Genomic DNA, 56025 nt, shown 5'->3' on the forward strand with positions numbered 1-56025 from the left:
TTCTCAAAACCAACTTAACATCAAATTCATTACTCAAAGCAACCAACTCAATTCTAAGTAACTGTTTTTCAACAAGTTTCTATCTGCATCACCGCCGATGGATGTGCATTATAGACCATTAAGATCCAGTTGCAAGTCCTTTTTTTAAAATTAGTGCAACGACAGTTCGCTTTTTAACCAAAAATGATAAAAATATTCATTTTTTATATAAACACGGCTGTAAAAGCATCAATTTATCTAAAATTTTCTCATCTTGATTCTTCTCTTGCCATCTTAATGGGCGGCAATCGATGTATTCACAATATCCACCTTCTCCTTGAAGGCATTGGTCATTCCAACTTAACTGGTAACGGAAACTTCCAATATATCCTGCAGCTAATCCAAATTTGTAATCACCACGACTTTCAGCATAGAGCTCAAAAATAACTTTTCCATTTTTTTTACATTGCCAAGAGAACTCTCGAGGTAAATACATTTCTCGTCCATGAGGTGTTACAACTTTTGGATAAACCCGGTGAATATGGAAATTGATATCTTCGGTAAGTGTGACGGCTGACTTCCCTAGTTCTTGAATATCTAAACGTGAAAACAGAATAATATTCCATTGATTTCTTATTTGAGAAAGTGTGACTTGCGTTGTTTCATTTAAATTAATAATTTGGCAGGTATAAAAACATAAAGATAAGAAAGGCAAATGTAAGGCCCGAGCATGTTTAAAACGTCCTAATCCATTGACTTCATATTTCTGCCCTTTATATAAAATCTCTCCTTCGCAATGGCACAAAACAGACCAGTAATCAGATATCCCCCACTGCAATGCGGATGAGTTCGAAATGTCCGAAGGCATTTGGACAATTAAATTACAACTCATTTCAGAATCTGTTCGTCTAAGCTGAACTCTTGGAATTTGCCATTCAATAAGATCTGTTTTATCAAATTGGTAATGACTAGGGGTAAGCTGACATTGTCTTCGAATGGAATAAGTTTTTAAGTGACTTACACTGTGTAGGCTATTACTAACTAATACTGTTGCTGTATCAATTGGTGAAGTGACAATACTGTTTGCGTTATAGCAAAGGGGAATTCTAGGCTGCCCGATTAGACTAATATAATTAAAGTAACGAAGTGGTGCAGGTAAGTTTGGAAGGATTAAGCCTTGATAGACAACTTTAAAGAAGCCTCTAGCAGGCTGATAAACAACACCCTCATTTGAGTTGAGGCTCAGTTGCTGTAATTGATTTATTGGACTCATCAACTTAGGCATACTGAACCTCGTCTAATTTATGTTTTGATAGTCTCGTTATTTTTTTTAGCTAAAAGTGTGGTTACAAAACCTGATAGAGCATAGATGATTGAAACAATCAAAATACCCATTGGGATATTATAAGTGATTGCTGCAAAAATCAGTACTACCGGCAACATAACTACAAAAGGAACACGTTTGCGGTCCATTTGCTTAAAGGAGTAGTATTTAATATTGGAAATCATGAGTAAACCAACAACAACCATGATTACAGCATTAATGACCTGAATCGCAATATCACGTAAATCGAAGATGAACGGATAATCACGAGCAACCCATACAAGCGAAATAATGATAATTGCAGCTAATGGGCTTGCGATACCAATAAAATAGCGTTTATCAACCACTCCAATTTGAACATTAAAACGTGCCAAACGGAATGCTGCACAGGCAGTATAAACAAAACAGCATGCTAAACCGATACGGCCTAAGTCATGGAGACTCCAGCTATACATTAGCATTGCTGGTGCAACACCAAATGCTAATAAATCAGATAAAGAGTCATATTGCTCACCAAAAGCACTTTGAGCGCCAATAGCTCGAGCAACACGTCCATCTAACCCATCGAACAAAGCGGCAAGGAAAATGGCATAAATTGCTTGCGTAAATTCGCCATTCATACTTGCAATAATGGAATAGAAACCAGACAACAAAGCGGCTGTCGTAATTAAGTTAGGCCAAAGATAAATACCTCGGCGCTTCACTTTTTGTCCTTCCGGATTATCTTCTTCTTCAACCACTTCGAACGTAATCCCATCAAATGAATGTTCATTATGAGTTAAATCTTGCTCTGGTTTAGGCGCATTTGTCATTATTTTCTATTCCAAACATGTGCATTGATTTAAGTTAACTGTTACTCACCCACTAACCAGCGAACAGCAGCATGTCCACCCGTTTCTTGCATACGTAAGTGCGGGAATAACCACTGTAAAGCTTGGTCAGCTTGTTCAGAGAACTGCCATGGTGGGTTAATCACTAATAAACCACAACCATTTAAACCTACAGGTGTGTCATCTGGCCATACACAAATTTCACAAATTAATTGACGGCGAATTCCGGTTTTAAACATTTTCTTTTCAAAACGTTCAATCATTGCGCGGTCTTTAATTGGATACCAAACTGCAAAAACACCTGTCGGCCATTTCTTATGAGCTTGTTGTAACAGTTCAACTAATTGCGGAAAGTCTTTACGCTCTAACTCGTAAGGCGGGTCAATCATAACCAGACCGCGCTTTTCTTTTGGCGGAATTACACCGAGCAAGCCTTCATATGCATCACGCTCATGTAAACCTGCACGTTTATCGCGAATGTTATGACGTAATTGCTGAAAAACATCACGCTGCATTTCAAATATAGTCGCTTTGTCGATTTCACGCATACCTTGTAAAGCAAACCAAGGAGAACCAGGATAGCTTCCCTTACCTTCTTGATTACGTAATTCTTCTACAAGTTTTAAGTATTGCTGGATTGCTTCAGGAGCTTGACGCTTTTCCATTTCAGAAAGCTGTACAAGACGATGAATACCCGTTAGGAATTCTCCTGACTTTTGTGCAGGTGCTTGAGATAGATCATATTTTCCAGCCCCTCCATGCGTATCGATATAGCGATAAGGTTTATCTTTAGCATTTAAACGGTTGAGAAGCTGTAGCAAAAGCACATGCTTCATAACATCTGCAAAGTTGCCCGCATGGAAATGGTGACGGTAATTCATGTTGACTTTAATTCCTCAATTCAACGAATAGTTTAACATGAAAAAAATATTCTTTCGTAAGGTTGTGATCATCTAAAATAAGGCTGCTTGATTTTCTTACGATCGATATGAGGTTATATGCACTCTCAACCACTTCCTAACAGTTGGAATCTGGATCAGATTCTAGATGACTTAAATGCACATGGTTTTGCAATTGTGAATCATGCCTATTCTAGTGAATATCATACTCAAGTTGCCAAAGAGTGTAGTCATCACTTTGATGAGTTTCGTGAAGCTGGTATCCAAAATGGAGTAGTGAGTACAATTCGAAGCGATCATATTTTATGGATTAATGAATCACTTCCTGTTGCTGAACAACACGTAGAAACTTTAACTTCATTTTGCCAATATCTAAATCAAGCTTTCTTTTTAGGAATTAAAGAGGTTGAGGCGCATTTTGCCTGTTATAACGCAGGTGAATTTTATGCATTACATCGAGATAACCCTCAACAAAAAAATGATCGTATTATTTCTACTGTTTATTATTTACATCCTGAATGGCAGGATGATTGGGGGGGACAACTACGCTTGCAGGACAAGAATGATATTTGGCACATTATTACACCAGAACCTAATCGCCTAGTTATATTCCAGAGTGATTTGCTTCATGAAGTTTTAGTTTCTAAACAGCAGCGTCTATCAATCACAGCTTGGCTTCGTAGTGGAAACTCGATTTGGGTTTAGAAGAATGCTCTTTAAATTTCTTAAATAAACCCGATATAAGAGCTATTGATTAAAAAGGGCGAAGGCGTATGTCTATTGAAACAAAAATGATTGTAAGCAGAATTGGTGAAACAGACCAACTCTATTTAACTGAGAATACGCCCGAACTTGCTTTGGAACGTGCAGATTTACGTATGCAGCTCGTTGTACTAAGCCGTGTTCGCCAAGAGCAAATTCATTTTTTGCAAGAAGCTATTGTTTTGCTTGAGCAAGCTCGTATGGAATACGATGAAATGCCAATGAGTTTATATTTGAATTTATCTCTTCATTTAGCTAAAGCGTATATGATTTACTTTGAATTAAATAAAGAAAAACGCTTTGCGCTCATTGCACAGCAAATTTTAAAGCCCTTAGCTCACCATCACCATAGTGATATATATTTCTTCTTAGCTTATGCTTCAGCAGCGCAGGAAAAACCTGCTCTTACTCGTCATTGGCTTACAAAATATTTATCAACTGCCCAATGTGATCTTGAGTTAGTTCATGAGCATCCGGTATTTCATCCGGTACGGCATGAGCCATGGTATAAAGATTTATTAAAACCCAAAATTCACTAAAGGGTAACTTGTAAAAGGCCTGTTATTTATAAACAGGCCTTTATTTTGTTATTTTTTAACACTATCTTCGTGTAATTGCTCATTGAGCTCATCAATGACGACAATCCATTCATCATCTTTTTCCCAATGGCTTTTTAGGAAATCACTTTGGCCTTGTGACCAAAAAGGTGCTTCATGTAACTTCTGTTCAGCAGGTAACTGATGCGTTTTGATAAAATTTTCAATACTCGCGTCATCAGCATCTAAACCCAATTGCTCAAATAAAAGTTGTAATGTCGGTTGCTGTTCAAACATTGTTATTCTCCCATGGCTTCTTTTCAATAATCTAGCAACAATAGATGTTAGTTGCATATCTATGTCTATATTTTCTTGTTGTTTTTTGTGTGTTCTTATTAAATTTCAAATATAAAAAAGCACCCTACAAGAGAGTGCTTTCCAATTCATTTAATTAATGAATTATTTTAGCATGTCAGCAATTGCTGCACGTTCTTCTTCAAGCTCGTTTAGAGTGAAGTTGATACGCTCACGGCTGAATTCATCGATTTCTAAACCTTGAACGATTTTGTATTCACCATTTTCAGTTGTTACAGGGAAACCGAACATAACGCCTTCAGGAATACCATAAGAGCCATCAGATGGAATACCCATAGTTACCCATTTGCCGTTTGTACCAAGTGCCCAATCACGCATATGGTCGATTGCAGCATTCGCAGCAGAAGCAGCAGAAGACAAACCACGCGCTTCGATAATCGCAGCACCACGTTTACCAACAGTTGGAAGGAATACGTCTTTGTTCCAAGCTGGATCGTTGATCTTGTCTTTTAAGCTTTCGCCATTTGCTGTTGCAAAACGGTAGTCAGCATACATAGTTGGAGAGTGGTTACCCCAAACTGTTAATTTTTCGATGTCAGCAACTGCAACACCAGCTTTTTGAGCAACTTGAGTCAGTGCACGGTTGTGGTCAAGACGTAACATTGCTGTGAAGTTTTTCGCTGGAAGATCTGGAGCAGATTTCATTGCGATGTAAGCGTTTGTATTTGCAGGGTTACCTACAACTAATACTTTAACGTCACGGCTAGCAACTTCGTTTAATGCTTGACCTTGGCCAATGAAGATTTCACCGTTAACTTTTAACAAGTCAGCACGTTCCATACCAGGACCACGTGGGCGAGAACCAACTAATAATGCATAGTCAGCATCTTTAAATGCAACTTTAGGATCATCAGTCCCGATCATGCCAGCCAATAAAGGGAAAGCACAGTCATCAAGTTCCATCATTACGCCTTTAAGCGCTTGTTGTGCTTTTTCAACTGGAACTTCAAGCAATTGTAAAATAACTGGTTGATCTTTACCTAGCATTTCACCGCTTGCGATACGGAATAATAAGCTGTAACCAATTTGACCTGCAGCGCCAGTCACGGCAACACGAACGGGTTGCTTCATGTAATTGTCTCCAATGAGTGTCCTTAATCGGGCTAAATAGCGATTCTATCTAACCAAATCATCATAAACGGCAAAGATTGTACTCTAAAGAAGTTGCAGATGCATGTAAAAGCGACTCATTTTCACCAAAAGTCTGATAGAAAATACAAATTAATCTTTACAAATAGATTCAATGTATGGTGAGCATTTTTTGGGGAAATGGTAGCTACTCTTAATAGCTACCTTTAATTGTAATTTCGCTTGGGCAATTAGAGACCACATGATTTGAACATTGCTTATATTGGCCATTTACTGTGTAGCAAACTTTAACTTCTGTAAGCACAACATCTGAGCGCGAAAGTTGGCAAGAAAAACGAATGCCATTTTGTGGCAAACTCGGGTTAAGCTTTGTAAATTGTTGACGTAATGTAGATTGTTGCATTTCTACGTTACTAGAACTGGTTAAATTAGCAGGTATTTTTAATCGTTCAGCGAAGTTAATAATTGTACGGAAATACTGACTCGCGTTCATAGGTACACAGCCACCTACACTCTTCCAAAGCTGTACACGAGCATTATTGTCTGGCATCACTCGAGCAACGACTTTAGCTTGCAGTGGTGAAAGTGTGGCAGAACTTTCAGTTGAACAGTCCGTTCTTGTGGTTTCAGGCATTAAACCTGTAATGGTAAGTGAATATCCTTCAAGACATTTACGCTGCTTCTGTTTAGAAGGATCTAGCGAACAGACAGCAGGCGTCATCTGTACATGCATGACATAACCTTGCACGTTTACAGGTTCCGCATGTAAAACAGAACTCATCAATCCAATGCTTGCACAGATGAGCCACCATGCAAGTTGCGATATTGGATGAAGTCCTAGATATCTATATTTCATTTAATTAAAACTTGGTTATGCCAATTAAAAGAATGTTCCATCATTCATCATCTAAAATTAAGGTGATGATCGCATTGGAATGACTTTCATACGCTGTATCAGCGACTGAGCGCCTTGCCCCAACACCACTCCATAATGTGTCGCATTTGTCATGACATGCTTGACATAATCTCTGGTCTCAAGCAATGGAATGGTTTCTGTATATTGATCAGCTTCAATCGGTTGGTAATCGGGTTGCCAACGTCTTGCACGATTCGGGCCAGCATTATAACCTGCCGTTGCTAAAACTGGGTTATTGCTTAACTGCCCTTGAATCATTGATAAATAAAATGTTCCATAACGAATATTGGTATTCATTTCACTTAACGCCGCCGGATTATATGTCTCCCCCATCTGACGAGCAATCAACTTTGCTGTATCAGGCATAATTTGCATAAGGCCACCAGCTCCTACATGAGAACGCGCCGAGGTAACAAACCGACTTTCTTGACGCATTAAACCATAAGCCCACGCAGGATCAATTCCAGCATTGTAACTATGGCTTACGACATTGGTCTTATGCGGGGTTACATAACGGTAGGTATCGTTATGTTTATTCGTTGTACGGTCTGCTGCGTAAATTGCACGGTCATACCACCCCATATCGTGAGCACGTTTCGCAGCAGCTAATAATAATCCATCGTCATGCTGTAGATATGCCTGACGAACTGCCCAATTCCACTCACGGTTGGTATACGTTGGATTTGCATTAATACGTCTTAAAGTAAATGCACGGTTAAAGTGAATATTTTGATCTAAACGGCGTAAATCGCTTGCAGACGGTTCATCACTATAAGGTTGATGGTTATAGCGTACACCTAAACGGTCTTTTGCAAGAAGATTGTGATAATCATCGCCACTTTCAGCTAGTTTTTTATAAATACGTTGTGCCGTATTTTTAGAATTACTATCGCCACGTTGTTCTGTTGCACGAGCTAACCAATATTGCCAGCGATCTTCTTGTTTCTGTGAAACCGTCATACTATCAATCGCACGAATTAAGCTTTCCCATGCGCTAAAGCGAATCGCTTGTCGTGCATAAATTTCAGCTTCTTCTGGACTTAGCGGATAACCATAGCTTGCATCAAAGTATTGAAGAACTTCGCGGTTAAAGTTGTTTTTCATCACCGTGGTGCCACCGATATAGGCTATGGTGCGATAGAGATACTTTTGTACATTCTCTGGAGTACCTTGCGCCACACGCTGTACATTCGCAAAAGCATTGCTTAAATCATTATTTGCTAGACGGCCTAATGCAAAAATCAAATAGGCATAATCTACATCATTAGTTTTTGGGGCGGTCCATAAATAATTAAGAGGATTCGCCTGAATTTGGTTAAGCTGAGCCAAAGACAAATTCATACCCAAAGTCTGTGCTGTAGCAAGTGCCTGTCCCGACAGACCTGAACGTAACTGCACCCAAAGGCGTTGCTGTTTATCTTGCGTACTCATTAATGGACTAGAAAGCATCATACGGCCAAGTCCAACACATGACTCTGGTTGTGATTCTGTTGCTAACCAAACATCTTTATATTCTGCAAATACTAATGCATCGCCACTTTTAGCTCTTACCTGTGCTAAAGCACAATTTTCGGCTGGATCTGGGTTAGACACGTAAGATAAAAGTGGTTGTGCAGATACAAAATCAGCTTGTTTAACTTTTTCTTCAACATAATCTGCTGCAAGTTTCTCTGCCATAGCAGATTGAGGATAGCGCTGGGCAAAACTTACAATTGACGTTGGGGATTGAAAGCCCAAATTACTGTTTAGTTTCCAATATTCAGGGTAATAACCCAATACATCATTTTGCATTGCTGCCTGATATTGATCTAACAAGGCGGTATTACCACTATTTGCGGCATTTAATGCATCATTAAATTGTTCTTCTGCTGCATAAGACAATGAACAACCAAGTAAACACACAGCTCCTAACCAGCTACGATGTGCATATTTATTTTTCATCACACGACTCTTGTTTGATGAGCTCTTTTTACCTGGTCTCATAAATGCGCTAAACCCTGACTATCCACCTTTAGGCATAGTTTAATTATTCTTCGTGCATTCTTTTGTTGTGTTATGTAACTATCTGATTCGTCATCATTAAAATTTATGTCATTTGTCTCCATAAATCATGTGCAGCTTATGGCAGTTTATTGTTATCTGTCCGGCACAAATACTGCTATAATGATTGGTTTGACCCGTTTTGGGTCATTTTATTATTTATCTAGATCGATCTGTTAGGAGCCTACATGACGGTTCAAACCTTCATTCCCAATGGTGCCAAAGCTGCCTCAGAAAACACTGTTACCCAGCCAACGCACACCACTGACGTTTCAATAAAGAAATTATATATTGAAACTCAAGGGTGTCAGATGAATGAGTATGACAGTCACCGTATGGCAGACCTTTTAGGGGATTCTCACGGTTATGTTTTAACTACTAACCCTAATGAAGCAGATATTCTGCTCATGAATACATGTTCTATCCGTGAAAAAGCACAAGAAAAAGTATTTAGTGAGTTAGGCCGCTGGCGCAAACTAAAAGAGCAAAATCCTGACCTTGTGATTGGTGTAGGTGGTTGTGTTGCATCTCAAGAAGGTGACAACATTCAAAAGCGTGCGCCGTATGTCGATATGATTTTTGGCCCACAAACCTTACACCGTTTACCACAAATGCTTGACCAACATCATGCTCAAGTGGAAAAGCCGAAAAAAGAAAAGATTAAGCTCGTTGATATTTCATTCCCTGATATTGAAAAGTTCGACTTTTTACCTGAACCACGTGTAGAAGGTTTCAAAGCATTCGTTTCTATTATGGAAGGTTGCTCTAAATACTGCTCTTTCTGTGTGGTTCCATATACTCGTGGTGAAGAGGTTTCTCGTCCACTTGATGATGTACTTGCAGAAATCGCAGGTCTTGCTGAAAAAGGTGTTCGTGAAATCAGCTTGCTTGGTCAAAATGTAAATGGATATCGTGGTGAAACATTCGAAGGTGGCATTTGTACCTTCCCTGAATTGTTACGACTCGTTGCAGAAATTCCGGGTATTGGCCGTTTACGCTATACAACTTCACACCCACTTGAGTTCTCTGATGAACTTATCCAGTGTTATGAAGATTTACCTCAAATGGTTTCACACTTACATTTGCCTGTACAAAGTGGATCTAACGATGTACTTAAAGCAATGAAGCGAAATCACACCATTGATGTATACATCGACAAGATTGCCAAGTTACGTAAAATACGCCCTGATATGCATTTATCAAGCGATTTTATTATTGGTTTCCCAGGTGAAACTGATGAAAACTTTGCAGAAACATTGCAATTTATCAAAGATTTAGACTTTGACCATTCTTACAGTTTTGTTTACTCAAAACGTCCTGGTACACCAGCATCTGACTTACCAGATACAACTCCTGAACACGTTAAAAAAGAACGTTTAGCACAAGTTCAACAAGTCATTAAGCAATCAAGTATCGAGAAAACTGATGCAATGCTTGGCAAAATTGAACGTGTACTGATTGAGAAAGTATCTGATCAAGACCCTAATATTTTAGTAGGTACAGCAGACAACACTCGTTTAGTGACTTTTGTAGGCGACGCTTCTTGGATTGGTCGTTTTGCAGAGATCGAGATTACTGAAATTAAAACTTTAAATTTAGTTTACGGTGAACTCTTGAATCTTGAGCCTGACGTGGCGTAATGTAGAGGTATTCTAAAGTCTACTGAAAGGTTTTCTCTTGACTGCAGCGATTCGACGTACCGTAACATTTCCTGAAATTTCAATGGAACGTTTAAAGAGCATCTTGGGTGCCTATAATGGGCACCTTAAGCAAATCGAACAGCGTTTAGATGTCAAAATTACTCATCGTGGAGATGTTTTTCATATCGATGGTGAGATAGATGCTGTTGGGAGAGCCGAAGCGTTATTGCAACGACTCTACGAAGAAACTGAGGAGTCCCAGCAAATCAGTGCCGATCTGTTACATCTCTTGATTCAATCTTCACAAACTGAACGTAATTTCGAGTTAGTGGGTGAAGAGATGGAAGAGCATGATGCGCCAATGGATGTCTACTTTCAGACTCGAAAAGGTCGTATTAATCCACGTGGTGCCAATCAAAAACGCTACGTACAACGTATTTTGCAAAGCGATATTTCTTTTGGTGTAGGTCCTGCTGGTACAGGTAAAACTTATTTAGCAGTTGCCGCCGCAGTAGATATGTTAGAGCGTAATGAAATCCAGCGGATTTTACTTGTCCGCCCTGCTGTAGAAGCAGGAGAAAAGCTTGGTTTCTTACCGGGTGATTTAACTCAGAAAATCGATCCCTATTTACGCCCTCTTTACGATGCGCTTTACGAAATGCTGGGCTTTGAAAAAGTTGCCAAGTTAATCGAACGACAAGTGATTGAAGTTGCGCCTCTTGCTTATATGCGTGGCCGTACGCTTAACCATTCATTTGTGATTTTGGATGAAGCGCAAAACACTACTCCTGAACAAATGAAAATGTTTTTGACCCGTTTAGGTTTTGGCTCTCGTGCAGTAATCACAGGTGACATTACCCAAGTAGATTTACCTCGAGGCCAACAATCTGGTTTGGCACACGCGCTACGTGTACTTGAGAATATTAAAGAAATTCATATTACCCGTTTCCATTCTCGCGACGTTGTACGCCATCAACTTGTTCAAAAAATTGTTGAAGCGTATGAAGGTTGGGATGGTGAACAACAGCGTCTTAATGCTGAAGCACGTGCTGAACGTAAAGCACGCCAAGAGGCATTAGTTGCTGAAAACGATACAGCAGCAGACTTGCAACATCAGGATGCCTAAGGATTCACTTTGAAAATCAGTTTAAGTTTACAACAAGACTTTCAATCACCTGAGTTAGAGCTCAAACGAGCTCAACTCAAAAAAATTATTGAGACCACTTTACGCCACGTTGGCTACAAAGAAGATTGTGAAATTGGTATTGCATGTGTTGATTTGGAAGAAAGCCATCAACTTAACTTGCAATATCGTGAGAAAGATAAACCTACCAATGTTCTCTCTTTTCCAAGCGACATTCCCGAAGAAGTCCTACCAATGCTTGATGCATTACCGTTGGGCGATTTGGTGATTTGTATTCCGGTGGTATTACAAGAAGCCTTGGAACAAAAGAAAACTGCACAAAATCATTTTGCACATCTTTTAGTACATGGTGTTCTGCATTTACTGGGTTATGACCATGAAACCAGCGATGAAGATGCAGAAGAAATGGAGGGCTTAGAGATCGAAATTTTAGCTAAACTCAATATTGCCAATCCGTATCAGGAATAATCAATTCCTCTAAAACTATTAAGCGCGTAATTGTCATCTTAATTTATTTTTAAAATGTGGATATCCTAAAAGTTATCCACATTTTTTCATTAATGAACCTCAAACTCAGCTTCAGCTGGATCAAAACGCCAAGTACGAATAATACGAAGCTCCGAAATATCTTTCATATTTGCATCAAAACGGCCAAACGGCGCTCCCCGACGTACTGATGCCTTTGCTGCCTCATCTAAAACTGGATGTCCTGAACTTTCAAGTAAACGAATTGCACGGATTCCCCCTTGAGCATTCAAAATCACCATAAGGCGAACTTCACCTTTTAACTGTTGTTGTTTAGCTTCTTCTGGATAATAGCGATTACCATAAAGTTCCACTTTTTCACGGAATTTATCTAAATAAGCTGCCGAGGCATCTTTCTTGGCTTGAATACCATCCACTGTTTTTATTTTCTGTTGGCGACTGAAATCTTGCTGACGTTGTAAATATTGAGCTTCAAGGCTTGCGACCATTGCAGCTTTGGCTTGGAACTGACTTTGTAACTGTTCAAGTGCTTTTTTCCTTTGACTCTGCTCTGCTTGTTTCTGCCAACTCAACACAGTCATGAGTACTTTTTCTTCAAACTTAAGTTCTCTTTGTTGCTGTACTTTTTCTAAACTTTCTAACTGAGCTTCTCCAGTTGAAGCATCAGTCGGCATAGGTGTTGGGGAGTTACTAGACATCCGATGGGCTGCTCGAAATGCTCCTGAACCTTGCTGGTCTGCTTGAGCTAAAAAATCTGCATGCTTAACCACATCTTCAGTAGGACGAATAGATATCGCGATTTCTTTAGTTGATTGTTCTGATGGCGCAGGCATCGCAAAATGGATGAGCAGCACAAAAGTATGCAGTAAGATTGCAAGTATTATTGCGACAATAAAGACTCGGTCTTGCCACCAATAATGAAAAGGCTCTATAGAAAGACTTCTTTTTTTCAACATAATCTTAAAAGCATATAAATGCCTTTTCCCCACGGTATCAATACCGAACAAAATACAAACTGATATTCAAATATGGATAAAAATGTGATTCACTTCAAATATGAGCTTTTATCCATTTTCATTTTGTGAAAATGTATCAATTAAATTTGTTACACTGCAATATCAAAACCTGTTTTTTATCATAATAAAGATTGTGTTGATTCTTTAGTAAATCATCATCTGGAAGTTCTTTTATGCAAACGCTATTTTCCTCATTAGTCAAACGTCTTCATAAAGTCTACCGAAAAGCTGAAGCCTTCATTGAGGAAGAAAGAGATTTTACATTATCGCAAACTTTTCTAAATGCGACCTTAGAACGTTACGTAACGAATAATGTCGAGTTTTTAGATGATCTACACGCAGACCTTTATCATGATTGGTTAAGGCTCTATGCCACAATGCATGTCAAAGGTTTAGAAACGACTTTATCTGTCGACTTAAAATTGATTCAGATGGAATTTAATAAAGAACAGCAACTTATAGTTTTTGAACAAATTAGTAATACACAAATTGTAGAAGCTAAATATAAAAATTTCTGGCAAAAAATTGCTGTGAAAGCTGCTATTTTTTACTATCACAAAATTCTAAAAAAAGACCCATTGGGTATGATTTTGGAGCGTTTTAACGTAGCCCAAGAAAAAGATGATCTTATCTTCCTAGACCTGAATCGTTGGTTTGGTAAAAAAGCCAGCATTATTGAAACATTGGGCAAAGTTCATATTAACTATGCACGGGTTCGTGAAGCAGAATTGGTCGTCTTTGGTAATGTTAATCTCGCCGCCTTACTTTTCCGAGATCAAGATGATGACTTTGAGGATGATCTGGAAGACACTGAAATTACGCCAATACAGCAAAAAGATGCATAACAACTGTATGAGCTAAAGAAATTTATTGTTAAAAAACACAAAGAGATTACATATTTAGCATAAATCCTGATTTTTTCTCCATGATCAGCAGGCATAATATGCAAAAGTCATAGATGCATCAGCACTGACCTTTCAGTCTGTACAAGGATATTTACTTATGGCAACAAAATTTCTGAAATCATTCAGCATCGCAACTGGTATTTCGACAACTTTGCTTATTGCAAGTTTCTCTAGCCATGCACTTGCCATGAGCCCATTTCAGGCAAATTATCAGTTTACCTATAATAATAAAGGCATGGGTTCAGCAACACGCGCACTTAGTCAACAAGGCAATAACTGGACTTATCTATTCACTGCAAAAGCTGGTGGAATCGCTTCTGCAAGTGAAACAAGTAAATTTAGTTTTGCTAATGGCAAAATTGGTTCACAAAGCTTTAGTCGTACTAGTAAAATTTTAATTCATAACAACACTATGAATATTAATTTTAACCCTGGTAATAAGACAATTAGCACAAAGAAAGATGATAAAGCACGCTCATTTGCTTGGCAGCCTGGCGTACTTGACGAGCTAAATGCTGAATTACAAGTTCGTGAAGATTTAAAAAATGGTTCACTCAAATCTTCTTACCCTCTTGCAGATGCAAAAGAAGTTGAAAACCGCCGTTTTGTAAAACAAGGCAATGAAAAAGTTAAAACCTCTTATGGCACCTTTGACACTGTAAAAGTGGTCTTAGAACACGGCAGACCAGATCGTAGTACTATTTTCTGGTTAGCACCTAAATTGGACTACTTGCCAGTTAAGGTAAGTCATATAGACGGCAAAACATCTTATGGTTTGTTATTAACAAGTTATAGCGGTAAAACGAATTAAAGCTTGCATTTTTTCGGATGCTTTTTAAAATACGCATTTGCTTTAAAAGCATCCGTCTAGAGGATTCTCCCGTGCACGCACTAGAACAGAAAATCTTAACAGAAGGTATCGTTCTATCTGATCAAGTGTTGAAAGTCGACGCTTTCTTAAATCACCAAATTGACCCTGTCCTCATGCAGCAGATTGGTAAAGAATTTGCCGCTCGCTTCAAAGATGCAGGGATTACCAAGATTATTACCATTGAAGCTTCAGGTATTGCGCCGGCAATCATGGCAGGTTTAGAACTTGGTGTACCTGTGATTTTTGCTCGTAAATATCAATCACTGACATTAAAAGACGATTTATATCGCGCCAAAGTGTTTAGTTTTACTAAACAAACAGAGAGTACGATTGCTATTTCAAACAAGCACATCAACTCAAGCGACAAAGCTTTAGTAATTGATGACTTTTTGGCAAATGGTCAAGCAGCGCTTGGTTTGATTGACTTAATTCATCAAGCAAATGCAGAAGTAGTAGGTGTTGGTATCGTGATTGAAAAATCATTCCAACCAGGCCGCGATTTATTGCTTGAAAAAGGTTACCGTGTTGAATCTTTAGCACGAGTTAAATCACTTACTGATGGCACAGTAACTTTTATTAAAGAATAAAATTATTTAAATAAAAAAGAGCGGAGTTCCGCTCTTTTTTATTTTTATAAGATTATGAGTGAAGTTTTTTTACGATTTCACCTAAACGTTTACCTTGTGCTTCACATAAAAGCTTTTCATCTTGGCTTAAGCCTTGATCATGTCTAGGGCCACTCACATGGCTTGCACCATACGGCGTTCCACCTGTTTTTGTATTCGATAATGCAGGAATAGAATTTGGTAAACCTAAAATCATCATACCATGATGAAATAACGGCGGTAGCATCGTTAATAAAGTACTTTCCTGTCCACCGTGCATTGAACCAGAAGAAGTAAAAACACAAGCTGGTTTATCATGCAAAGCACCATTTAACCAAAGACTTGTGGTCTGATCCCAGAAATATTTCATTTCGCTTGCCATGTTACCAAAGCGAGTTGGAGACCCCAGCGCCAAGCCTTCACAATTGGCTAAATCCTCTAAAGTGCAATAAATATCGCCTTCTTCAGGAATGCTTGGCTCAGCTTCTGTTACTACTGTTGCAATATTAGGTACTGTGCGAATTTTTACATTAATACCTGCAGCTTCAACACCATTCGCAATAAGATGCGCCATTTCTTTAGTAGAACCATATTTACTGTAATAAAGCACAAGAATGTAAGGTTGCATCGGTTTCATGAATTTTGTTAAAAAGAACACTATACGGTATTTTTTATTTTTTTGGCGAAGCCAATTTTATGAAATTTTAGAGGTGATTGATTTTTAAGGGCACCAGTAACAAATATCGGTAAAAGCTTTTTACTACGTTTTGTTACGATGATACATACGGAACTTTCAGAATACTTTTTTATTCTTTAGGTTAAAGTTTACCCACATCAAAGATAGTGTTCTCAACCGAATACACCGGTGAATATCAATCACCCACATCATGATTAAAAAAATCGGGATAGATGACGCATGTTAGAACGTTTTTTGAAGAGACTTCCTTTTTATAACAAGACCTGGTTTCAATTTATTTTATTTGTAATTAAGCGTTTTGAAGCTGATCGCTGCCGAGAACAAGCTGGCGCTCTCACCTATACGACTCTTTTTGCTGTTGTGCCGATGCTAACAGTATTTTTAGTTATTATTTCTTCAATTAAAGCCTTAGAACCTGCTAGACAACAGTTGCAGCACCTAATTTATAGTAATTTTTTACCTAAAAGCACCATTGCATTTGATAAGGCACTCAATGCTTTTACCGAAAAATCCAGTAATTTAACTGTGATTGGTGTGCTGTTTCTATTTGTCACCACAGTTTTAATGCTGACAACAATTGAAACGGCCTTTAATCGCATATGGAGAGTAAAAGAAACTCGTAGCGGCATTGTAGGCTTTATGCGCTACTGGACCATTATTTCGCTTGGTCCCATTATTTTAGGCAGCGCATTTGTTATTTCATCAACCGTTGCATCAATGAACTTATTAAGTAATAACTTCACGGGTTATCAACTTGATGGTGCATTTCTACTTTGGCTTATTTCTTTTGTTCTTACTGTTTTGGGATTCTTTATTTTATATTGGACCATTCCCAACCGCACAGTTCCCTTATTTTCAGCAGCAATTGCCGCGTGTTTGAGTGCTGTATTGTTTGAAATACTTAAGAATTTATTCAGCTTTTTGATGTCGAACTTCACCAGTTATGAAATCATATATGGTGCATTTGCAGCAGTACCTATTTTCTTATTATGGGTATTCTTATCTTGGAATATTGTATTACTCGGTGTCGAGGTGAGTTTTGCCCTTACCGCTTTTCATTCAGGCAAAGAACAAAAAAGACATCCAGTACTCATGCTACTCGATATTTTAGAATTATTTTATAAAAAGCAAAAACTTGGTGAAAGTGTAAATGATAAAGAAGCATTAGAAATTTTAGGCCGTGGCGAAATTGGCCGGTGGCCCGCTTATGTTGTCTTACTCGAAGAGCAAAATTTGGTTAAACGCACAGATAAAGATGAATATGTTTTAGTCCGTAATTTATCTCAAGTCGACTTTTGGAGTTTCTTTACCGCATTACCTTATCCACTTCCATTACGCCCAGATGTATTAAATGTGCATGATGATGACGAATGGATGGAAAAAATCGGCCCAGCTTTAGTTGAGTCCAATGACTATTTGGCAGCTAAACTCTCTATTCCACTTTCAACAATTTTTGAAGAGAAATAGAAAATAAGATTATTTATTCATATAAAAATCTTCTATATCCAGACAATAAAAAACCCTATTATCAGTTCAATAATAGGGTTCAAAACTTAGCGATTTAAATCAAATTATGCTTTAACAAAGGTTTCCCAAACAAAATCTTGAGTAGCACCTTTCAAAGTCATTTTTAGCTGATCACCAGCATGCAGTGGCCCCACTCCTGCTGGCGTACCCGTCATAATGACATCGCCTGATTCAAGTGAAAACACCTGATTAATATCAGTTAAAAGTTCGCCAATAGTAAACATTAACAGTGCAGTATTACCATCTTGACGCAATTCATCATTAATATGGAAAGTGAATTTGGTCTCTTCCCAATTGGTAATTTCACTTACATCTACCCAGTCCGCAAGTACACATGAACCATCAAATGCTTTTGCTCTTTCCCAAGGCTGACCTTTATCTTTTAATTCATTTTGCATATCACGCAAAGTTAAATCTAACCCTAAAGTTACAGCACCAATAGCTTGCAATACTTTTTGCGGATCAGTTTCGCCTTTTAGTGGCTTATCAATACGCAAAACAAATTCGCATTCGAAATGGCAACTACCCCAAGATGGATTCCACGAAATACCTTCATCTAAACCAATCAAACTACTTGGTGGCTTGATAAACAATACTGGTCGTCCCGGCATTGCATTGTTCAGCTCTTTTACATGATCAGCATAACTTCTGCCCACACAAACGATTTTTGAAGGACGTGTTTTCATGAGGCTTCCTTTATTGTTGCGACTAATAATTCTAATAACTTATTTCTTAAATGTATTTTCAAATACAGTTTGATCTGAAACTTGAGCAAAGGCACGTTTCGGTACAATAATGACCGTTTTGTTTTTTAACTCAAGCATATAAGTCAGTTTACCCTTAGCAAAAGTCTGCACATCGCCATACTGTACGACTTGTTTACGACCAGCAGCATAGAGTTCAAAATAATCTTGGTATAAATCGATCCCTTGCTCACTCTTACCAAATTGATAACGTACAAACTGACGCTTGAACATCATAGGTAAAAGCCAATAGCGCATTAGACCTTGCATAATCAGGAAAAAAACACCCAAAGCAACATAGTAGCGACCAACGCCTGATAAGCCTAAATAAAAACCCCAAATAACAATTGCAATACTAATAACAGGGGTTAAAAAACGTGTGAATTGTTTCTTTCCGAATGTCACCAAGCCAAACCCGTCTTGAGACTCTTCTAAATTTAAATAATAACGTAAAGATAAAGCGCTTTTTTGCTCGGTCATCACTATGTGTCAATATTGAATAAATCGAAACTATTAGAGCATATTCATCTACGCTTTAAAATGAATCAAAAGTGATTTTTTATTTTTGCTCACACGATAAAGCTTTCATTCGTACAAGTTGTTTACTCGTTTCATATATAGAACGTAGATTCATATTTATAAGGCTTATTTCATATTCTTAAATTTATAGAATGTTTCTATTGTCTCTTTAGTGGAATCCGTCATGTCTTTCTTTGCAAAACTATTTGGCTTAAATCAAAAAACGACAGCTCAAGAAGATGTGGCTTTAAAAGCCGCTCAAGAGCTAAAATCTTCAAATGAAACTTCTTTTATAGAACTCATTAAAAACCGCCGCTCTATTTATGCAATTGGAAATAACTTAAACCAATCAAATAGTGAAATTGAAAAGTTAATTCAAGAAGCAATCAAACATAGCCCTTCTGCATTTAACTCTCAATCATCTCGCGCTGTTATTTTATTTGGACAATCACATCAAAAATTCTGGGATATAGTTCTAGAAGTTTTAAAAAGTATTATCCCAGCTGAAGCTGTATCTGGAACAGAACAAAAAATTCAAAGTTTTGCCGCTGGTGCAGGCACAGTTTTGTTTTATGAAGATCAGAACGTAGTTAAAGGCTTACAAGAACAGTTTGAAGCTTATGCTGATAATTTTCCAATCTGGTCTGAGCACTCAACAGCAATCGCTCAATTTGCAGTTTGGAACGTATTAGCTGAACAAGGTGTTGGTGCTTCATTGCAACACTACAACCCAATTATTGATGAGAAAATTAATGCTGCTTTCAATATCCCAGCTGAGTGGAAGCTAAGAGCTCAGTTAGTTTTTGGTTCTATTGAAGGTAACGCGGGTGAAAAAGCCTTTATTGACGATGCAAGCCGTTTTAAAACATTCGGCTAATAGATAATCCTTGAATCTAGATCTTTTTAAAGCTGGTTGTCATGTGCACCAGCTTTTTTATTAGAATCATAAAAAATAGATACAAAAAAACCGCTATATATAGCGGTTAATTCTTCAAGTGGTGCGCTCAGAGAGATTCGAACTCCCGACCCCTTAGTTCGTAGCCAAGTGCTCTATCCAGCTGAGCTATGAGCGCGTACTTGATGGAGGGCATTATACGCAGTTTTTCTATTTTAGAAAGGACTTTTTCATCTTTTTGTCATCAAGCGTCTAGTTCTTAGCCATAACAAAATATCTTGGTAGCCTAGCTTTCCCAAAAAGGGGAATTTCTTGTCCATAAAATGTATTTGAAATATTTTTTTTCAATTAAAGTTGCCCCCTTCTTTTATCCAATTTGGACATTTTGACCAAATTGACAGAGTCAAAAGCCTAGTTTTTTAGTCAGGATTATATAAATAATATATTTCTCCTTATGCAAAATTATTTTTATAAATAAAACTATTTAGCACTAATAATTATAAAAATAATAAAAAATGGGGGAAAATACATTCATCTTTAAAGCATATATTATAAAAAAAATTATTATTTTTATGTCTAAATCAGAATGAATATCTAATTGTCAAAATATTATAAGTATCAAATTATTTGAGTAGAAATATGGATTGACACTTTTTGAGATCTACCCAATACTAAATTTTAATTATTGAGAAACATATCTCAATAATTGCCTAACGCAATAAATAAATACTTACTTAAAAATACATAAATATACAGGAAATAGACCATCATGTTCTTACTGAAAACTCTCGTATCTTCAATAACAAAAGTTACTCAGGACTTGAGTAATGTTGTATCAGTGAATCCTGTTGTAAACACAGGTTCTACTGTTAATGTAAACGTTTCCGATATAAATATTGCTACTGGAAATGTTTCAACATCAGGCTTACTTTCTAATGTTGTTTCAACTGTAACCAATACCGTTTCTCAGACAACAGGCTTAGTCTCTGGTGTAGTGGGTACCGTAACAGGTGCTGTTGGTGGTGTAACTGGTGGCGCTACTAGCGGCAATCCAGTCGGTGCAGTAACCGACATCCTTGGCGGTGTGACTGGCGCTATCGGTGGTGTAACTGGTGGTGCTACTGGCAGTAACCCACTTGGTGTAGTAACTAATGTTATCGGCAGTGTAACCGGCGCTATCGGTGGCGTGACAGGTGGTGCTACTGGTGGTAATCCAGTGGGTACCGTAACTGACATTATTGGCGGTGTGACAGGCGGTATTATTGGTGGTGGTACATCACCTATTTCCCCAGTTGTTGATGTGGTTCAAGGCGGCATCGATGTTCTTCAAGGTGTGGAAAGCCTAAAAACCAGCATTATTAATACAGGAATTAATACTGTTGCAGACACTGTAGTTGGTGTACTTCCTCAAACTGAGCACCCTGTTACTGATATTGCTCACCTCGGCACTTTAACTTTCGAAACATCTCGCGACACTGTAAATGGTGCGCTTGAGGTTGTATCTGATTTAGTAGGTGGCGATATTCAAGGCGCTACCCAATCTGCAACTGGTATTGTCAACACGCTCATTACCAATGGCACAACTGCGACTGGTATTTTAACTGACATTCTTGGCGGTGTGACTGGTGCTATTGGTGGTGTGACTGGTGGCGTAACTGGTGGTAATCCGCTTGGTACTGTTACTGACATTATCGGTGGTGTGACTGGCGGCGTAACTGGTGGTAATCCGCTTGGTACTGTTACTGATATTATCGGTGGTGTGACTGGCGGCGTAACTGGTGGTAATCCACTTGGTACTGTTACTGACATCATCGGTGGTGTGACTGGCGGTATTATTGGTGGTGGTACATCACCTATTTCCCCAGTTGTTGATGTGGTTCAAGGCGGCATCGATGTTCTTCAAGGTGTCGAAAGCCTAAAAACCAGCATTATTAATACAGGAATTAATACTGTTGCAGACACTGTAGTTGGTGTACTTCCTCAAACTGAACACCCTGTTACTGATATTGCTCACCTCGGCACTTTAACTTTCGAAACATCTCGCGACACTGTAAATGGTGCGCTTGAGGTTGTATCTGATTTAGTGGGCGGTAATATCCAAGGCGCTACTGATCATGCAACTGGTATCGTCAACACACTCATTACCAATGGCACAACTGCGACTGGTATTTTAACTGACATTCTTGGCGGTGTGACTGGTGCTATTGGTGGTGTGACTGGTGGCGTAACTGGCGGTAATCCGCTTGGCACAGTGACTGACATCATCGGTGGAGTTACTGGCGGCGTAACTGGTGGTAATCCGCTTGGCACAGTGACTGACATCATCGGTGGAGTTACTGGCGGCGTAACTGGTGGTAATCCACTTGGCACAGTGACTGACATCATCGGTGGCGTGGCAGGTGGTGTTACTGGCGGTAATCCGCTTGGGACCGTTACTGATATCATCGGTGGTGTGACTGGCGGCGTAACTGGTGGTAATCCACTTGGCACAGTGACTGACATTATCGGTGGTGTAACTGGCGGTATTATTGGTGGTGGCACTTCTCCTATTTCTCCAGTAATTGATGTGGTTCAAGGCGGCATCGATGTTCTTCAAGGTGTCGAAAGCCTAAAAACCAGCATTATTAATACAGGAATTAATACTGTTGCAGACACTGTAGTTGGTGTACTTCCTCAAACTGAACACCCTGTTACTGATATTGCTCACCTCGGCACTTTAACTTTCGAAACATCTCGCGACACTGTAAATGGTGCGCTTGAGGTTGTATCTGATTTAGTGGGCGGTAATATCCAAGGTGCAACTGATCATGCAACTGGTATTGTCAACACGCTCATTACCAATGGCACAACTGCGACTGGTATTTTAACTGACATCCTTGGTGGTGCGACTGGCGCTATTGGTGGTGTGACTGGTGGTGTTGGAGGTGACAGTCCTCTTGGTACTGTTACTGACATTATTGGTGGATTAACTGGTGGTAATCCACTTGGCACAGTGACTGACATCATTGGCGGTGTAACTGGTGGCGCTGCTGGCAGCAACCCTATTGGTGTCGTAACAGATATCGTAGGTAGCTTAACTGGTGGTGTAACTGGTACTGGTGGCACAGACGTTATTTCTAACTTATTAGGTGGAGTAACTGGCGGCAATGTAGGTGGAGTCACTTCTACAGTATCGAGCGTAACAAACACGGTTCATACTCTAGTACCTCAGTCATTACTTACTGACCACTTCTTAGATAATACTTTACATACAGTTTAATAATCTCCAAGAAAGCCACTAATAAAGTGGCTTTCTTCTTAAATATATTTTTAAATATTAATTAATATTAATTCATTTCTTGCCATCTATAATATTTCTTATGTGCTAGCTCTAACATTGCATAATCATTAGGAGTATCACCATAAGCATAAATTGTAGAATACTGGGTTAAATCGTATTTATTTTTTATTCTATTTACTTTTTCTAAATAACCACAATCACCATCAACAAAATTACCAGTTAAAATACCATTATCTATTTCAAGTTGATTACAGATAACATCCAAATCTAAAGACTGACACCAACTTTCTAAATAAACACCCAATGAAGCGGATACCACAACAACCTGATCTCCTTGCTGTTTATGCCAGTGAATACGTTCTAAAGCATTTTCACGAATACAGGTAGGAATTACCGTTTTAGCAAACTCTTGTCCCACATATTTTAGGGAATCTGCATCGTAGCCTATATATCCCACCTGACAAAGCTTAGTTCGTATGGTTTTATCGGTTACCCATCCAAACTTATAGCCTGCGATATAAGGTGCAAGTCGAATACCACCTAGTATTTGAGTTTTTCTGCTCAAAGAAAATTTAAGGAACAAACTGAAAGTATCGTTATGGGTGATCGTGCCATCAAAATCAAATAAAGCCAGATTCATTTATCGTTATCTCTAATATAATTAAAAGTTATAAATTTAAATTTTTAAAAAATTACTAAACAGCAGACACAAAAAAACCGCTATAAAAGCGGTTAATTCTTCAAGTTGGTGCGCTCAGAGAGATTCGAACTCCCGACCCCTTAGTTCGTAGCCAAGTGCTCTATCCAGCTGAGCTATGAGCGCGTAACTTGTGTGCCTTTCAGCGATTCGTTCTGTTTTACTTGGTGCGCTCAGAGAGATTCGAACTCCCGACCCCTTAGTTCGTAGCCAAGTGCTCTATCCAGCTGAGCTATGAGCGCATTAAGTAAATGGCGGTGAGAGAGGGATTCGAACCCTCGATACCAGTAATAGGTATGCTTCCTTAGCAGGGAAGTGATTTCAGCCACTCATCCACCTCACCGGAACGAGCCGCCATAATACAAACTAAAACCCTATTGTTCAAGTCATCATACTGAAATTTTCTTATTTTTTCGTTCAATGAATTATTTTTTAAGCAATTTCCTTATTATTTTCGTCTTTTTCGATCAAACGCTTGTTAAGATAGATATTATTTCTTCATTAAAATACAGTAGTGCATAACACATTATTGCAAACCTAAACGTGCAGTTCGGGTCTGCATGGCTTATGCTAAACTTATCTGCCAAGCGTGAAATCAAAAGACATGACAAAAAACTGGGCTGATCCCGAAGCGAAAGCTGAAGCTGAACGTTATGACAATCCTATTCCAAGCCGTACTCTAATATTAGATACGTTGGAACAATTGCAAACACCGCAATCTCATGCAGAACTTGTTGACCATTTTCATATTCAAGACCAAAAAAGTATCGAAGCTTTAAGCCATCGCTTAAGTGCAATGGTTCGTGATGGTCAAATCATGAAAGACGGGTTCAAGTTTCAGTTAGTGACAGACCAACCAACTTATGAAGCGACCGTCTATATTAATAGTAAAGGTTTAGGCACCGCACATATTGATGGTCAAGATGATCTTTTACTTCCTGAGCGTGAGTTACGTTTAGTCTTTAATGGTGATCGAGTCCGAGTTCGGCAGACCTCAGTAGACCGAAAAGGTAAACCGTGGGGGTTCATTACCGAGGTTCTACAACATCGTGTAAAACAGTTAATTGGTAAATTATCGGTACATGAAGGTGAATACTTTATTCAACCTAATAATCCAAATCAGCACCAACCTATTCCATTAGAAAAAGAATTAGTTGCACATGCCAAAGCGAATGTTGGTGATATGCTTCGTGTTGCCATAGATACCTACCCAACCCGTGAAGAGTTTGCAACGGCGCATATTATTCAATCTATGGCAGATAAAGCGGATACTGAAATTATTATTCCGCAGACTATTCTTGAGTTTGGCTTACCTTACGAATTTCCAGATGAAGTTATAAAAGAAGCTGAAAGTTTTAAAGAACCTTCTGCACAAGACCGTGAAGGACGAGTTGATTTAAGAGATTTAGCGCTCGTCACAATCGATGGTGAAGATGCTCGAGATTTCGATGATGCCGTGTATGCAGAAAAACGTCCAGGTGGTGGTTATCGCGTTGTCGTAGCAATTGCCGATGTCAGCCATTATGTACGTTTAGACTCAGCTCTGAATGAAGAAGCAGAAGAACGTGGTACTTCGGTTTACTTCCCGCACTTTGTATTACCAATGCTACCAGAAGCATTATCAAATGGATTGTGTTCACTTAACCCGCACGTAGACCGTTTATGTATGGTCTGTGACCTAAAACTCTCGCGTACTGGTCGTGTAACGGGTTATGAGTTTTATCCATCTGTGATGCACTCAAAAGCACGTTTGACCTATACACAGGTAGCACAATACTTTGATGGCGCAACAGATGCGATTCCAAAAGATCGTGATATTCACAAATCGCTAAATACGCTTTTCCAGCTTTATCAAATTCTGAAAAATTTACGTGCTGATCGTCATGCAATGGAATTTGAAACCATTGAAACGTACATGACTTTTGATGAGCTAGGTGGAATTAAAGAAATTTTGCCTCGTACACGTAATGAAGCACATAAGCTTATTGAAGAATGTATGTTACTTGCTAACGTCGCCGCGGCTGAATATGCATTAGAACATGATGTTCCAATGTTATATCGCGTACACGAAGCGCCTGAGTTCTCACGTATTCAGAAAGTAAAAGATTTTGTTAAACTTCTTGGCTTACCTTTCCCAGATCAACCAACCCAAGCAGATTATCAAAAAGTTATTGAGGCAACTAAAGACCGTATTGATGCGCCAAGCATTCATGCCGTGTTATTACGCTCAATGATGCAAGCTTACTATGGTGCCAAAAATGCCGGTCATTATGGTTTAGCTTATGAAGCTTATACGCACTTCACATCACCAATTCGCCGCTACCCAGACTTATTGTTACATCGCGCAATTAAAGCCCATTTGAAACAAAAGCCTTATCCGCTTTCTGGTGCAGCTTTAGATGATGCTGGTGAACATTTCTCTCAAACCGAGCGCCGTGCTGATGAAGCATCTCGTAGTGTAACGACTTGGTTGAAGTGTCACTATATGCAACAGCACTTAGGTGATGAATTCATTGGTATAGTGAGTGCTGTCACTGAATTTGGTCTATTCGTTACTCTTAAAGACCTCTATATTGATGGCATGATTCATATTAGCCAGCTCGGCGACGACTTCTTTATTTATGATCAAGCAAGTCAAAACCTTATTGGACAAAATCGTGGTCAGGTCTTCGGTTTAGGTGATGAAGTTAAAATTCAGGTTGCTGGTGTAAATCTGGAAGAACGTAAGATCGATTTCCAACTTATTCAGCAAGTGACCCATGCTGGACGAGTAGTTCGTAGTCGTGCCCCACGTACAACCAGAACAGCGACGACACAAGCAACTGAAGAAGTTTTTGGTAAACCATCTACTACTTCAAATGATGGCGAAAAACCTGTCCGTAAAAAGAAGGAAAAAGGTAAACCAAGTTCATATACTAAAAAATCTGGTAAAAAAACCACTACGAAAGCAGAGGCCAAGCCAGAAAAAGTAAAGAAAAAAGCGAAACCAAAAAAGAAAAAGTCGAATGCCAAGTCTAAGGCTGACTAATTCATAGGTGTTTCTATTCTTTGTTATTAAGCTCCCAAACATGGGGGCTTAATATTTTTAGAACGTTTATTTTCAATTTAAGCTTGATTTCCTGCCTAACAATACCTACATCTAATACTATGTTTAAAAAATAATGTGGCTATTAGCAATGACTTTACAGCAAGCGACTCTACCTACTCCCCGCTTTGACCAAATTACATTAGATAATTTAAAACAAGATATTCAACAAGCGATTCAAGCAGGACAAGAGTTCTTAAACACACTTACAGCTGCACCTTCTGACACAGACCAGCAACTTGCTGTACTTGAACAAATTGATACCCTTGAAAATAATCTCAGTGAATCATGGGGTGTTTTATCGCATTTAAATGCAGTGATGAGTAATACTGAAACTAGAGAAGTCTATCAATCACTCTTACCCGCTTTAAGTGAATATTACACTCAGCTTGGCCAACACACGGCGCTGTACCAGACTTATCAACACATTCATGATGGTCAGAGCTATTCAACGCTAAGTCCTGCTCAACAAAGTGCCATCCGTCTCGCATTACGTGACTTCAAACTTTCTGGCGTTGCTTTAGAAGGTGAAGAGAAAAAACGCTACGCAGAGATTTCTGCACGACTTTCACAGCTTTCTTCTGACTTCTCAAACCATGTACTTGATGCGACACAGGCCTACTTTAAACCACTTACAGAAGACCAGCTAAAAGGTCTTCCAGAAAGCAATGTTGAGTTACTAAAGCAGTACGGTAAACAGCGCGAGCTTGACCAAGCAGTAGCAACTTTAGATTTCCCAGCTTATTTTGCAGTCATGACCTATGCAGATGACCGTGCATTACGCGAAGAGCTTTATAAAGCTTATGTCACTCGTGCATCAGATCAGTCTGAACAAACAGAATTTGATAACAGCAAAATTATGGAAGAAATCTTGAGCCTTCGCCAAGAAATGGCAAAACTACTTGGTTTCAATAACTACGCTGAATATTCTCTTGCTAGCAAAATGGCTCCTGATGTCAAAACAGTTCACGACTTTTTAGCCGACTTAGCTGAGCATGCACGTACCCCTGCTCTCCAAGAAGTTGCTGAGCTACAAGCAATTGCCAAACAAGATGGGATTGATGAACTCAAACCTTGGGATACGACTTACTATTCTGAAAAGCTTAAACAACAACAGTTCAACTTATCTCAAGAAGCATTAAAACCTTACTTCCCTGCTCCGAAAGTCATTCAGGGCTTATTCCAGATTGTTCAGCGCCTATACGGTATTAACATTGTTGAACGTGAAGCTCCGGTTTGGCATCCGGATGCACGCTATTTTGAATTAGAAGACCAAGGCCAAGTAGTTGGTGGGTTCTTCTTTGATTTATATGCACGTACCGGTAAACGCGGCGGCGCATGGATGAGTGGTTTCCGCTCACGTATGCAAACTGTTCATGGTTTACAAAAACCAATTTGCTATATGGTATGTAACTTCACTCCACCTGTAGGCAATCAGCCAGCCTTACTGACTCATGATGAAGTCATCACACTGTTCCACGAATTTGGACATGGCTTACACCATATGTTAACTGAAGTAGACAATATCTCGGTTGCAGGTACTCACGGCGTTGCTTGGGATGCAGTCGAGTTACCAAGCCAGTTTATGGAGTTCTGGTCATGGGACAAAGAAAGCCTTGATGTTTTAAGTGAGCATATTGAGAGCAAGCAGACCTTACCTCAAGAGTTACTCGATGCATTATTAAATGCACGTTTCTTCCAGTCTGGCATGCAAACTTTACGTCAACTTGAATTTGCACTATTTGACTTAACTATTCACACCAAGACTCCTGCGTTGAATAGTGAGCAAATTCAGCAGACTTTAAATGACATTCGCAAACAGTACGCAGTAGTTCCAACTGTCGACTACAACCGCTTCCAACATAGCTTTAGTCATATTTTTGCAGGCGGTTACGCAGCGGGTTACTACTCTTACAAGTGGGCAGAAGTTTTAGCGAGCGATGCATTTGACCGCTTTGAACATGAAGGTATTTTCAACACTCAAACAGGTAAAGAATTCCGTCAAGCAATTTTAGCTGTGGGTGGGAAAGACACTGCTCTTGAAGCATTTGTCAATTTCCGTGGTCGTGAACCAAAAATTGATGCGTTGTTACGTCATCAAGGTTGGACGAACGACAACAAAACCGCTTAAACTATGGGCCTAAATTGATCGTGTGGTTAGGGTGATAAAGATGAAAAAACGTTTCATTGCTGGGGCTAAATGTCCAAAATGTGAAGCCATAGATCGAATTGTCATGCTAACCACCGCTGAAGACGAATGGATTGAATGTATCGAATGCGGTTATAGCGAAAATCGTCCGACTCATATTGATGAGCCAGAAACACCTGCTATACCTGATGAAGTTGGAGTAATACAGTTCAAGCCTCGTCGTTCTGACTAAAGGTCTTAAACATGCCACTACAAAGAAAACAAAACTCAAAACTCTTGTGGATTTTAATTGGGGGCTTAAGCATTCTTGTAGTGCTTTTTTTCGCAGCACAATGGTTTTTCAAAAAAACCGAATCGTCAGCACCAATGGTTGATCCTCAACCTGTCTCGACACCTGCACCTCAAAAAACTACAAAACCATCTGCAAGTTCTGAGCCTGTCGCTCAAACACAAACAGCTAACTCGCAACAACTTGTAAATGAAGATGTGCTCAAACAACCTGTCCCGGCTCAAGAGTCTTTAGCAAAAGAAGAAGTGTCTAAACTCAACGACATTCATCATCAGCTGCAAGATCAGGAAGAGACACTAAAAGCTCAACATGCTGATGCAGATCAACTGATTAAGCTAAAAGAAGAGCAAGTGAAGCTCCTCGAGGCTCAGGTTAAACAACAATAGTATTTGTTTAACTCTAAGTATGATGCAAAAAAGCTAGTTCATACGGAGCTAGCTTTTTTATTTATTAAGAATTTATCTACTCAAAATAACTCCGACATAAAAAAACACCCTCTTAAAGAGAGTGTTTTTGCTCAGCTTATATTTTTAAATTACTTGTACCAACCAAATAGTTTCAGTACTAATGGAGCATAAGTGACTAATACCAATGATGAGAACAAGACAATAATTGGTAATAACCAACGTTCATATCGGTAGTAGAAACTTGTATATTTCTCTTTGGCTTCTGCATCGGCAGCATTTACCTCATCATCACCAACGGATAACCGCGTGAGTAGATGGTTCAAGGCAACTGGTGGTGTTACATAACCAAACTCGAATGCAACCAATACAATCATCCAGAAGTGAATTGGGTGAATACCATTTTCGTAGGCTACAGGAGCAATCGTTGCTGCTACTAAAATTACAGCACCAAATGGATCTGTACACATACCAATAATGGCAAGTAGTAATGCAATAAATGCGAGCGAAATATAAATATTACCTAAATGGGTCGGCAACATTTCAACAATTTCAGTACGCTCGATTAAACCACCCACACTTGCAGACAACGCCATTAAAATAATAAGCGCACCAATATGTCCAACTGTTTCTGATGTTGCAAAACGTAATGCACCACCAAAACCTAGACGGAACTGTGAACTATGTGGATCGTGTGACTGTAAGAATGGAGATTTTTTCTCATGTTCACGAACAATTGCTTCATGAATATTTAAGGCTGGTGCCTCTTTAGGCATAACCATTTTATCGTACAAGATCATCGCAATGAGCACGAGAGGCAGAATCACTGGTGCAGTAAATTCGTTCATTCCTGTATCTAATGCATATTTATAAAATGCAAGAACAACCACAGTGATCAAGATGTATGGAATAACAGGTACAAAAGCACGTGCCATACCAGGAAGTGCTACTTTCGGTGAGTTCACGCGGAACTTCTCTTCTGCCAAGAAAAGAGAGACACCCAAGAAAATAAATGCAGTTAACCAGAAGACATAAATACCATGTCCAAATAACTCATCAGACGTAACATGACGACTATCCAACATCGCAATTAGAACGACCAAAAGGCAAGGACGTACTACTACACCTAGCGAACCAGACATTGCAGATACAGCGAGTGCATACTGACGGCGAGCGCCTGCATTCCAGACTTCTTTATAAATAATCGCACCGGCTGCGATAACGAAAATTCCAGAAGCACCTGTATAGGCAGTTGGTACAGCAGCAGCAATCAAAATTAACCAAGTTAAAGTTTCTGGTGCCAAGTTCCATGGACGAAGTACGTTTAGGAACAAGTCCATTACACGTGTTTGCGTGAGCAACATACCTGCCCAAATAAACAAGGCAAGGTTTAAGAAAATGCCCGAGAACTCTACCAACTGACCAAGGTAAATCCCTTGCCCCATTGGATAGTCCATAAAGAACGTGAATGCAACACCTGTAATCACAGCCATATATGCATACAAAGGCACACATAATAAAGCTAAGCCAATATTGCCACCCTCACGTTTTGCTGGTGGGGAAACAAATAGCTGATAAAGACTAATTAAGGTAAGGACGACAAATAAAATCATCCATAACCAGTAAATAATGATTGTTTCATGAGTTGGAGAAACCCCTGAATTAATCACAGAACGGTACTGGCTAATTACTGAAGAACTAAGCAATGCATTACCAAGCAACATAAAGAAGGCATACACTTTGTAGTCCAGCTTGGTTGCAGGGTTACGTAAACCAATATGGTGGAACTTCAACGATGCAGTAATCGCTGAGATTAAGACCATAAAGACTAGTAAAATTGCGCGGTTCTCTGTACCAAATTTAAATATGCCAAAGAAACCCGTTTCAATCGTACGATATGTACGTACCCCTGGATTTGCTTCAATATATTTAATGGTTTTATCGTAAGCCAGATATTTATCTTCACATTGCTGCTGTGCTGCTTGTAAGGATGCACGGACATCACTTTCTGAGGCAGCACCAAAGAAGCTTGCGAAATCATCAGATGCATTCGCTTTCATTTGCTCTTTTACTTGAGCATCAATATTTGGATGTCGATCACAAGACGGCTTTTCAGGCTCCGCACGCAAAAATGAATATTGCATGCCTATAGCAGGGTCACCATAAAGACGTTCCCCGATACGTAATAATTGTCCGTGGATCATTTCCCCGGTACCAATTATGAGCGTCATTAATAGTAAAATGAGGATCACGAATGTTGAGATCCATTCGTTCCATATATAACCCAGCAGACCTAATCCAGATCTTTTTTCTTGATATTCTTGCATAAATATTCCAATTTTGTTCTCTCAAACCCCTCATAACAAAGGCTTTGAGTCATGCAATTTCCTTGGTCAGGGGTATCGTCCATTCCCCTTCTACCAATCCCTTTATTCAACGATCAAATTTGCATCAAACTTTATCAATAAAGAATGACTAAAATCTCTTTTTTAACAGTTTGTATTGTCAATCTTTCTATTTGAACCTTTGTATAAGCCAATAGCATCCTCCAAAGATTGCACCGCCTATCGCCCCATATAAATGAGCTTCGGTTAAAACAGGACTCCCTATCAGCTGTGCTGTGCCTGTTTGCCCAAAAGTATTTTCCCACATCAGCTTGGCAATAATTAACCCTAAAACCAGTAATGCAAAACTCCGTTCTTTACGGTATTGCAAATAAACTAAAGCAACAGCCGTATACAGCCCATGGAGTACTCCAGATAGACCGGCATATGCATCGATATAAGGCAAATAAAAATAGAACACCAAACTGATAAAAGGCGGCAAAAGAAAAAGAAGACTTAAGATGTGCCACACTTTGGTATGCGGAAATATGAAGGGCAAACATGCAAATGCCATCATATTTAAAAGAAAATGAATCCAGCCAACATGTACCCAGTGTGCTGTCCACAAACGCCAAAACTCACCGAGTAAGCTTTCGCGCCAATAAATAAAATAGTCTGGAAATACTTGTAGACATGCGGAAACAGAAATGCACCCTGCGACCAAAAGCACTTTTTTATTGAGTACATGATCTTTCATAGCACACTCCTTTTAAAACCGAACCCCTTACGATTAATCAGAAAATACGTAGCAACCGCAAGGAGTTAGTTTCTTCAGATCTGTTTACTGTGCAGGTGCAGAGGTCGAGTCAGCTGGAACTTCTGATGCAGCCCCACCATCAAACAACTCATCCAGTTCTGCTGAACCTTCATTTTTCTCATCCCAGAAATGAGACATACCATTATCACCTGTACGAACACCTGTATGTTCAGTCCAATAACGGTCAGAAATGCCACGGACAATTAAACCCGCCATACTATCGATTAACTTGAAGTTCGGATTGACTGGCTTGTCATCTGCTTGAGATGCTGCATAAGTTTTTAATGCATCACGGATTTTGGCATCGTCACCACTCGCTTGAGCAGCTACAGCGTAGAGTGCATGAGACAAACGGACACCTTTTTGCTCACCGATTTGCACTGACTGCTTTAATGTCTCATACGGGTCTGGTTTACCTTCGTTAGCCCCTGGTAATAAAGTCCAGATCACCGCACGTGTTGCATTTGGTGCTCCCCAGAACTTTTGGTTATCAAGACAAACCATGCCACGTTCTACAATAGCAGCAATATCTTTCGGAACATTGACAGAACCACCTGAGTTAATGTCATTCGTCACCGCTTGAAGACCACTGATCATTCCAAGTAGATATACAGTCTGATCGGTATCACTACGCATAGTTGGACAAGAATCACCTAAATGGTACTTATATTTAGATTCCCAACGATCAGCGAATAATTTATAGCCGGTATATTGTCGCTCTGCAGCAATTGCAGCCCAACGCTTCTGCGCAATACGTGCATCTTGAGCTTCTGTTACTTGTCCTGCTTTTGAAGCGCGCAAATAACGTAACTCCTGTTCTAATGCTTGGTTTTCCGCACATACACCTGAAGCAGCATACATTAAGACAGCAACACGAGTAGGATCTGCACCCATACCTTTAGTCGACATGATTGCAGGAGTTAAGGCACTACCAGTATTACAAACCATTTCAGCATCTTGCATTGCCAAAATAGGTGGAACGACGTGCTTTTCCGTAAAACCTAAAGCAACATTTGCTCCGCTTTTCACGACGTATGAACAACCTGATAAAACTGAAGCTGCAAGAAAACTCATCGCCAAACCTTGGCTTATTTTTTGGACTTTAGACATCTTCCTGTCCTCGATGTAATTTGTTTTTTCCTTTTCAGATGTACATTAGCAGATGCATATCTTGAATAAAAGAGTAATTACTCTAATTGTAGCGCTTATACTTTGACACACTTCACAGCAGATAAAATTGACAGTTTTTCAGGGAAACAAAAATTTTAGGCAAAAAAAAGTAGCATTGCGACGGTTCAGCACATGCTACTTATTAACTGGGATAAGCTTTTAACGGCTTATATTATTGTTGTTCTATATAATCCTTGAGTAAAGTTCCTGCTCTTCCTACTACTACAGCCATAACAACTGCAATTAACAGAAACATCCACATTGAAATCTCCATGAGAGACCTCCTTACTACATTCGCACCCAGTAAAACTGGACACTTGATGAAATTAATCGATTAACCAATTAAACTATTGACTGACCGACGACCTTTGCATCCTCTGTCTCTTAACTTTGCTATAATTAGCTTTATTAAGATGTTCCCTGAGTAAAGTTCCTGCTCTTCCTATCACCACTGCCAGAATGATGGCAATGACCAAGAACGACCATGTTGGCATCTCCATTTGAGACCTCCGACACACTTTACGTTGGTGTTTGTACTTTAACCGATAGAATAATAACCATATTGAGAAATTGTCGGACAATTAGCTTTCTTGCTCTTTTTTCTGTATTTTAACTAGACAATTTACATTTTCCGAAAAGAAATAAATCTTAATTGTTTGATTTTTAAAATTTTTAAATAAATATACAAATGTAGAATTGTCTAACAATTAATAGAATTTTTCTAAGGTTTTAAGTTGTTTCCACTGCGACAAAGGCATTTGATCAAACCAAATCACAGAAGTTAATGTTTCATGCCCTTCAAAATAGACCACTATGAAAATCTGATAATCAATTATTTTTAAAATTTCTACACGAGAAATTGTTTGCTCTGAATGAAAGCTAAGTGACCATAATTTCTGATCTAAATAAGCAATTTGAGTAAGCTGTGGCCGCTTGAAAAAGAAAACAAAACTTATGAATAGTAAACTGACCGTAACCAACCACCAGAGTATTGATAGGAGTTGATAAAATAGAACTGCTAAACTTAAACCAATAAAAAACTGAAATATAATCGAGAAACGACTATATTTCAGTTTAAAATTCAATTGGTTGACCAAAACCAATCAGCCATGTACATAATGCTTTAATTTATGGATGAAATCACGTAATTCAGTACGTGGTGGTTCAGATACTTCCATAAACCAGTCAAGTAAATCAGGATCTTCCTGCTCTACTAATTCAGCAAATAATGCTTTTTCTGCTGGATCTGCCTTTAAGTAATAATTTTTCACATACGGGTCAAAATAGACATCAATTTCCTTTAAACCGCGGCGTGCGCGATAAACTACTTTACGTTCTTCCAAGGTCATTTCTTCAGACATTTATTTCCCCATCTGCGTTGATAGTGCGCCTAGTTTACCTGATCACATAAGAAAGTTCGCTAAAAATATCAAATTGACCAAACTTATCACTTCATAGCTATAAATGAGCATTCATCACATTGTTAGACCTAGTGAGCTTCCCGTATTTTAGACTTATAACATCAAGCCCAAACCAAGGAAGAAATACAATGCAATCTGGTGCTATTCGTCCCATTCCAAATATGTTACCTCGCCATCTATTAAATGAAGAACATGAAGCTTTCCGAGAAACTGTACGCAAGTTTTATGAAAAAGAAGTGGTGCCAAATACTGAAAAATATGAGAAACAACAACATGTGGACCGAGATCTTTGGAATAAAGCGGGTGCGTTAGGTTTACTGTGCACAACCATGCCAGAACAATACGGTGGCTCAGGTGTAGACCGTCTATACAGTATGATTCTTATTGAAGAACAAGCCTATGCCATGGACTCAAGTACAGGTTTCTCGCTGCATTCCGATATTGTCGCCAACTATATCAATAACTTTGGAAATGAAGAACAAAAGCAAAAATGGCTCCCTAAGATGGCGACTGGTGAAACAGTGACCGCAATTGCCATGACAGAACCAGGAACGGGTTCAGATTTACAAGCTGTTCGAACAACAGCCGTTCTTGATGGCAATGAATATGTCATTAATGGTTCAAAAATATTTATTACCAATGGCTATTTGTGCGATATGGCCATCGTGGTCTGTAAAACAGGTAACAGCGATAAAGGCTCTGCCAATTTATCACTTATTATTGTGGAAGCTGACCGTGCCGGTTTTACTAAAGGTAAGCCACTCAACAAAATTGGCATGAAAGGTCAAGATACATGTGAACTCTTCTTCGATAACGTTCGTGTTCCTAAAGAAAATCTTTTAGGCATGGAAGGTATGGGCTTTATTATGCTCATGAAAGAATTAGCATGGGAGCGTATGTTGGTTGCAATTATCTGCCAAGCTGGTGCAGAAGCAGCATTTGCACATACTGTTCAATATACAAAAGATCGTAAAGCATTTGGCAAGCCAATTAGTGCTTTCCAGAATACACGCTTCAAACTAGCAGAATTACGTACAGAAATTGATTTCTGTCGTACCTATTTAGATCGTTGTATGGAATTACAACTTGATGAAAAATTAAGTGTCGAAGCTGCCGCTGCCGCAAAATATAAAATTTCTGATATGTTTTCAAAAGTGGTTGATGAATGTCTCCAATTACATGGAGGCTATGGTTACATGCTGGAATATCCAATTGCTCGTGCTTATATTGATCACCGAGCAAACCGTATTTATGCAGGCACCAATGAAATTATGAAAGAGTTAATTTCCAGAACACTTTAATACCATACATAAAAAAGGAGGCCATCTGCCTCCTTTTTTATTTCAAATCTTAAGACACTAGCTTTGGCTTACGTGTATTTACATCTGAATGTTTATGGAAATGAAGAATACCATCATCGAACTTAGCATTTTGTAATGACTTTCTATCTTCAAGATAGTTATTGGTTACTTGCCATGGAGCATGCTTACCTTGCTTTGGAAGCTCATGAGCTGCACGACTAATATAGCCAGAAGATAGTTTACCCATCACAGTATCTTCTTCCATTTCATTTTTATTACCCGCTGGAATAACTTCGTCATAGTTATTCTTGTCCATATAGTTTAATAGACGGGAAATATAATCAGCTGCAATATCAACTTTTAATGTCCAAGAGGCATTCACATAGCCAATAATCATGGCCATATTTGGAATATCACTTAGCATAATACCATTGTAAAGCATATGTTCTGAGGAGTTGATTGGCTTACCATCAACTTTAGCTTGAACACCACCCATAATTTGGACTTGTAAACCAGTTGCAGATACTATGATATCGGCATCAAGGTGTTTACCAGACTTTAATTGAATACCAGTCTCTGTAAATTTCTCAATCTGATCAGTTTCAACACTCGCCTTACCTTCACGAAGAATCTTAAATAGATCACCATCAGGTACTACACATAAACGCTGATCCCAAGGATTATAAGAAGGCGTAAAGTGTTTCATATCTACTTTACCCTTAAGCTGCATTTCAATTGCTTTTAAGAGTAAACGACGAACTGTTTTAGGATGCTTCTGAGACAATGCATAAATTGCGCGTTGCATACCAATATTACGAGCACGGGTAAATTTGTAAGCCGCTTCTTCAGACATAAATCTACGAGTCTTTTCATAGATGAAGTCAATAGAAGGAACAGTTGCAATATACGTCGGCGAACGTTGTAACATCGTCACATGACCTGCTCCACCTTTTGACATTGCAGGAACCAGAGTAATTGCAGTAGCTCCACTACCAATAATTACTACTTTCTTACCTGTATAGTCTAAGTTTTCTGGCCAATGTTGCGGATGAATAAGTTGACCTTTGAAAGCTTCTTGATTTGGGAAAGTCGGCGCATAGCCTTGGTCATAATTATAATAACCTGTACAACCTACAACAAAGTTAGCTACCCAAGTCTGCTGTTTTTTATTGCTATCTTCGACAACAACATTCCACTTCTTAGATGAAGAATCATAATTTGCAGAGAGTACTCGATGACCAAAGTGAATTTTTTCCTTTAACTTAAACTCATCAATCACTTCACCTAAATACCCTTTAATAGAAGCACCATCAGCCAATACATTTGCTTTACGCCATGGTTTAAAGTTAAAACCAAAAGTAGACATATCAGAATCTGAACGAATACCAGGATAACGGAAAAGATCCCAAGTCCCGCCAAAGGATTCACGACGTTCTAAAATTTCAAACTGACGTTGCGGAGAATTTTTAGATAAATGGGCAGCAACTCCGATTCCTGAAATGCCTGCACCAATGATTAAAATATCAACTTGCTTTTCCATTTTATTTTTATACCCATTGTTGAGAATATGACTTTATTAAAACACAATTTTGACAATACACAATGTCAAGTTTGACCGTTTATCCGTTTTTTTATGTCACTTGAGGACATTTTTTTATTTTTATAATTTTCAGAAAATAAAAAAGACCGGCATAAAGCCGGCCTTTTCCGAATAATATCAATTATTCAGCTGAAGTGTTAACTTCACGATCTACAAGCTCAACGTAAGCCATCGGTGCTGCATCACCAGCACGGAAGCCCGCTTTAAGAACACGTAGATAACCGCCGTTACGTTCTTTGTAACGAGGGCCGAGTACGGTAAATAATTTACCTACAGTTGCAGCATTACGAGTACGAGCAAATGCTAAACGACGATTTGCTACAGTATCGTTTTTTGCTAGAGTGATTAAAGGCTCAGCAACACGACGTAATTCTTTAGCTTTAGGCACAGTTGTTTTGATCAACTCGTGTTCAAATAAAGAATTAGCCAAGTTTTGGAACATCGCTTTACGATGGCTGCTTGTACGGCCTAATTTCACACCACTATTACGATGACGCATGGTGATAGTCCTACTTAATTAACGGCTACGATAGGCAAAACGGTCGTCCATACGAAGACTAGCTGGTGGCCAGTTTTCAAGACGCATACCGAGTTGTAAGCCTTTCGATGCCAAAACATCTTTGATCTCTGTTAACGATTTTTTACCAAGGTTAGGAGTTTTTAACAACTCAACTTCAGTACGTTGAACGAGATCACCAATGTAGTAAATATTTTCTGCTTTCAAACAGTTAGCAGAACGAACAGTAAGCTCTAGATCATCTACTGGGCGAAGCAAGATTGGGTCAACTTCTTCACGAGGTTCTTGAGCAACTGGAGTTTGGTCTTTCTGAAGATCAACAAAAATTGCAATTTGTTGTTGCAAGATTGTTGCCGCTTTGCGGATTGCTTCTTCAGGATCAACCGTTCCATTTGTTTCAAGATCGATTACCAGTTTATCTAAATCGGTACGTTGTTCAACACGCGCATTTTCAACGGTGTAAGAAACACGTTTAATTGGGCTATAAGAAGCATCTAATTGCAAACGACCTACAGGACGTGTTTCACCTTCAGGGAAACGAGAATCAGAAGTTTCATAACCACGACCTTGAGAAACTTTCAAGCGCATTTTTAATGAACCTGAAGCACTCAAAGTACCGATTAAATGATCTGGGTTAACCACTTCAACATTATGAGGTAAACGAAGGTCAGCAGCAGTAATATCGCCAGGACCTTGTTTTTCTAATGTTAAATAAGCTTCATTTTGATCGAACAGCTTAATAGACAATCCTTTTAGGTTCAGCAAGAGCTCGACGATGTCCTGCTGCAAGCCTTCTAAAGTACTGTACTCGTGCTCGACACCTTCTATCTCTACTTCAACCACAGCAGCGCCAGGTAAAGAAGACAATAGAATGCGACGTAAAGCATTACCAAGAGTGTGGCCAAAACCACGCTCTAAAGGTTCTAGAATCACTTTTGCCGAGGTCCCGCTAACCGCTTCGACCTTGATCGCTTGCGGAGTTAGAAACTCGTTTGCAGTACGCGTCATTATTGCTACCTCAAGGATTATTTAGAATACAATTCTACAATCAAGCTTTCGTTGATTTCAGCAGGTAAATCAGAACGATCTGGTGCAGCTTTAAACGTACCTTCAAGTTTAGAATGATCAACATCAATCCAAGCTGGAATACCACGTTGAGCAGCTAATTCAATCGCGTTTTTGATACGCAATTGTTGTTTAGCACCTTCGTGAACCGCAATTACATCACCCGCTTTAACTTGAATAGATGCGATGTTTACACGACGACCATTCAAAGTAATGCTACGGTGACTTACTAACTGACGAGCTTCTGCACGTGTAGAACCAAAACCCATGCGATAAACAACGTTATCAAGACGGCTTTCAAGCAATTTCAACAAGTTCTCACCAGTTGCGCCTTTAACACGAGCTGCTTCTTTATAGTAGTTACTAAATTGACGCTCTAACACACCGTAAATACGACGGACTTTTTGTTTTTCACGTAATTGTAGTGAATACTCAGATTGCTTACCACCGCGAGCCTGACCATGTTGACCAGGTGCTTTGTTAGCTTTTTTAGTTTTGACGTCAAATGGTTTAACGCCAGATTTAAGTTGCAGGTCTGTCCCTTCGCGGCGAGAGAGTTTGCATTTTGGACCAATATAACGAGCCATGAATGTTTCTCCTTACACGCGACGTTTTTTAGGTGGACGGCAACCGTTGTGAGGAATTGGAGTCACATCGGTAATGCTGTTAATCTTATAACCCACTGCGCCTAATGCACGAACCGCAGACTCACGACCTGGACCAGGACCTTTTACAAGGACGTCTAGGTTTTTCAAACCGTAATCTAAAGCTGCTTTACCAGCAACTTCAGCAGCTACCTGAGCAGCAAACGGAGTTGATTTACGTGAACCACGGAAGCCTTGTCCACCTGAGGTGGCCCAAGCCAATGCATTACCTTGACGATCGGTAATCGTAACAATGGTGTTATTAAAAGACGCGTGAATGTGTGCAACACCTTCAGAGACGGTACGAGTGACCTTCTTGCGTGTGCGAGTATCTTTAGCCATCTTTTAGCTTCCAGAAATCTTACTTTTTAATCGGTTTGCGCGGACCTTTACGGGTACGTGCGTTAGTTTTGGTGCGTTGACCACGGACAGGCAAGCTGCGACGATGACGAAGGCCACGATAGCAACCTAAATCCATTAAACGTTTAATGTTCATGGAAATTTCGCGACGTAAATCACCTTCGGTAGGAACCTTAGCAACTTCTGCACGAATCGCATCAAGCTGTGCATCGTCCAACTCACGGATCTTAGTAGTCTCAGTAATACCAACTGAAGCTAAGATATTCTTAGCAGTGTGGCGACCGATACCAAAGATATAAGTGAGGGAGATAACAGCATGCTTGTTATCCGGAATGTTTACACCGGCAATACGAGCCATTCACTTTCTCCAAAAAGGCAGTAGAGATAATCAACCGCCCCACAAAAATCTTGAGGGGCGGATATTAACCCAATTCGCCTACTGAAATCAACAGGTCTTGATTAGATTAACCTTGACGCTGCTTATGACGAGGTTCTGCGCTACAAATCACGCGAATAACCCCATTACGACGGATAACTTTACAGCTACCACAAATTTTCTTTACAGAAGCTTGTACTTTCATGATGAAACCTCTAAGTGCGCTTATCCCTTAGGATGAGCAGTCGTTTTTCTCATTAATGTTTGATTGTCATATTGATGAGATGTTAAATGCGCTTGTAGCTGAGCCATAAAGTCCATAACAACAACGACTACGATCAGTAATGAGGTACCACCCAAGTAGAATGGAATACCAAAAGAACTTTGTAGAATCATTGGCATCAAACAAATGACTGTAATATAAATCGCACCAATAAACGTCAAACGATTAAGAATATGATCTAAGTAACGAGCAGTTTGCTCACCTGGGCGAATACCAGGCACATAAGCTCCGCTGCGTTTTAGATTTTCTGATACTTCCTTAGGGCTAAATACTAAAGCCGTATAAAAGTAACAGAAAAAGATAATTAACGCACCAAAGAGCACCAAATACAAAGGCTGTCCAGGCGACAATACCAAAGCTAAATCTTGTAAGCTACGTTTAATTAAACCAGCACTCGGATCTGCACTACCTACCCATTGACCAAGACTTGCTGGGAACAATAGTAAAGAGCTTGCAAAAATCGCAGGAATCACACCAGCCATATTAATTTTTAATGGTAGATGTGTTTGCTGAGCTGTAAATATACGACGCCCTTGCTGCTTCTGCGCATAGTTTACTGGAATACGACGCTGTGCTTTTTCAATAAACACAATCGCAGCCAATACACCAAGAGACAAAAGACCAAAGATAACAAGACCAATTAAACTTGTTTGACCATTATCTACAGATGACACTGATTGCATAATTAACTTAGGCAAACCAGCTACAATACCTGCAAAAATAATCATTGAGATACCATTACCGATACCTCTTTCAGTGATTTGTTCACCTAACCACATTAGGAACATAGTTCCAGCGATAAGTGACGTAACCGCAGGGATATAGAATGCAAGTCCTGTAGACAGAGTAATACCCTGACCAATAAGACCCGCACACATACCTACTGCCTGAACCACTGCAAGTAGTAATGTACCTTGACGCGTATATTGATTAATTTTTCGCTTACCTTGCTCTCCTTCCTTTTTCAAGGCTTCAAGAGAAGGAATCACCGTTGACATTAACTGCACAATAATTGATGCAGAAATATAAGGCATGATCCCTAAAGCAAGAATCGACATTCGCTCTAAAGCACCGCCAGAAAACATATTGAATAGCCCAAGAATAGTTCCTTGGTTTGCATGAAATAAATTTTCTAACGCAGCATTATTAATGCCTGGTACTGGAATATGCGCTCCTAGTCGAAAGACCAGCAATGCACCGATTAGAAAACTCATCCGGCGAATAATTTCACGGTATTTCACATGAAATGGCTGACCTTTCATCATGTTGACATGACCTGAAGAACTAGGAGACATAGACACTCGAGATTACTCCTCGACTTTACCGCCAGCTGCTTCAATTGCAGCTTTAGCGCCTTTAGTCAATGCAACACCTTGAACAGTGAATGCACGAGTGATTTCACCAGAAAGCACGATACGAGCACGAATTTGATCGCGACGAACAACATTCGCAGCTTTTAAAGTTTCAAGGCTAACAATGTCGCCTTCCACTTTAGTTAACTCAGACAAACGTACTTCAGCAGTTTTTAAAGCGATTTGGCTAGTGAAACCGAATTTAGGTAAACGACGATAAATCGCTGTTTGACCACCTTCGAAACCTGGACGAACGCCACCACTTTTACGTGATTTTTGACCTTTGACACCACGGCCACCAGTCTTACCAACGCCAGAACCGATACCACGGCCTAAACGACGGTGTTCACGTTTTGCACCTTCTGCAGGTGCAAGCTCATTTAAACGCAGAGTCATGGCTTATTCCTCTACACTAACCATATAGTAGACTTTGTTGATCATACCGCGGTTAGAAGGCGTATCTTGCACTTCTACAGTATGACCAATACGACGCAGACCTAAACCTTGTAAGCAAAGCTTGTGATTTTTCAAGCGATGTGAAGAAGATTTAGTCTGGGTAACTTTAATCGTTTTCATGATTGATTACCCTTGAATTTCTTCTACTGATTTACCACGTTTCGCAGCGACTTTCTCAGGAGAAGTCATATCACGCAAACCTTTAAAAGTTGCGTTTACTACGTTAGCAGCATTTGTAGAACCATAACATTTAGCAAGTACGTTATGTACACCTGCAGCTTCAAGAACGGCACGCATTGCACCACCAGCGATTACGCCAGTACCTTCTGAAGCAGGTTGCATGTATACACGGCTTGCACCATGACGAGCATTCACAGGGTGTTGTAAAGTAGTACCAGCAAGGTCTACAGTGATCATGTTGCGACGAGCAGCTTCAAGTGCTTTAGAAATAGCAGCAGGAACTTCACGTGCTTTACCACGACCAAAACCAACACGACCATTACCATCACCCACAACAGTTAATGCTGTGAAAGAGAAGATACGACCGCCCTTAACAACTTTGGCTACACGATCAACGGCAACCAGCTTTTCAACAAGACCTTCGTTTTGTTCAACTTTAGCCATGATTAGAACTCCAAGCCGTTTTCACGAGCAGCATCAGCCAAGGCTTTGATACGACCATGATATTTAAAACCAGAACGGTCAAATGCAACTTTAGTTACACCAGCTGCTTTCGCGCGTTCTGCGATTAAAGCACCTACTTTAGTAGCCGCGTCTACATTACCTGTAGTACCGCTACGTAAAGATGCATCCAAAGTTGAAGCTTGCGCTAAAACTTTGCCACCATCTGCTGAAATAACTTGAGCATAGATGTGACGCGGAGTGCGGTTTACACACAAACGAGTCGCACCCAATGCACGAATGTGCAAGCGTGTGCTTTTCGCACGACGCAAACGGGATTGTTTCTTTTCGTTCATAAGAACCTCGCGCCTTATTTCTTCTTAGCTTCTTTACGAAGAATGACTTCATCCGAATAACGAACACCTTTACCTTTATATGGTTCAGGAGCACGGTATGCACGGATTTCTGCCGCTACTTGACCTAACAACTGCTTGTTTGCTGATTTCAAAATGATTTCAGTAGCAGTTGGAGTTTCCGCTGTTACACCTTCTGGTAAAGCGTAGTCAATTGGGTGTGAGTAACCAAGGTTAAGGTTTACAACAGTACCTTTAACCGCAGCTTTATAACCAACACCAACTAGCTGCAACTTACGTTCGAAGCCTTCGCTAACACCTTTTACAAGGTTGTTCAATACAGCGCGAGCAGTACCAGCTTGCATCCAAGCATCTTTCGATTCTTTAACTGGAGCAAGTTGAAGTTTACCTTCTTCCTGTTTTAGCTCGACCAGCGCATGCAGGTTGAAAGACAATGTACCTTTAGTGCCTTTCACTTCGACCTGCCGGCCGTTCTGAGTAACTGCTACACCATTAGGTACAGTTACTGGGGCTTTAGCCACACGAGACATGAGGAATCACCTATTAAGAAACAAAAGCAATAACTTCACCACCAACGCCTGCAGCACGTGCAGCGCGATCAGTCATGATGCCTTTGCTTGTAGAAACAATTGCAATACCTAAACCTTGCTTAACGCTTGGAAGTTTATCTTTACCACGGTATTGGCGAAGACCTGGACGGCTTACGCGCTTAACCATTTCGATAACTGGTTTGCCTTCGAAATATTTTAAAGTAATTGTCAAAGTAGATTTTGTCTCTTCTTGAGCAACTTCTACATTTGAAATATAACCTTCTTGTTGAAGTACGTTTGCAATTGCAACTTTCAACTTAGAAGAAGGCATAGAAACAGTTTGTTTCTTAGCCATTTGTGCGTTACGAACACGTGTTAGCATGTCGGCAACGGTATCTTGCATACTCATTTAGTCGCTCCTTACCAGCTTGCCTTAACAACGCCTGGTACATCACCCTGCATTACTGTGTCACGTAATTTGTTACGGCTTAAACCGAACTTACGGAAGTAACCATGAGGACGACCAGTTAAACCACAACGGTTACGAAGACGTACCGGAGATGCATTACGTGGCAATGCTTGTAACTTTAACATCGCTTCGAAACGCTCTTCTTCACTTGCATTTACGTTTGCAATCGTAGCTTTTAATTCAGCACGTTTTGCAGCGTATTTAGCAACTGTTTTTTCGCGTTTCAATTCGCGATTAATCATACCTTTCTTAGCCATATCGACCTCTTATTTGAACGGGAAGCCGAATGCACGCATAAGCGCACGGCCTTCGTCATCGGTGCGAGCAGTCGTAGTAATAGTAATATCCATACCACGAATACGATCAATCTTGTCGAAATCGATTTCAGGGAAAACGATTTGCTCTTTCAAACCCATTGAGTAGTTACCACGACCATCAAATGATTTCGAAGAGAAACCACGGAAGTCACGGATACGAGGGATTGCGATTGAGATCAAACGGTCCAAGAATTCGTACATTTGGTCGCCACGTAAAGTAACTTTACAACCAATCGGCCAACCATCACGGATTTTGAAACCTGCGATAGATTTACGAGCAAGTGTAATTACTGGTTTTTGACCAGCAATTAATTGCATGTCGACTACAGCGCCATCTAATAATTTCTTATCAGTTGCAGCTGCGCCTACACCCATGTTTAGGGTAATTTTTGTGATGCGTGGAATTTCCATCACGTTCTTAATGCTAAGTTCTTCTTGTAACTTTGCTTTAAGTTCATCGTTGTAACGTGCTTTAAGTCTGGCCATTGCCTTTTCAACCTATTACTTCGCTACCGCCACTGATTCACCATTTGATTTATAAACGCGAGTTTTCACGCCATCAATCACTTGGTAACCAACACGGTCAGCCTTCTGGGTTGTAGCATTTAAAATTGCCACGTTTGAAATATGAAGCGAAGCTTCTTGAGTAACTACACCACCTTCAGCGCCAGTTACACGGTTAGGCTTTTGATGCTTCTTCACTAAGTTAAGGCCTTCAACCTTAACGCGGTCTTCAGAAACAGACAATACAGTACCCTGTTTGCCTTTTTCTTTACCTGCGATCACGATAACTTGATCGCCTTTTTTAATCTTAGCCATGATTGCCTCTTATAGAACTTCAGGAGCCAATGAAATGATTTTCATGAACTGTTCAGTACGAAGTTCACGAGTCACTGGTCCGAAGATACGAGTAGCAATCGGAGCTTTGTTGTTGTTCAAGATAACTGCAGCATTATCATCAAAACGGATCACAGAACCATCTGGACGACGAATGCCGAATTTAGTACGAACTACAACCGCATTCATCACGTCACCTTTTTTAACACGTGCGCGTGGGATTGCTTCTTTTACAGTAACTTTAATAATGTCGCCAACAGAAGCATAACGACGATGTGAACCACCAAGTACTTTAATACATTGTACGCGGCGAGCACCACTGTTGTCTGCTACGTCGAGCATAGTTTCGGTTTGAATCATTGCCCTACTCCAAAACCGAGCATCACCGGTCACAATTTCGAAAGGCTCAAAGAGTACTCGAAATTGACCGATGATGCAACAAGAACGTCGAATTACTCAGCAGCTGCTTCAACTACTTCCACTAAAGTCCAAGCTTTAGTTTTAGAAATTGGGCGGCTTTCTTTAATGGTTACAACATCGCCAATTTTAGCAACATTGTTCTCATCATGAGCGTGTAACTTAGTTGAACGGCGAATTGACTTGCCATACAACGGGTGTTGAACGCGGCGTTCAATAAGAACAACAATAGATTTATCCATTTTGTCACTTACGACTTTGCCGGTTAACGTGCGGACTGTTTTTTCACTCATTGTCCGTTCCCCTGTTTTTCGGTAAGGAGTGTCTTAATACGAGCAATTGTCTTACGAGCAACTTGCACTTCGTGCGATTTACCCAACTGACCAGTTGCTTTCGCCATACGAAGACGGAATTGGTTAAGCTGTTGCTCATCAAGCAAAGCTTTCAACTCTTCTACCGATTTTTCACGTAGATCTTTAGTTTTCATTACATTACCGTCCGAGTCACGATAGTGGTTTTAAACGGAAGTTTAGCAGCAGCTAAAGCAAATGCTTCACGCGCTAACTCTTCGTTCACACCTTCAATTTCGTACAGGATCTTACCTGGTTGGATCTGGCAAACCCAGTATTCCACGCTACCCTTACCTTTACCCATACGCACTTCAAGAGGCTTTTGAGTAATTGGCTTATCCGGGAATACGCGAATAAAGATTTTACCACCACGCTTAATACGGCGGCTAATAGTACGACGTGCAGCTTCAATCTGACGCGCAGTCATACGACCACGTTCAGTTGCTTTAATTGCAATCGAACCAAATGATACTGTACTACCACGATGCGCTAGACCAGTGTTACGGCCTTTGTGCACTTTACGGAATTTGGTACGTTTAGGTTGCAACATGGATTATTCTCCCTTGTCAGCAGCACGGTCACCGCGACGACCACGACGCTCTTGACCTTCACCACGACCACGACCACGTTTAGCTGGACGATCTTCAGCAGGAGCAGGGTTCATGACTTGTTTCATGCCACCTAAGATCTCGCCACGGAAAATCCAAACTTTAACACCAATCGTACCGTAAGTTGTTTCTGCACGCATAGTTGCATAGTCAATGTCTGCACGTAAAGTATGTAAAGGTACACGACCTTCACGATACCATTCTGTACGAGCAATCTCTGCACCACCTAAACGGCCAGACACTTCAACTTTGATACCTTTAGCACCAGCACGCATAGTGTTTTGAACCGCACGCTTCATAGCACGACGGAACATAACACGCTTTTCTAATTGAGAAGCAATTGCTTCAGCAACTAAACGCGCATCTAAGTCTGGGCGATCAATTTCGTTGATACTTACTTGCGCTGGAACACCCATAATGCTGGTAAGTTCGCGCTGTAATTTCTCAATATCTTCGCCTTTTTTACCGATTACGATACCAGGACGAGCTGTGCTAATAGTTACTTTAGCAGCGCCTGATGGACGTTCGATAAGAATATTGCTTACCATCGCATTCTTAAGTTTTTTAGTTAAAAACTCACGAACTTGAAGATCTTTAAGCAAGTATTCAGCGTATTGTTTCGGATTCGCATACCAGTTAGCGTTATGACGTTTCACAACACCTAGGCGGATACCGATTGGATGAACCTTCTGACCCATATCAAACCCCTACCTTAACGGTGATGTGACAAGTACGCTTAGTAATACGATCTGCACGGCCTTTAGCACGTGGCATAATACGTTTAAGGCTCATGCCTTCATCAACGTAAATCGTAGAAACTTTAAGATCGTCAACATCTAAACTGTTATTGTGTTCAGCGTTTGCAATCGCAGATTCCAATGCTTTTTTTACTAAAACAGCAGCTTTTTTATTGCTGAAGTTTAAGATGTTTAAAGCATGCGCAACAGATTTGCCGCGAATAAGATCTGCAACCAAACGTGCTTTTTGTGCCGAGATAGCGGCACCGCGTAATTTAGCAGTTACTTCCATCATGACACCTATTAACGTTTAGATTTCTTGTCAACACCGTGACCACGATAGGTACGAGTTGGCGCGAATTCACCGAGTTTATGACCAACCATATGCTCAGTAACAATTACTGGAACGTGATTACGACCATTATGAACAGAGATTGTTAAACCAACAAAATCTGGAAGGATCATCGAACGACGAGACCAAGTTTTGATCGGCTTGCGAGAGTTACTAGCAACAGCCGCTTCAACCTTAGCGAACAAGTGCGCATCGACGAATGGGCCTTTTTTCAGAGAACGAGGCATTAGTCAGATTCCTTTACTTGACGCGACGGTCGCGAATAATCATCTTAGTCGTACGCTTATTGGTACGTGTCTTGTACCCTTTAGCTTTTTGACCCCATGGGCTTACAGGTTGAATACCTTTGTTACGCCCTTCACCACCACCGTGTGGGTGGTCAATCGGGTTCATCGCCATACCACGTACGGTAGGACGAACACCACGCCAGCGTGAAGCACCAGCTTTACCCAATGAACGAAGGTTGTTTTCTTGGTTAGAAACTTCACCAATTACAGCGCGGCATTCAACGTGTACTTTACGCATTTCGCCTGAACGAAGACGAATAATCGCGTAAGAACCATCACGACCCAACAACTGAACAGAAGCACCAGCAGAACGCGCTAATTGCGCACCCTTACCAATTTTAAGTTCAACGTTATGAAGTGTAGAACCGATCGGCATGTTACGAAGTGGCAAGCAGTTACCTGGACGAATTGGAGCATCGTTACCAGATTGTACTTTATCGCCAGCACGTAAACCTTTAGGTGCAATGATATAACGACGCTCACCGTCAGCATATTTCAATAAAGCAATATGTGCTGTACGGTTTGGATCGTATTCAATACGCTCTACAACAGCTGGGATGCTGTCTTTGTTACGTTTGAAGTCAACGATACGGTAGTGTTGTTTATGACCACCACCAACGTGACGAGTAGTAATGTGACCGTTGTTATTACGACCACCAGTACGTTTTTTAGCTTCAACCAACGGTGCGTAAGGAGCGCCTTTGTGAAGATGGTCATGAACCACTTTCTCTACAAAGCGACGTCCTGGAGACGTTGGCTTACATTTTTGAATCGGCATAATTTTCGTCCTTATTCCGCTGCGCTTTCAGCGGTATCGCCCAAGTCAGCCATTTCAACATCTTGGCCGGCTTTCAGGGTGACGTATGCTTTTTTAACATCAGAACGACGTCCTAATGTACGACCAAAGCGCTTAGTCTTACCTTTAGTAATAGTTGTGTTAACTTTAACAACTTCTACACCAAAAAGTTTTTCAACTGCTTTTTTGATTTCAAGCTTAGTAGCATTGATGTCTACTTTAAATACTTGAACACCAACAGTATCACCTAAAACTTGTGCCTTTTCTGAGAAGACTGGTCCTTTAAGGACTTGATAGATACGTTCGTTGTTCATCCGAGTTCTACCTCAATTTTCTTAGCAGCAGCTACAGACATCACAACTTTATCAAACGCGATCAAGCTTACAGGATCGATTGCAGTTGCATCTACCACATCTACATGCGGAAGGTTGCGTGCTGCAAGATATAAGTTCTCATCTACAGCGTCAGTAACGATTAATGCACGAGCAGCATTTAAGTCGTTAAGTTTTGCAAGCAATTCTTTAGTTTTTGGAGCTGCAACAGCAAACTCTTCAACTAATACAAGGCGATCTTGGCGAACAAGTTCAGCTAAGATACATTGCATTGCACCGCGGTACATCTTACGGTTTACTTTTTGAGACCAATCTTGTGGACGAGCAGCAAAAGTTTTACCACCACCAACCCAGATAGGGCTACGAATAGAACCCGCACGAGCACGGCCAGTACCTTTTTGACGGAATGGTTTTTTACCACCGCCAGAAACGTCTGCACGCGATTTTTGAGCACGAGTACCTTGACGACCACCTGCTAAGTAAGCAGTAACAACTTGGTGTACAAGAGCCTCGTTAAATTCACGTCCGAAAGCAACTTCAGACAATTCAACAGCAGAGCCGGAAACAGTTTTCAAATTCACGGTATTTCCCCTCAGGCCTTGATGGTAGGACGTACAATTACGTCACCGCCAGTTGCACCAGGAATTGCACCTTTAACAACTAAAACAGAACGTTCAGCGTCAATAGATACGATTTCAAGACCTTGTACTGTTACGCGTTCATCACCTAAGTGACCAGCCATTTTTTTGCCTTTGAACACGCGTCCAGGAGTTTGGTTTTGACCTGTAGAACCTAATACACGGTGAGAAACTGAGTTACCGTGAGTAGCGTCTTGGGTACGGAAGTTCCAACGTTTAACACCACCTTGGAAACCTTTACCTTTTGATTGACCAGTTACGTCAACAATTTGACCAACTGTGAACAAATCAACGCCAATAGTACCGCCAACTTCACGACCGTCAAGCTCAGCTTCAGTAACACGGAACTCTTTAACTAAACGACCCGCAGCAACACCAGCTTTCGCGAAGTGACCTTTCTGAGCGTTAGTTACGCGAGATTCGCGACGTTCACCAGTAGTTACTTGAACAGCTTGATAACCATCAGTTTCAAGTGTTTTGATTTGCGTAATGCGGTTTGGATCGACTTCGATGACTGTAACAGGTACAGAAACACCAGCATCTGTAAAGATGCGAGTCATACCACATTTGCGACCGACTAAACCAATAGCCATGTGCATAAACCTCTAAAAAAGCGGCCTAATTAACTAATCGTTAATTAACCGAAAGCCTTAACCCAAAGCGATCTGAACATCAACACCAGCTGCAAGATCTAACTTCATCAATGCATCAACAGTTTTATCTGTAGGTTGAACGATGTCGATCAAACGTTTGTAGGTGCGGATTTCGTACTGGTCACGCGCATCTTTGTTAACGTGCGGTGAAGTAAGAACGTTGAAGCGTTCGATGCGAGTAGGCATCGGAATTGGACCACAAACTTGTGCGCCGGTACGCTTAGCGGTTTCTACGATCTCTTGAGCAGATTGATCAATCAGACGATGATCAAAAGACTTAAGACGGATACGAATTCTCTGGTTAGACATACCAGTAAACTCCAAGCCAAATATATAAAGAATCACCTTTGACGCATCTCACCTATTGGTAAGTGTCAAAGGCAGTGATAATCACCAAGGTCGTGATCGATGCCACGACTGTAATGCACATTTACTACTTTCTTCGCAGTAAATGCCCTCTTCTTGAGGGTCGCTCATTATAACGATTGTTTAAGTCTTATGCAATTCTCTTTTTCTATTTTTTGTTCAAATCCTGCTTTAGCCGAGTATGAGTAATTCATTCTATGCATTTATTACAAACTCGATTGCTTTATTTAAGAGTTGATTACCCTGTTCAAATTTTTGTGCTTCCGAATATTGCAGTTCTCTTGCCGATTGAACATATTCACCGTCAAAAATAGATAGCTCCTCTTCATTTTCAAGTAGGAGTTCTAAAGCTGCTGGTGTCATTTCCGGATGAAATTGAAAACCTAATACATTTTTCCCAATCTGATACATCTGATTACGACAAGCAACGTTCTCAGCTAAACGTATAGCGCCTTTAGGTATTTCAAATGTTTCACTATGCCACTGCATCACATTGATTTCTTCAGGTAGCGGAAAGCTTTCTTGGGGTAAGTTGGCAACTCTTTGAACTGTCGACCATCCAAGTTCTTGGTAACGATTGCGACTAACAGCTGCACCTAATGCATTTGCAATTAACTGCCCACCTAGGCAAAGTCCTATAGCAGGTTTTCCTGCCGCCAAATATCGACGCAACCATCTTTTTTCTATTTTAAGCCATGGATAGTTTGCCTCGTCATTTACACTCATGGTTCCACCCATGATTAATAGTAAATCTACCTCTTCAATTCGTGGTAAAGCTTCTATTTCAAGTGACCGATCAACCGGAAGTGCAAAGAACTCCGTAGAGCTAATAGTGGCGTGATGAGCTTTTAAAAATGAATAACAGCTTCCAAACCCTTCGCCAGCAATATGTTGAAAATAGTGAACACGTAAATGCGACTTCATGCGCTTAAACCTATTGTTGTTAGAATGTTGGTTTGATCTTTGCAAAAATAAAGCCAAGTTTTTAGTGAATGTTACAGCAGTAACGAAACATCTTAGAATTAATCAAAAATCTAGCGAATAAGTGAGTTTTCTCTTAATCTAATCTTATTATTTAAAGCATAGCGCCCCATGAAAAAGCATAACAATTTCCAAACCCGACTCATTCATGCACCACGAAAAGCACCTCAATTCATCGAGACCGTGCAACCTCCCTTATTTCGTGCATCGACTATTATTTTTAAATCGACTGCGCACCTTTTTGACCGTCATTGGACCAATCCTTATGACTACAGTTATGGTACACACGGCACACCAACAACGTTTACCTTAGGCGACAATATTGCCCAAATAGAGGGTGGTTCATACTGTTTACTTGCACCAAGTGGGTTATCTGCAATAAATCTAGTTAACTCTGCTTTTTTAGGAACAGGGGATGAAGTTTGGGTACCAGACAATATATATGGTCCAAATCTGGAGCATCTAAACTACTTAAAAGATCAATATGGTGTTAGCGTCAAAGTTTATAATTCAATTGATGCCTCAAGCTTTAGACCAACTGAAAAAACCAAACTTTTATGGATAGAAGCAGCAGGTTCTGTCACTCTCGAATTCCCTGATCTTAAAGAGTTAGTTAAAAAAGCAAAGGCACATGGAGTTGCAACTGCTTTAGATAATACTTGGGGAGCTGGACTTGCATTTAATGCTTTTGATTTCTCTGATGAGCACTTGTCAGTAGATTTAACTGTTCATGCGCTAACAAAATATCCAAGTGGTGGTGGTGATATTTTAATGGGAAGTGTTGTAACACGTGATGAGAAGTTACATCATCGTTTGTTCCGAATGCATGCCATTTTAGGAATTTCAGTATCTGGCGATGATACAGCTCAAGTTCAACGTAGCCTTGCCCACATGTCGTTAAGATATGAACAACAATCAAATAATGCTAAAACACTACTGAAATGGTTAAAGGAACAGCCGCAGTTTGCTCAAGTTTTACATCCGAGTGATGAATCTTCCCCTGGCCATCAATATTGGCAAGAGATTTGCACAACAGGTAAGAGTGCAGGATTAGTCAGTGTAATATTTAAACCTGATTATGACATTTCAGCAGTACGTCGTTTTTGTGATGCTCTTAAGCTATTTAAACTTGGCTTTAGCTGGGGTGGACCAGTTAGCCTTATCATGCTTTATGATTTAAAAATGATGCGAAAACTTGAGAATACACATTTACAACAAGGTTTATTGGTTCGTTTGTGTATAGGTCTAGAAGATCCGCAAGATTTAATTCAAGATATCGAAAGTGCACTGAAACATTTGTAAAACGACAACATCAATAGTGGCTCGCTCCAAGGGATAAAAATATATGGGTACACCGATTGTTATTGCTAAAAATATTAATGACACATCAAAAGAAATTGTTTTGCTTTCTCAATTTGCCAACCGGCATGGACTAATTGCAGGTGCTACAGGTACAGGTAAAACAGTCACATTAAAAGTGCTCGCAGAAAGTTTTTCTCGAATCGGTGTTCCCGTCTTTCTTGCCGATGCAAAAGGTGATGTTTCTAGCCTCGCAAAAGCTGGAGAGGCTTCAGATAAATTTAATGAACGCTTAAAGCTTCTACAAATTGATAGTGTTCCTTTTGCTGCCAATCCCGTTATTTTTTGGGACTTATTTGGGCAACAAGGCCACCCTATTCGGACTACTATTTCTGAGATTGGTCCAATTTTATTAGCACGTATACTTAATCTAAATGACACTCAAGAAGGTGTTTTATCTGCTGTGTTCCGCATCGCAGATGATCAAGGATTATTGTTAGTCGACTTTAAAGATTTAAAAGCCATGATCACATTTGTGAGTGAACATGCGGCAGACTTTAAAGCCGAATATGGCAATTTATCTCCAGCCAGTTTAGGAGCGATTCAGCGTAATTTGCTCGCTCTTGCCGACCAAGGTGGAGATCAATTCTTTGGAGAGCCAGCTTTAAATATTCTGGACTTTATACAAACTGATGCTAATGGACTCGGCTATATCAACATTCTTGCTGCTGATAAGCTCATGAATACACCTAAGCTATACGCTACTTTCTTGTTATGGATGCTTTCTGAGTTATTTGAACAACTTCCCGAAGTTGGTGATATGGATAAACCAAAACTCGTGTTTTTCTTCGATGAAGCTCACTTGTTATTTGATAATGCCAGTCAAGCTTTACAAGAAAAAATTGAGCAAGTTGTACGTTTAATTCGCTCTAAAGGGGTCGGTATTTACTTTATTACTCAAAATCCACTCGATTTACCAGAAAGTGTTTTGGGTCAACTTGGTAACCGCGTACAACATGCCCTACGCGCCTTTACACCTAAAGACCAAAAAGCAGTAAAAACCGCCGCGGATACGTTCCGCTCCAATCCTAATTTTAAAGTGGATGAGGCGATTACACAGCTAGCCGTAGGTGAAGCACTCATTAGTTGTCTAGATGAGCAAGGTACACCACAAATTGTCGAGCGCGGTTGGGTCATGCCTCCCTACTCTTCTTTTACCCCTATTACGCCTGAAGAACGAAAGACTCTGATTTCTCAAAGTATTATTGCTGGCGTCTATGAGCAAGCTGTAGATCGCGAGAGCGCTTATGAAATGCTGCAAAATAAAGTCGCTGAACGTGAGCAGCAAAAACAGGATGCTGAGCTTGCCAAAGAGCAAGAAGCTTTAGCGAAGCAACAAGCCAAGGAACAAGAACGTTTAGCACGTGACCAACAGAAGGAAGAAGAACGTGCTGCAAGAGAACGAGCAAAACTAACTCAAGATATTGTTGGAACTTTTGCAAAAAGTGCTGCTCGAAGCTTAGGCGGCAGTACAGGACAGAAATTGGTACGAGGGCTACTCGGCTCATTATTTGGCAAATAAAAAACTTAACCAGATCATTATTTTATTTTAAGGGATTTAATATCCCTTAATTTTTTTAAGGTTTTTGTAAAAAAGCTATTGCCACAATTTT

General features: G+C 40.0%; 63 protein-coding genes, 4 tRNA genes and 3 pseudogenes (1 of these 70 only partly in view). 19 read left to right on the forward strand and 51 right to left on the reverse strand.

Features of this window, described 5'->3' with window-relative positions:
- Positions 1–150: 150 nt before the first annotated feature.
- The 3 genes and pseudogenes from ACH8JV_RS05000 to ACH8JV_RS05010 form a co-directional block, all read right to left on the reverse strand.
- A pseudogene (locus ACH8JV_RS05000) lies at positions 151–1264 on the reverse strand (DUF6670 family protein).
- Positions 1265–1281: 17 nt separating this feature from the next.
- A complete protein-coding gene (pssA, locus tag ACH8JV_RS05005; RefSeq protein WP_002050746.1) occupies positions 1282–2115 on the reverse strand; it encodes a CDP-diacylglycerol--serine O-phosphatidyltransferase in 834 nt (277 codons plus the stop codon).
- 41 nt (positions 2116–2156) lie between these two features.
- On the reverse strand, positions 2157–3014 hold the full coding sequence (locus tag ACH8JV_RS05010) for a 23S rRNA (adenine(2030)-N(6))-methyltransferase RlmJ (RefSeq protein WP_151740418.1): 858 nt from the start codon (positions 3012–3014) through the stop codon (positions 2157–2159).
- 117 nt (positions 3015–3131) lie between these two features.
- On the opposite strand from ACH8JV_RS05010, the gene ACH8JV_RS05015 reads away from it, so the two are divergent.
- Entirely contained in the window at positions 3132–3737 is a 606-nt protein-coding gene (locus tag ACH8JV_RS05015) for a 2OG-Fe(II) oxygenase (RefSeq protein ID WP_396520025.1), read from the forward strand.
- A 68-nt stretch (positions 3738–3805) separates the two neighbouring features.
- Positions 3806–4333 (forward strand): hypothetical protein, encoded by a 528-nt coding sequence (locus ACH8JV_RS05020; RefSeq protein ID WP_151740416.1) that lies wholly within the window; start codon positions 3806–3808, stop codon positions 4331–4333.
- A gap of 48 nt (positions 4334–4381) precedes the next feature.
- Here ACH8JV_RS05020 and ACH8JV_RS05025 read toward each other — a convergent pair whose 3' ends face one another.
- From ACH8JV_RS05025 to ACH8JV_RS05040, 4 genes are all read right to left on the reverse strand, one after another.
- Entirely contained in the window at positions 4382–4627 is a 246-nt protein-coding gene (locus ACH8JV_RS05025; RefSeq protein ID WP_151740415.1) for a DUF2789 family protein, read from the reverse strand.
- A 162-nt stretch (positions 4628–4789) separates the two neighbouring features.
- Entirely contained in the window at positions 4790–5776 is a 987-nt protein-coding gene (locus ACH8JV_RS05030; RefSeq protein ID WP_002050778.1) for a malate dehydrogenase, read from the reverse strand.
- Positions 5777–5987: 211 nt separating this feature from the next.
- Entirely contained in the window at positions 5988–6650 is a 663-nt protein-coding gene (locus ACH8JV_RS05035) for a hypothetical protein (RefSeq protein ID WP_004711857.1), read from the reverse strand.
- A 57-nt stretch (positions 6651–6707) separates the two neighbouring features.
- Positions 6708–8651: a transglycosylase SLT domain-containing protein gene (locus tag ACH8JV_RS05040; protein ID WP_396520027.1), complete on the reverse strand. Its 1944-nt coding sequence runs from the start codon at positions 8649–8651 to the stop codon at positions 6708–6710.
- A gap of 287 nt (positions 8652–8938) precedes the next feature.
- On the opposite strand from ACH8JV_RS05040, the gene miaB reads away from it, so the two are divergent.
- From miaB to ybeY, 3 genes are read left to right on the forward strand one after another with little or no spacing between them, the layout of a single operon-like run.
- Complete coding sequence (gene miaB / locus ACH8JV_RS05045) at positions 8939–10390, forward strand: tRNA (N6-isopentenyl adenosine(37)-C2)-methylthiotransferase MiaB (protein ID WP_087607038.1); 1452 nt, start codon at positions 8939–8941, stop codon at positions 10388–10390.
- A gap of 37 nt (positions 10391–10427) precedes the next feature.
- The gene (locus ACH8JV_RS05050; RefSeq protein WP_002050786.1) at positions 10428–11516 is read left to right on the forward strand and encodes a PhoH family protein; all 1089 of its coding nucleotides are present in this window, start codon (positions 10428–10430) and stop codon (positions 11514–11516) included.
- A 9-nt stretch (positions 11517–11525) separates the two neighbouring features.
- Positions 11526–12002, forward strand: a complete 477-nt coding sequence (ybeY, locus tag ACH8JV_RS05055; protein WP_000703571.1) for an rRNA maturation RNase YbeY — start codon at positions 11526–11528, stop codon at positions 12000–12002.
- Positions 12003–12091: 89 nt separating this feature from the next.
- On the opposite strand, the gene ACH8JV_RS05060 is transcribed toward ybeY, so the two are convergent.
- Positions 12092–12976 carry an energy transducer TonB gene (locus ACH8JV_RS05060; RefSeq protein WP_263614635.1) on the reverse strand — a complete coding sequence of 295 codons (885 nt, stop codon included), beginning with the start codon at positions 12974–12976 and terminating at the stop codon, positions 12092–12094.
- A gap of 233 nt (positions 12977–13209) precedes the next feature.
- Between ACH8JV_RS05060 and ACH8JV_RS05065 the strand changes: the two genes are divergently transcribed.
- From ACH8JV_RS05065 to ACH8JV_RS05075, 3 genes are all read left to right on the forward strand, one after another.
- On the forward strand, positions 13210–13881 hold the full coding sequence (locus ACH8JV_RS05065; protein WP_311086357.1) for a hypothetical protein: 672 nt from the start codon (positions 13210–13212) through the stop codon (positions 13879–13881).
- A gap of 157 nt (positions 13882–14038) precedes the next feature.
- Positions 14039–14752 (forward strand): DUF3108 domain-containing protein, encoded by a 714-nt coding sequence (locus ACH8JV_RS05070; protein WP_077163571.1) that lies wholly within the window; start codon positions 14039–14041, stop codon positions 14750–14752.
- 71 nt (positions 14753–14823) lie between these two features.
- Positions 14824–15399 (forward strand): xanthine phosphoribosyltransferase, encoded by a 576-nt coding sequence (locus ACH8JV_RS05075; RefSeq protein ID WP_107972704.1) that lies wholly within the window; start codon positions 14824–14826, stop codon positions 15397–15399.
- 52 nt (positions 15400–15451) lie between these two features.
- Here ACH8JV_RS05075 and wrbA read toward each other — a convergent pair whose 3' ends face one another.
- On the reverse strand, positions 15452–16045 hold the full coding sequence (gene wrbA, locus ACH8JV_RS05080; protein ID WP_396520349.1) for an NAD(P)H:quinone oxidoreductase: 594 nt from the start codon (positions 16043–16045) through the stop codon (positions 15452–15454).
- Between the two features lie 288 nt (positions 16046–16333).
- On the opposite strand from wrbA, the gene ACH8JV_RS05085 reads away from it, so the two are divergent.
- Positions 16334–17581: a YihY family inner membrane protein gene (locus ACH8JV_RS05085; protein WP_396520029.1), complete on the forward strand. Its 1248-nt coding sequence runs from the start codon at positions 16334–16336 to the stop codon at positions 17579–17581.
- Between the two features lie 104 nt (positions 17582–17685).
- Here the strand turns inward: ACH8JV_RS05085 and ACH8JV_RS05090 are convergent, their stop codons facing one another.
- Together ACH8JV_RS05090 and ACH8JV_RS05095 are read right to left on the reverse strand one after the other, a co-directional pair.
- Positions 17686–18327 carry a fumarylacetoacetate hydrolase family protein gene (locus ACH8JV_RS05090; protein WP_263614638.1) on the reverse strand — a complete coding sequence of 214 codons (642 nt, stop codon included), beginning with the start codon at positions 18325–18327 and terminating at the stop codon, positions 17686–17688.
- A 39-nt stretch (positions 18328–18366) separates the two neighbouring features.
- Positions 18367–18864 (reverse strand): hypothetical protein, encoded by a 498-nt coding sequence (locus tag ACH8JV_RS05095; RefSeq protein ID WP_396520031.1) that lies wholly within the window; start codon positions 18862–18864, stop codon positions 18367–18369.
- Between the two features lie 223 nt (positions 18865–19087).
- Here ACH8JV_RS05095 and ACH8JV_RS05100 point away from each other — a divergent pair, with 223 nt between their 5' ends.
- Positions 19088–19780, forward strand: a complete 693-nt coding sequence (locus ACH8JV_RS05100) for a nitroreductase family protein (RefSeq protein WP_396520033.1) — start codon at positions 19088–19090, stop codon at positions 19778–19780.
- A 119-nt stretch (positions 19781–19899) separates the two neighbouring features.
- Here ACH8JV_RS05100 and ACH8JV_RS05105 read toward each other — a convergent pair.
- Positions 19900–19976: transfer RNA gene (locus tag ACH8JV_RS05105), tRNA-Arg, on the reverse strand.
- Between the two features lie 591 nt (positions 19977–20567).
- Between ACH8JV_RS05105 and ACH8JV_RS05110 the strand changes: the two genes are divergently transcribed.
- A complete protein-coding gene (locus ACH8JV_RS05110) occupies positions 20568–23057 on the forward strand; it encodes a beta strand repeat-containing protein (protein ID WP_396520035.1) in 2490 nt (829 codons plus the stop codon).
- 67 nt (positions 23058–23124) lie between these two features.
- On the opposite strand, the gene ACH8JV_RS05115 is transcribed toward ACH8JV_RS05110, so the two are convergent.
- The 4 genes from ACH8JV_RS05115 to ACH8JV_RS05130 form a co-directional block, all read right to left on the reverse strand.
- A complete protein-coding gene (locus ACH8JV_RS05115) occupies positions 23125–23718 on the reverse strand; it encodes an HAD-IB family hydrolase (protein ID WP_263614642.1) in 594 nt (197 codons plus the stop codon).
- A gap of 106 nt (positions 23719–23824) precedes the next feature.
- A tRNA-Arg gene (locus ACH8JV_RS05120) sits at positions 23825–23901 on the reverse strand.
- 39 nt (positions 23902–23940) lie between these two features.
- Positions 23941–24017: transfer RNA gene (locus ACH8JV_RS05125), tRNA-Arg, on the reverse strand.
- Positions 24018–24027: 10 nt separating this feature from the next.
- Positions 24028–24118, reverse strand: a tRNA-Ser gene (locus ACH8JV_RS05130).
- Positions 24119–24379: 261 nt separating this feature from the next.
- On the opposite strand from ACH8JV_RS05130, the gene rnr reads away from it, so the two are divergent.
- The 4 genes from rnr to ACH8JV_RS05150 all read left to right on the forward strand — a co-directional run bounded on the left by rnr (position 24380) and on the right by ACH8JV_RS05150 (position 29684).
- A complete protein-coding gene (rnr, locus tag ACH8JV_RS05135) occupies positions 24380–26803 on the forward strand; it encodes a ribonuclease R (protein WP_396520037.1) in 2424 nt (807 codons plus the stop codon).
- 133 nt (positions 26804–26936) lie between these two features.
- Positions 26937–28991: a M3 family metallopeptidase gene (locus ACH8JV_RS05140; RefSeq protein WP_396520039.1), complete on the forward strand. Its 2055-nt coding sequence runs from the start codon at positions 26937–26939 to the stop codon at positions 28989–28991.
- A gap of 40 nt (positions 28992–29031) precedes the next feature.
- Positions 29032–29241: a YheV family putative zinc ribbon protein gene (locus ACH8JV_RS05145; protein WP_191001078.1), complete on the forward strand. Its 210-nt coding sequence runs from the start codon at positions 29032–29034 to the stop codon at positions 29239–29241.
- Positions 29242–29252: 11 nt separating this feature from the next.
- A complete protein-coding gene (locus ACH8JV_RS05150) occupies positions 29253–29684 on the forward strand; it encodes a hypothetical protein (RefSeq protein ID WP_191001077.1) in 432 nt (143 codons plus the stop codon).
- 149 nt (positions 29685–29833) lie between these two features.
- On the opposite strand, the gene ACH8JV_RS05155 is transcribed toward ACH8JV_RS05150, so the two are convergent.
- From ACH8JV_RS05155 to ACH8JV_RS05175, 5 genes are all read right to left on the reverse strand, one after another.
- Entirely contained in the window at positions 29834–32029 is a 2196-nt protein-coding gene (locus ACH8JV_RS05155; RefSeq protein ID WP_263614646.1) for a TRAP transporter large permease subunit, read from the reverse strand.
- Positions 32030–32216: 187 nt separating this feature from the next.
- Positions 32217–32783 (reverse strand): rhombosortase, encoded by a 567-nt coding sequence (gene rrtA, locus ACH8JV_RS05160; RefSeq protein WP_396520041.1) that lies wholly within the window; start codon positions 32781–32783, stop codon positions 32217–32219.
- Positions 32784–32867: 84 nt separating this feature from the next.
- Positions 32868–33953, reverse strand: coding sequence for a hypothetical protein (locus tag ACH8JV_RS05165; protein WP_209045130.1), 1086 nt, complete (start codon positions 33951–33953; stop codon positions 32868–32870).
- A 767-nt stretch (positions 33954–34720) separates the two neighbouring features.
- Positions 34721–35110 (reverse strand): hypothetical protein, encoded by a 390-nt coding sequence (locus ACH8JV_RS05170; RefSeq protein ID WP_311069730.1) that lies wholly within the window; start codon positions 35108–35110, stop codon positions 34721–34723.
- Positions 35111–35116: 6 nt separating this feature from the next.
- Positions 35117–35374 carry a succinate dehydrogenase assembly factor 2 gene (locus ACH8JV_RS05175; RefSeq protein ID WP_002049719.1) on the reverse strand — a complete coding sequence of 86 codons (258 nt, stop codon included), beginning with the start codon at positions 35372–35374 and terminating at the stop codon, positions 35117–35119.
- Positions 35375–35562: 188 nt separating this feature from the next.
- Between ACH8JV_RS05175 and ACH8JV_RS05180 the strand changes: the two genes are divergently transcribed.
- Positions 35563–36735, forward strand: a complete 1173-nt coding sequence (locus ACH8JV_RS05180; RefSeq protein ID WP_311069731.1) for an acyl-CoA dehydrogenase family protein — start codon at positions 35563–35565, stop codon at positions 36733–36735.
- Positions 36736–36784: 49 nt separating this feature from the next.
- Here the strand turns inward: ACH8JV_RS05180 and ACH8JV_RS05185 are convergent, their stop codons facing one another.
- The 30 genes and pseudogenes from ACH8JV_RS05185 to ACH8JV_RS05330 form a co-directional block, all read right to left on the reverse strand.
- Positions 36785–38275 (reverse strand): NAD(P)/FAD-dependent oxidoreductase, encoded by a 1491-nt coding sequence (locus ACH8JV_RS05185; RefSeq protein WP_174735283.1) that lies wholly within the window; start codon positions 38273–38275, stop codon positions 36785–36787.
- A 181-nt stretch (positions 38276–38456) separates the two neighbouring features.
- Positions 38457–38834: a 50S ribosomal protein L17 gene (rplQ, locus tag ACH8JV_RS05190; RefSeq protein ID WP_002049717.1), complete on the reverse strand. Its 378-nt coding sequence runs from the start codon at positions 38832–38834 to the stop codon at positions 38457–38459.
- Positions 38835–38852: 18 nt separating this feature from the next.
- Positions 38853–39860 (reverse strand): DNA-directed RNA polymerase subunit alpha, encoded by a 1008-nt coding sequence (locus ACH8JV_RS05195; protein ID WP_004705386.1) that lies wholly within the window; start codon positions 39858–39860, stop codon positions 38853–38855.
- A gap of 17 nt (positions 39861–39877) precedes the next feature.
- Complete coding sequence (gene rpsD, locus ACH8JV_RS05200; protein WP_002049716.1) at positions 39878–40504, reverse strand: 30S ribosomal protein S4; 627 nt, start codon at positions 40502–40504, stop codon at positions 39878–39880.
- Between the two features lie 12 nt (positions 40505–40516).
- Positions 40517–40903 (reverse strand): 30S ribosomal protein S11, encoded by a 387-nt coding sequence (rpsK, locus tag ACH8JV_RS05205; protein WP_001040166.1) that lies wholly within the window; start codon positions 40901–40903, stop codon positions 40517–40519.
- 19 nt (positions 40904–40922) lie between these two features.
- Complete coding sequence (rpsM, locus tag ACH8JV_RS05210; RefSeq protein WP_263614651.1) at positions 40923–41279, reverse strand: 30S ribosomal protein S13; 357 nt, start codon at positions 41277–41279, stop codon at positions 40923–40925.
- Positions 41280–41385: 106 nt separating this feature from the next.
- Positions 41386–41502 (reverse strand): 50S ribosomal protein L36, encoded by a 117-nt coding sequence (rpmJ, locus tag ACH8JV_RS05215; protein ID WP_000867907.1) that lies wholly within the window; start codon positions 41500–41502, stop codon positions 41386–41388.
- Between the two features lie 20 nt (positions 41503–41522).
- The gene (secY, locus tag ACH8JV_RS05220; protein ID WP_191001672.1) at positions 41523–42842 is read right to left on the reverse strand and encodes a preprotein translocase subunit SecY; all 1320 of its coding nucleotides are present in this window, start codon (positions 42840–42842) and stop codon (positions 41523–41525) included.
- Between the two features lie 45 nt (positions 42843–42887).
- Complete coding sequence (gene rplO / locus ACH8JV_RS05225) at positions 42888–43328, reverse strand: 50S ribosomal protein L15 (protein WP_002049750.1); 441 nt, start codon at positions 43326–43328, stop codon at positions 42888–42890.
- Between the two features lie 3 nt (positions 43329–43331).
- Positions 43332–43508 (reverse strand): 50S ribosomal protein L30, encoded by a 177-nt coding sequence (gene rpmD, locus ACH8JV_RS05230; RefSeq protein ID WP_000849088.1) that lies wholly within the window; start codon positions 43506–43508, stop codon positions 43332–43334.
- A 6-nt stretch (positions 43509–43514) separates the two neighbouring features.
- Positions 43515–44012 (reverse strand): 30S ribosomal protein S5, encoded by a 498-nt coding sequence (gene rpsE, locus ACH8JV_RS05235; protein WP_001141025.1) that lies wholly within the window; start codon positions 44010–44012, stop codon positions 43515–43517.
- 2 nt (positions 44013–44014) lie between these two features.
- On the reverse strand, positions 44015–44365 hold the full coding sequence (rplR, locus tag ACH8JV_RS05240; protein WP_002049741.1) for a 50S ribosomal protein L18: 351 nt from the start codon (positions 44363–44365) through the stop codon (positions 44015–44017).
- 14 nt (positions 44366–44379) lie between these two features.
- A complete protein-coding gene (gene rplF, locus ACH8JV_RS05245; RefSeq protein ID WP_004705382.1) occupies positions 44380–44913 on the reverse strand; it encodes a 50S ribosomal protein L6 in 534 nt (177 codons plus the stop codon).
- A gap of 13 nt (positions 44914–44926) precedes the next feature.
- Positions 44927–45322: a 30S ribosomal protein S8 gene (rpsH, locus tag ACH8JV_RS05250; protein ID WP_002049732.1), complete on the reverse strand. Its 396-nt coding sequence runs from the start codon at positions 45320–45322 to the stop codon at positions 44927–44929.
- Between the two features lie 11 nt (positions 45323–45333).
- Positions 45334–45639 (reverse strand): 30S ribosomal protein S14, encoded by a 306-nt coding sequence (gene rpsN, locus ACH8JV_RS05255; RefSeq protein ID WP_002049689.1) that lies wholly within the window; start codon positions 45637–45639, stop codon positions 45334–45336.
- 9 nt (positions 45640–45648) lie between these two features.
- Complete coding sequence (rplE, locus tag ACH8JV_RS05260) at positions 45649–46185, reverse strand: 50S ribosomal protein L5 (protein WP_044119300.1); 537 nt, start codon at positions 46183–46185, stop codon at positions 45649–45651.
- A 15-nt stretch (positions 46186–46200) separates the two neighbouring features.
- Positions 46201–46518, reverse strand: coding sequence for a 50S ribosomal protein L24 (rplX, locus tag ACH8JV_RS05265; protein WP_002049703.1), 318 nt, complete (start codon positions 46516–46518; stop codon positions 46201–46203).
- A 9-nt stretch (positions 46519–46527) separates the two neighbouring features.
- Complete coding sequence (gene rplN, locus ACH8JV_RS05270; RefSeq protein ID WP_001982634.1) at positions 46528–46896, reverse strand: 50S ribosomal protein L14; 369 nt, start codon at positions 46894–46896, stop codon at positions 46528–46530.
- Between the two features lie 92 nt (positions 46897–46988).
- The gene (rpsQ, locus tag ACH8JV_RS05275) at positions 46989–47246 is read right to left on the reverse strand and encodes a 30S ribosomal protein S17 (RefSeq protein WP_001291845.1); all 258 of its coding nucleotides are present in this window, start codon (positions 47244–47246) and stop codon (positions 46989–46991) included.
- Positions 47243–47440: a 50S ribosomal protein L29 gene (gene rpmC, locus ACH8JV_RS05280; protein WP_000849928.1), complete on the reverse strand. Its 198-nt coding sequence runs from the start codon at positions 47438–47440 to the stop codon at positions 47243–47245. The genes rpsQ and rpmC overlap by 4 nt, the downstream gene beginning before the upstream one ends.
- Positions 47440–47853, reverse strand: a complete 414-nt coding sequence (gene rplP, locus ACH8JV_RS05285; RefSeq protein ID WP_002049688.1) for a 50S ribosomal protein L16 — start codon at positions 47851–47853, stop codon at positions 47440–47442. Before rplP ends, rpmC begins: the two co-directional genes overlap by 1 nt.
- A pseudogene (gene rpsC / locus ACH8JV_RS05290) lies at positions 47793–48609 on the reverse strand (30S ribosomal protein S3). Before rpsC ends, rplP begins: the two are co-directional and overlap by 61 nt.
- Before the next feature lies 1 nt (position 48610).
- Positions 48611–48940, reverse strand: a complete 330-nt coding sequence (rplV, locus tag ACH8JV_RS05295; RefSeq protein ID WP_001982638.1) for a 50S ribosomal protein L22 — start codon at positions 48938–48940, stop codon at positions 48611–48613.
- 11 nt (positions 48941–48951) lie between these two features.
- A complete protein-coding gene (gene rpsS / locus ACH8JV_RS05300; RefSeq protein WP_001138119.1) occupies positions 48952–49227 on the reverse strand; it encodes a 30S ribosomal protein S19 in 276 nt (91 codons plus the stop codon).
- A 13-nt stretch (positions 49228–49240) separates the two neighbouring features.
- Positions 49241–50065 carry a 50S ribosomal protein L2 gene (rplB, locus tag ACH8JV_RS05305; protein ID WP_002049686.1) on the reverse strand — a complete coding sequence of 275 codons (825 nt, stop codon included), beginning with the start codon at positions 50063–50065 and terminating at the stop codon, positions 49241–49243.
- 11 nt (positions 50066–50076) lie between these two features.
- On the reverse strand, positions 50077–50397 hold the full coding sequence (rplW, locus tag ACH8JV_RS05310; RefSeq protein WP_002049693.1) for a 50S ribosomal protein L23: 321 nt from the start codon (positions 50395–50397) through the stop codon (positions 50077–50079).
- Positions 50394–50996: a 50S ribosomal protein L4 gene (rplD, locus tag ACH8JV_RS05315; RefSeq protein ID WP_002049755.1), complete on the reverse strand. Its 603-nt coding sequence runs from the start codon at positions 50994–50996 to the stop codon at positions 50394–50396. The genes rplW and rplD overlap by 4 nt, the downstream gene beginning before the upstream one ends.
- Before the next feature lie 11 nt (positions 50997–51007).
- Entirely contained in the window at positions 51008–51646 is a 639-nt protein-coding gene (rplC, locus tag ACH8JV_RS05320) for a 50S ribosomal protein L3 (RefSeq protein ID WP_263614652.1), read from the reverse strand.
- A 57-nt stretch (positions 51647–51703) separates the two neighbouring features.
- The gene (gene rpsJ / locus ACH8JV_RS05325; protein ID WP_000070912.1) at positions 51704–52015 is read right to left on the reverse strand and encodes a 30S ribosomal protein S10; all 312 of its coding nucleotides are present in this window, start codon (positions 52013–52015) and stop codon (positions 51704–51706) included.
- Positions 52016–52267: 252 nt separating this feature from the next.
- Positions 52268–52996 (reverse strand): type 1 glutamine amidotransferase, encoded by a 729-nt coding sequence (locus ACH8JV_RS05330; RefSeq protein WP_396520044.1) that lies wholly within the window; start codon positions 52994–52996, stop codon positions 52268–52270.
- Positions 52997–53164: 168 nt separating this feature from the next.
- Here ACH8JV_RS05330 and ACH8JV_RS05335 point away from each other — a divergent pair, with 168 nt between their 5' ends.
- From ACH8JV_RS05335 to ACH8JV_RS05345, 3 genes and pseudogenes are all read left to right on the forward strand, one after another.
- Entirely contained in the window at positions 53165–54355 is a 1191-nt protein-coding gene (locus tag ACH8JV_RS05335; protein ID WP_396520046.1) for a PLP-dependent transferase, read from the forward strand.
- A gap of 43 nt (positions 54356–54398) precedes the next feature.
- Positions 54399–55934 (forward strand): helicase HerA-like domain-containing protein, encoded by a 1536-nt coding sequence (locus ACH8JV_RS05340; RefSeq protein WP_396520048.1) that lies wholly within the window; start codon positions 54399–54401, stop codon positions 55932–55934.
- Between the two features lie 24 nt (positions 55935–55958).
- A pseudogene (locus ACH8JV_RS05345) lies at positions 55959–56025 on the forward strand (hypothetical protein) (it continues 52 nt past the right edge of the window).

Origin of the sequence: Acinetobacter sp. ABJ_C5_2, assembly GCF_044538485.1 — a bacterium.
Taxonomy (GTDB): Bacteria; Pseudomonadota; Gammaproteobacteria; order Pseudomonadales; family Moraxellaceae; genus Acinetobacter; species Acinetobacter nosocomialis_A.

Excerpts from the sequence above, each read along its gene's own strand:
- ACH8JV_RS05095 (WP_396520031.1), bottom strand. The coding sequence starts at position 18,864 with ATGACCGAGCAAAAAAGCGCTTTATCTTTACGTTATTATTTAAATTTA.
- ACH8JV_RS05155 (WP_263614646.1), bottom strand. The coding sequence starts at position 32,029 with ATGCAAGAATATCAAGAAAAAAGATCTGGATTAGGTCTGCTGGGTTAT.
- ACH8JV_RS05165 (WP_209045130.1), bottom strand. The coding sequence starts at position 33,953 with ATGTCTAAAGTCCAAAAAATAAGCCAAGGTTTGGCGATGAGTTTTCTT.
- ACH8JV_RS05110 (WP_396520035.1), top strand. The coding sequence starts at position 20,568 with ATGTTCTTACTGAAAACTCTCGTATCTTCAATAACAAAAGTTACTCAG.
- rpsS (WP_001138119.1), bottom strand. The coding sequence starts at position 49,227 with ATGCCTCGTTCTCTGAAAAAAGGCCCATTCGTCGATGCGCACTTGTTC.
- rnr (WP_396520037.1), top strand. The coding sequence starts at position 24,380 with ATGACAAAAAACTGGGCTGATCCCGAAGCGAAAGCTGAAGCTGAACGT.
- ACH8JV_RS05065 (WP_311086357.1), top strand. The coding sequence starts at position 13,210 with ATGCAAACGCTATTTTCCTCATTAGTCAAACGTCTTCATAAAGTCTAC.
- ACH8JV_RS05030 (WP_002050778.1), bottom strand. The coding sequence starts at position 5,776 with ATGAAGCAACCCGTTCGTGTTGCCGTGACTGGCGCTGCAGGTCAAATT.
- rpsJ (WP_000070912.1), bottom strand. The coding sequence starts at position 52,015 with ATGTCTAACCAGAGAATTCGTATCCGTCTTAAGTCTTTTGATCATCGT.
- ACH8JV_RS05035 (WP_004711857.1), bottom strand. The coding sequence starts at position 6,650 with ATGAAATATAGATATCTAGGACTTCATCCAATATCGCAACTTGCATGG.
- rplP (WP_002049688.1), bottom strand. The coding sequence starts at position 47,853 with ATGTTGCAACCTAAACGTACCAAATTCCGTAAAGTGCACAAAGGCCGT.
- rplV (WP_001982638.1), bottom strand. The coding sequence starts at position 48,940 with ATGGAAGTAACTGCTAAATTACGCGGTGCCGCTATCTCGGCACAAAAA.
- ACH8JV_RS05020 (WP_151740416.1), top strand. The coding sequence starts at position 3,806 with ATGTCTATTGAAACAAAAATGATTGTAAGCAGAATTGGTGAAACAGAC.
- ACH8JV_RS05330 (WP_396520044.1), bottom strand. The coding sequence starts at position 52,996 with ATGAAGTCGCATTTACGTGTTCACTATTTTCAACATATTGCTGGCGAA.
- ACH8JV_RS05340 (WP_396520048.1), top strand. The coding sequence starts at position 54,399 with ATGGGTACACCGATTGTTATTGCTAAAAATATTAATGACACATCAAAA.
- rpmJ (WP_000867907.1), bottom strand. The coding sequence starts at position 41,502 with ATGAAAGTACAAGCTTCTGTAAAGAAAATTTGTGGTAGCTGTAAAGTT.
- rplO (WP_002049750.1), bottom strand. The coding sequence starts at position 43,328 with ATGACTCTGCGTTTAAATGAGCTTGCACCTGCAGAAGGTGCAAAACGT.
- rplC (WP_263614652.1), bottom strand. The coding sequence starts at position 51,646 with ATGGCTATTGGTTTAGTCGGTCGCAAATGTGGTATGACTCGCATCTTT.
- wrbA (WP_396520349.1), bottom strand. The coding sequence starts at position 16,045 with ATGCAACCTTACATTCTTGTGCTTTATTACAGTAAATATGGTTCTACT.
- ACH8JV_RS05140 (WP_396520039.1), top strand. The coding sequence starts at position 26,937 with ATGTGGCTATTAGCAATGACTTTACAGCAAGCGACTCTACCTACTCCC.
- miaB (WP_087607038.1), top strand. The coding sequence starts at position 8,939 with ATGACGGTTCAAACCTTCATTCCCAATGGTGCCAAAGCTGCCTCAGAA.
- ACH8JV_RS05100 (WP_396520033.1), top strand. The coding sequence starts at position 19,088 with ATGTCTTTCTTTGCAAAACTATTTGGCTTAAATCAAAAAACGACAGCT.
- rplB (WP_002049686.1), bottom strand. The coding sequence starts at position 50,065 with ATGCCGATTCAAAAATGTAAGCCAACGTCTCCAGGACGTCGCTTTGTA.
- rpsM (WP_263614651.1), bottom strand. The coding sequence starts at position 41,279 with ATGGCTCGTATTGCCGGTGTAAACATTCCGGATAACAAGCATGCTGTT.
- ACH8JV_RS05070 (WP_077163571.1), top strand. The coding sequence starts at position 14,039 with ATGGCAACAAAATTTCTGAAATCATTCAGCATCGCAACTGGTATTTCG.
- rrtA (WP_396520041.1), bottom strand. The coding sequence starts at position 32,783 with ATGAAAGATCATGTACTCAATAAAAAAGTGCTTTTGGTCGCAGGGTGC.
- ACH8JV_RS05040 (WP_396520027.1), bottom strand. The coding sequence starts at position 8,651 with ATGAAAAATAAATATGCACATCGTAGCTGGTTAGGAGCTGTGTGTTTA.
- rpsQ (WP_001291845.1), bottom strand. The coding sequence starts at position 47,246 with ATGAGTGAAAAAACAGTCCGCACGTTAACCGGCAAAGTCGTAAGTGAC.
- ACH8JV_RS05025 (WP_151740415.1), bottom strand. The coding sequence starts at position 4,627 with ATGTTTGAACAGCAACCGACATTACAACTTTTATTTGAGCAATTGGGT.
- ACH8JV_RS05335 (WP_396520046.1), top strand. The coding sequence starts at position 53,165 with ATGAAAAAGCATAACAATTTCCAAACCCGACTCATTCATGCACCACGA.
- ACH8JV_RS05175 (WP_002049719.1), bottom strand. The coding sequence starts at position 35,374 with ATGTCTGAAGAAATGACCTTGGAAGAACGTAAAGTAGTTTATCGCGCA.
- rplW (WP_002049693.1), bottom strand. The coding sequence starts at position 50,397 with ATGAACAACGAACGTATCTATCAAGTCCTTAAAGGACCAGTCTTCTCA.
- rpsD (WP_002049716.1), bottom strand. The coding sequence starts at position 40,504 with ATGGCTCGTTATATTGGTCCAAAATGCAAACTCTCTCGCCGCGAAGGG.
- ACH8JV_RS05195 (WP_004705386.1), bottom strand. The coding sequence starts at position 39,860 with ATGACGCGTACTGCAAACGAGTTTCTAACTCCGCAAGCGATCAAGGTC.
- pssA (WP_002050746.1), bottom strand. The coding sequence starts at position 2,115 with ATGACAAATGCGCCTAAACCAGAGCAAGATTTAACTCATAATGAACAT.
- rpsK (WP_001040166.1), bottom strand. The coding sequence starts at position 40,903 with ATGGCTAAAGATACTCGCACACGCAAGAAGGTCACTCGTACCGTCTCT.
- secY (WP_191001672.1), bottom strand. The coding sequence starts at position 42,842 with ATGAAAGGTCAGCCATTTCATGTGAAATACCGTGAAATTATTCGCCGG.
- ACH8JV_RS05085 (WP_396520029.1), top strand. The coding sequence starts at position 16,334 with ATGTTAGAACGTTTTTTGAAGAGACTTCCTTTTTATAACAAGACCTGG.
- ACH8JV_RS05180 (WP_311069731.1), top strand. The coding sequence starts at position 35,563 with ATGCAATCTGGTGCTATTCGTCCCATTCCAAATATGTTACCTCGCCAT.
- rplQ (WP_002049717.1), bottom strand. The coding sequence starts at position 38,834 with ATGCGTCATCGTAATAGTGGTGTGAAATTAGGCCGTACAAGCAGCCAT.
- rplX (WP_002049703.1), bottom strand. The coding sequence starts at position 46,518 with ATGGCTAAGATTAAAAAAGGCGATCAAGTTATCGTGATCGCAGGTAAA.
- rplN (WP_001982634.1), bottom strand. The coding sequence starts at position 46,896 with ATGATTCAAACCGAAACTATGCTCGACGTAGCAGACAACAGTGGTGCT.
- ACH8JV_RS05145 (WP_191001078.1), top strand. The coding sequence starts at position 29,032 with ATGAAAAAACGTTTCATTGCTGGGGCTAAATGTCCAAAATGTGAAGCC.
- ACH8JV_RS05060 (WP_263614635.1), bottom strand. The coding sequence starts at position 12,976 with ATGTTGAAAAAAAGAAGTCTTTCTATAGAGCCTTTTCATTATTGGTGG.
- rpmC (WP_000849928.1), bottom strand. The coding sequence starts at position 47,440 with ATGAAAACTAAAGATCTACGTGAAAAATCGGTAGAAGAGTTGAAAGCT.
- rplE (WP_044119300.1), bottom strand. The coding sequence starts at position 46,185 with ATGGCCAGACTTAAAGCACGTTACAACGATGAACTTAAAGCAAAGTTA.
- ACH8JV_RS05150 (WP_191001077.1), top strand. The coding sequence starts at position 29,253 with ATGCCACTACAAAGAAAACAAAACTCAAAACTCTTGTGGATTTTAATT.
- ACH8JV_RS05185 (WP_174735283.1), bottom strand. The coding sequence starts at position 38,275 with ATGGAAAAGCAAGTTGATATTTTAATCATTGGTGCAGGCATTTCAGGA.
- ACH8JV_RS05015 (WP_396520025.1), top strand. The coding sequence starts at position 3,132 with ATGCACTCTCAACCACTTCCTAACAGTTGGAATCTGGATCAGATTCTA.
- rplR (WP_002049741.1), bottom strand. The coding sequence starts at position 44,365 with ATGAACGAAAAGAAACAATCCCGTTTGCGTCGTGCGAAAAGCACACGC.
- ACH8JV_RS05090 (WP_263614638.1), bottom strand. The coding sequence starts at position 18,327 with ATGAAAACACGTCCTTCAAAAATCGTTTGTGTGGGCAGAAGTTATGCT.
- rpmD (WP_000849088.1), bottom strand. The coding sequence starts at position 43,508 with ATGAAAACGATTAAAGTTACCCAGACTAAATCTTCTTCACATCGCTTG.
- rpsH (WP_002049732.1), bottom strand. The coding sequence starts at position 45,322 with ATGAGTATGCAAGATACCGTTGCCGACATGCTAACACGTGTTCGTAAC.
- ACH8JV_RS05010 (WP_151740418.1), bottom strand. The coding sequence starts at position 3,014 with ATGAATTACCGTCACCATTTCCATGCGGGCAACTTTGCAGATGTTATG.
- rplF (WP_004705382.1), bottom strand. The coding sequence starts at position 44,913 with ATGTCTCGTGTGGCTAAAGCCCCAGTAACTGTACCTAATGGTGTAGCA.
- rpsN (WP_002049689.1), bottom strand. The coding sequence starts at position 45,639 with ATGGCTAAGAAAGGTATGATTAATCGCGAATTGAAACGCGAAAAAACA.
- rpsE (WP_001141025.1), bottom strand. The coding sequence starts at position 44,012 with ATGGCTAAAGTTGAACAAAACGAAGGTCTTGTTGAAAAGCTGGTTGCC.
- ACH8JV_RS05115 (WP_263614642.1), bottom strand. The coding sequence starts at position 23,718 with ATGAATCTGGCTTTATTTGATTTTGATGGCACGATCACCCATAACGAT.